The organism is Lysinibacillus sp. FSL K6-1151 (assembly GCF_038630755.1).
GTDB lineage: Bacteria > Bacillota > Bacilli > Bacillales_A > Planococcaceae > Lysinibacillus > Lysinibacillus fusiformis_D.
The window spans coordinates 1-57,671 of the sequence record NZ_CP152040.1; the positions used below are offsets into that span (position 1 = coordinate 1).

The following is a 57,671-nucleotide window of genomic DNA, read 5'->3' on the forward strand; positions in this document are numbered from 1 at the left end:
TTGGAACATTTAGAAGAACTATGGAATAATGTCCTGGCTCAAGTTGAACAAAAAATTTCTAAACCAAGCTTCGAAACGTGGCTAAAGTCTACAAAACTACTATCTTATAATGGTAGTGGTTCCACTGTGACAATAGCTGCGCCTAATTCGTTTGCTCGAGACTGGCTTGAGAATCATTATATTCATTTGATTACAGGTATATTAACGGAGCTTACAGGCGAAGACTTGCTTATTAAATTTGTTGTTCAAAAAAACCAGGATTCGGACGATTTCGATTTGCCGGCGCCGATTATCCAAGCGAAAAATAACGATCACCATGATATTTCACCAGGTATGTTAAATCCGAAATATACTTTTGATACGTTTGTTATTGGCTCTGGTAACCGCTTTGCACACGCTGCCTCGTTAGCTGTCGCTGAAGCCCCTGCAAAGGCATATAATCCTTTCTTTATTTATGGGGGAGTTGGGCTAGGTAAAACACACTTAATGCATGCGATTGGCCATTATGTTTTAGAACATAATCCAAATGCAAAAGTAGTCTACTTATCATCCGAGAAATTTACAAATGAATTTATTAACTCTATTCGTGATAACAAAGCACTTGATTTTCGCAATAAGTACCGCAACGTGGATGTACTGCTAATTGATGATATTCAATTCCTTGCTGGAAAAGAATCAACTCAAGAAGAATTTTTCCACACTTTTAATACTTTACATGAAGAATCAAAACAAATTGTTATATCCAGTGACCGTCCTCCTAAGGAAATTCCAACATTGGAAGATCGTCTACGTTCACGCTTTGAGTGGGGGTTAATAACTGATATTGCGCCGCCTGATTTGGAAACTCGTATAGCTATCTTGCGCAAAAAAGCAAAAGCAGATGGTCTAGAGGTACCAAATGAAGTAATGCTTTATATTGCGAACCAGATTGACTCCAATATTAGGGAGCTTGAAGGTGCGCTTATTCGCGTCGTCGCCTATTCTTCACTGGTGAACAAAGATATTACGGCAACATTAGCAGCTGAGGCATTAAAAGATATAATCCCAAATTCAAAGCCGCGAGCAGTGACAATACTAGATATTCAAAATGCAGTAGGGGAACATTTTAATATACGTTTAGAAGATTTCTCTGCCAAAAAACGTACAAAATTAATTGCTTTCCCACGTCAAATCGCTATGTATTTATCACGCGAATTAACAGATTTTTCGCTGCCGAAAATTGGCGAAGAATTTGGTGGTCGTGATCATACGACTGTCATCCATGCACACGAAAAAATATCTTCTATGTTGAAAGATGACGTTCAACTACAACAAGATGTTAAACAAATTCGTAGTATGTTAGGTAAGTAATTACTGTGGACAAACCAACTATTTAAACACAAACTTATACACAGTCTATCTACATGTGGATAGACTGATTTTATTCATAAAAATACACTTATCCACAAATCCACAGGGCCTATTACTATATCTTTTTATTTTATATAAATAAATAATATAAATATGTGAGGGAAATAGAATGAAATTTGATATTTTACGTGACCGTTTATTAGAGGGTTTAAATGATGTCATGAAAGCAGTAAGTTCAAAAACAACTATTCCGATTTTAACGGGGATTAAAATTGATGTAACAGAGGAAGGTATCCGCTTAACAGGTAGTGATGCTGATATTACAATTCAAACATTTATTCCAGTAGAGGAAGATGGACAACAAATTATTCACATTACTGAAACAGGATCTATTGTTGTACAAGCACGTATGTTTAATGAAATTGTACGTAAATTACCAACAAACGATGTTGAAATCCAAGTAACACCAGGTTTCCAAACGCATATTCGTTCAGGTAAATCTGAGTTCCATCTAATTGGCTCTGATGCAGCAGAGTACCCATTATTACCAGAATTAACGGAAGATCAAAAATTTACTATTCCCGCTGATCTTTTAAAAACAATTATCCGTGAAACAGTATTTGCTGTTGCCACTTCTGAAAGTAGACCAGTGTTGACAGGTGTAAACTGGCAGATCAAAAACGAAACTTTAATCTGTGTTGCAACAGATAGTCATCGATTAGCAAGACGTAAAGTGCAATTGGAAAATTTGCCAGAAGTTGAACATAGCGTAGTTATTCCAGGGAAAAGTTTAAATGAATTAAATAAAGTACTAGAAGATTCAACAAATCTAGTGCAAATTGTTATTACAAGCCAGCAAGTATTATTTAAAACTGGTGATGTATTATTCTTCTCTCGTTTACTGGAAGGCAATTACCCAGATACAACGCGTTTAATCCCTGAAGAATATCAAACAAATGTAACGATTAACGGTAAAGCTTTATTACAAGCTATCGATCGTGCGTCACTTGTTGCACGAGGAGATCGTAACAATGTTGTACGTTTTGAAATATTAGATAACCAAGCAGTTGAAGTTTCTTCTAATTCTCCTGAGATCGGTAAAGTGCAAGAAGAAATTCCTGTTGAATCATTAGAAGGAGAAAGCTTGAAAATTTCCTTCAGTGCAAAATATATGATGGAAGCTTTAAAAGCAATTGATGGCCAAGATGTAGTTATTCAATTTACAGGAGCGATGAGACCATTTATTTTACGCTCCGTTCACGATGATGCTATTTTACAATTGATTTTACCTGTACGAACTTATTAAGAATTTCATAACTGCTAAGATAGTCGCTATTGTGACTATCTTTTTTTACTTATGGCGTAATTTTAGGTATGATAGAGAGATAGACAGTCTGTATTCGGAGGGAAACACACTATGCAGGACATTAAAATTGATGAGGAGTTCATCACGTTAGGGCAGCTTTTAAAAATCACTGATGCCATTAGTTCAGGTGGCATGGCCAAGTGGTTTTTACAAGAAAATGCTGTATATGTAAATGGAGAAGTAGACGATCGTCGAGGTCGAAAATTACGTGACGGAGACGTTATAAATATTCCAGGATGTGGTCGCTTCCAAATCGTAGGACCAGCTGGACAATAAATTATGTATATTGAGCAAATAAAACTTACAAATTATCGTAACTATGATGCCTTAGCTTTAAACTTTTCTCCAAAAATTAATGTTTTTATTGGTGAAAATGCTCAAGGAAAAACAAATGTTATGGAGTCCATCTATGTTTTAGCAATGGCTAAATCCCATCGAACAACGAACGATAAAGAATTGATACGTTGGGATTCAGACTATGGTAAAATAGAAGGGGCCGTTAAAAAAAGGCATGGTATTTTACCAATCGAACTTACGATTACAAAGAAAGGTAAAAAGGGCAAGATAAATCATATAGAGCAAAGTCGCCTCAGTCATTATATTGGTCAAATGAACGTTGTTATGTTTGCGCCAGAAGACTTGAACGTTGTAAAGGGGAGTCCTCAAATACGCCGACGTTTTATTGATATGGAGATTGGGCAAATTTCGCCTGTCTATTTACATGATTTATTGACCTTTCAAAAAGTTTTAAAACAACGTAACCATTTCTTAAAGATGAATCAAGGCAAGTCCATGTCAAATGATGTGATGTATGAGGTCTACAATGAACAATATATTCATGCAGCTACCCAAATTATTCGTAAAAGATTTCAATTTATGGATTTATTGCAGGAGTGGGCTGAACCTATACACGCAGGCATATCACAAGGTAAGGAAACACTGGTTATAAAATATCGTACGGTAGCTGGTATTGAAAAAGAACACTCTACCAGTGAAATTGAAAATACTTTACATCAAAAATTGATTGAAGCGAGAGAACGTGAATTTGACAGGGGTGTGACACTTGTTGGCCCACACCGTGATGATTTGCAGTTTTTAGTAAATGGCTATGATGTTCAAACTTATGGCTCTCAAGGACAACAACGTACAACTGCATTGTCTTTAAAGCTTGCTGAAATTGAATTAATTAAACAAGAAACAAAAGAAACACCCATACTACTTTTAGATGATGTTTTGTCGGAACTCGATGATTATCGTCAATCGCATTTATTAAATACCATTCAAGGTGAAGTCCAAACCTTTGTAACAACTACAAGTGTGGATGGAATTCATCATGAAACGATGGAACAGGCTCAACTGTTCCACGTGAAACAAGGTGCGATTGAAAAAAGTTAGCCAGGGTAGTTTTTTAGATTACAAAAGAATGGTAATAGTCAGCTCGGTTGACTGTTCATTCATTTACACACAATGATGTTATGAAGGAGTAGATGAAAGCCGTGGCTATAGAGAACGAAGGTTTACAAAACCAAGCTTATGAAGCCGATCAGATACAGGTACTAGAAGGTTTAGAGGCAGTACGTAAAAGACCAGGGATGTATATCGGTTCAACAAGTTCTAAAGGGCTTCACCATTTAGTATGGGAAATTGTTGATAATAGTATCGATGAAGCTCTTGCAGGATTTTGTACAGATATACAAGTAACAATTGAAAAAGAGAACTGGATTCGCGTAGAAGATAACGGTCGAGGTATTCCAGTTAGCATTCAAGAAAAAATGGGTAAGCCAGCTGTTGAAGTTATTATGACGGTTTTACATGCTGGTGGTAAATTTGGCGGTGGAGGCTATAAAGTTTCTGGTGGTCTTCATGGAGTTGGGGCATCAGTGGTGAATGCACTTTCTGTTGAAACAATTGTTCAGGTTCATCGTGAAGGTCATATTCATGAAATTAAGTTTGAACGTGGGAAAACTGTTCAAGAATTAATGGTGATCGGTGAAACAAACCACAATGGTACAACAACGCGATTTAAAGCTGATCCAGAAATTTTTAAAGAAACGACTGTTTATGAATATGATATTTTAGCTCATCGTATTAGAGAATTGGCTTATTTAAATCGTGGTATTAAGATTACGATTGCTGATGAACGAGAAGAAGAGGTTCGTTCAACTACATATCACTATGAAGGTGGTATTCGATCTTATGTTGAGCATTTAAACCAATCTAAAGAGCCAATCCATGATCCAATTGATGTTCTTGGAGAGAAGGATGGCATCTCAGTGGAAATTGCTATGCAATACAATGCTGGATTCTCCTCTAATATTTTTTCATTTGCTAATAATATTAATACGTATGAAGGCGGTACACATGAGTCTGGTTTTAAAACAGCACTTACACGTGTTATTAACGACTATGCTCGAAAAAATGGATTGCTTAAAGAATCTGATGCCAATCTTACAGGCGAGGATGTACGTGAAGGGTTAACAGCTATTGTTTCTGTTAAACATCCAGATCCACAATTTGAAGGACAAACGAAAACAAAGCTAGGGAATTCAGAAGTAAGTCAAATTACTAATTCATTATTCTCAGATGGCTTTGAACGTTTTATGTTAGAAAATCCAACTGTTGCTCGTAAGGTTGTAGAAAAAGGTTTAATGGCTGCCCGTGCACGTGTAGCTGCGAAAAAGGCACGTGAATTTACTCGTCGTAAAAATGCACTTGAAGTATCAAGCTTACCGGGTAAATTAGCTGACTGTTCTTCTACTATCCCCGCTGATTGTGAAATATATATTGTTGAGGGTGATTCAGCCGGCGGTTCGGCTAAATCTGGACGTGACCGTCACTTCCAAGCGATTTTGCCTTTACGTGGTAAGATTCTTAACGTTGAGAAAGCCCGACTAGATAAAATTTTATCGAATGCGGAAATTCGTGCAATGATTACAGCATTCGGCACAGGTATTGGTGAAGAGTTTAATTTAGAAAAAGCTCGTTATCATAAAATCATTATCATGACAGATGCCGATGTCGATGGAGCACATATTCGTACATTACTTTTAACATTCTTCTTCCGTTTCCTTCGACCACTTATAGAAGCAGGCTATATTTATATTGCACAGCCACCACTTTATCAAGTGAAACAAGGTAAGCATATTGAGTACTGCTACGATGAAGAAACATTAAAAGAAATTATAGAACGACTACCAAAAATGCCAAAACCAAATGTGCAGCGTTATAAAGGTCTTGGTGAAATGAACGCTGAGCAACTTTGGGAAACAACAATGGATCCAGAGTACCGCACATTATTACAAGTAGAATTAGATGATGCAATTAAAGCTAACCAAGCATTTGAGCGTTTAATGGGCGATGAAGTTGAACCTCGTCGTCAATTTATCGAGGAAAATGCCGTATACGCTAATTTAGATATCTAATTTTTCTTGAGAGGAGGTCTACACTTTGTCAGAACAAGAACGCTCCGGTGTTAAAGGAGTTAATATCACAGAAGAAATTGAAACATCCTTTCTTGATTATGCAATGAGTGTAATTGTATCGCGTGCATTACCTGATGTACGTGATGGATTAAAACCAGTTCATCGTCGTATTTTATATGGGATGCAGGAATTAGGTAACACCGCAGATAAAGCTTACAAAAAATCAGCACGTATTGTTGGGGATGTAATGGGTAAGTACCATCCACATGGTGACTCATCCATTTATGATGCAATGGTACGTATGGCGCAAGATTTTAGTTATCGTTATATGCTTGTTGATGGTCACGGAAACTTTGGCTCTGTTGATGGTGATGGAGCAGCAGCCATGCGTTATACAGAATCACGTATGTCTAAAATAGCTATGGAAATGCTTCGTGATATCAATAAAGATACAATTGACTACACTGATAACTATGATGGATCAGAAAAAGAACCAATTGTTTTACCAAGTCGCTATCCAAACCTTTTAGTGAACGGTGCTGCGGGAATTGCCGTTGGTATGGCAACGAATATTCCTCCTCACCAGTTAGGAGAAACAATTGATGCTGTTATAGCACTTTCTGAAAATCCAGCCATTACTACTGAGGAGTTAATGGATATTATTCCAGGTCCTGATTTCCCTACTGGAGGATTGATTTTAGGGCGTAGTGGTATTCGCAGAGCTTATGAAACTGGACGTGGTTCCATCATTATTCGCGCGAAGGTGGAAATTGAGCAAAAGTCAAATGGTAAGGAGACCATTCTTATTCATGAATTACCTTACCAAGTGAATAAGGCTAAGCTTATTGAAAAAATTGCAGAGCTTGTACGTGATAAAAAAATAGATGGTATTACAAATTTACGTGATGAATCTGACCGTCGCGGTATGCGAGTAGTCATTGAAGTTCGTAAAGATGCCAACGCTAATGTAGTTTTAAATAATTTATATAAACAAACAGCTATGCAATCAAGCTTTGGTATCAATATGCTGTCATTAGTAAATGGTCAACCAAAAGTATTGGGCTTAAAAGAAATGCTTTACCATTATTTAGAGCACCAAAAGGTAATTATTCGTCGTCGTACAGAATTCGAACTTCGAAAGGCTGAAGATCGTGCTCATATTTTAGAAGGCTTACGAATTGCACTCGATCATATTGATGAAATAATTTCCATCATTCGTGGTTCGCGTAGCGGCGAAGAAGCAAAGCCGCAATTAATGGAGCGTTTTAGCTTATCAGAGCGCCAGGCTCAAGCTATTTTAGATATGCGTTTAGTTCGCTTAAGTGGATTAGAACGTGAAAAAATTGAAGCAGAATACCAAGAGCTTCAAATTCTTATTGCGGATTTAAAAGCAATTTTAGCGGATGAAGAAAAAATTGTGGATATTATTCGTACTGAAATTTTAGAGGTGAAAGAACGTTTTAATGATATACGCCGTACTGAGATTACATCTGGTGGTCTAGAAATGATTGAGGATGAGGATTTAATTCCTGTTGAAAACTCAGTTGTTACTTTAACACATAATGGCTATATCAAGCGTTTAGCTGCGAATACATATCGTAGTCAAAAGCGTGGTGGTCGTGGTGTACAAGGAATGGGGACAAACGAAGATGATTTTGTAGAGCATCTAATGAATACCTCTACCCATGATACAATTTTATTCTTTACGACCAAAGGTAAAGTATTTAGAGCAAAAGGATATGAAATTCCAGAGTTCGGTCGTACCGCTAAAGGATTACCAATTGTAAACCTACTCAACATAGATAAAGGTGAAAAAGTAACAGCCATGATTCGCGTTGGATCGTTTGATGAAGATGCTTACTTTATCTTTACGACGAAAACAGGTATTACGAAACGTACACCTGTCTCACAATTTGCTAACATTCGAACAAATGGTTTAATAGCTATTAGCTTACGAGAAGATGATGATCTTATTTCTGTACGTCTAACAGATGGAGATAAGCAAGTGATTATTGGTACACGCGATGGTATGCTCGTTCGTTTCCAAGAAGATGACATTCGTTCTATGGGTCGTACAGCTGGTGGAGTGCGAGGCATTAAGCTACGTGATGGTGACGAAGTAGTAGGCATGGAGATTGTTGAACCAGGGCAAGAAATTTTAGTAGTTACTGAAAAAGGTTACGGTAAACGTACTTCTGAAGATGAATATCGTTTACAAAGTCGCGGTGGTGTAGGTCTGAAAACCATCCAGATTACAGATAAAAATGGACCTATGGTAGCTGTGAAAACAGTTGATGGTTCTGAAGATCTCATGCTTATTACAATCAACGGTATGTTGATCCGTATGGATATCAATGATATTTCATTAATTGGACGTAGTACACAAGGAGTTCGTTTAATTCGATTAGGAGACGACGAATTAGTTGCGACTGTAGCTAAAGTTGAAAAAGCTGAAGAGTCTCCAGAAGACGAAGAAGATGAAATAGAGGAATAATTTCAACCGATGACGACAGAATTACATGTCGTTCATCGGTTTTTTTTACGTAAATAATGAAAAATAAGTAATTATTTAGAATTCCATGATAAAATGAAGATACCTTATTTGAAGCAAGAAACAGTGGAGAGGTGTTCATTTCGTGGAAACTATATATGTTCCGATTTCAGAGTTAGGCGTTGGTAAAGTAATTTCTGAAGATATTTTTGCTAATACACAGTATCCAATCATTTTTAAAGATACGATGATTTCCTACGTACATTTGCAAGTATTTCATGCGTTTAATATTTTCAACGTCCCCGTTTATAAAAATGAAAACGATACTCGAGTAGAGAAGAAAGAAAATGATGTTGAGGTTGTGATAGAAGAAATACCGACTTTTAGAAAAGTCTATAATAATTCTGTTGAACAATTCAAAAAAGAATTTAAAAATTGGGAAGCCGGAGCAAAAGTAGATATTGCCAAGGCAAGGACAATTATTTTACCTCTAGTAGAGATGGTCCTAGATGATCGTACAATTATATTCGATTTAAATGAGTATTCTAATGCGAAAGACTACTTGTATCACCATTGTGTTGCAACTGGTTTGATTTCCGCAGTGATTGCTCAAAAGCTTGGTTATGATAGAGGGATTACCATTCAAGTTGCAATAGGTGGTTTATTAGCTGATTGTGGTATGGCTAAAGTACACCCACGTATTAGAGATAAGAAGACACCTTTAACAGAGCAAGAGTATGATGAAATTTATAAACATCCAATTTATAGCTATAATATGGTAAAAGATTTAACGATTTTAAAGGAGACAATGAAAGAGGCAATTTTCCAACACCATGAACGTTTAAATGGAAGCGGCTATCCGAAAGGTGAAAAGATCGCTAATATCTCAATTTTTGCTCAAATTATAGCTGTGGCAGATGTCTTTCATGCTATGACATGTGAACGAGTATATAGATCAAAACAATCTTCATTTAAAGTTATAGAAATGATTAATGAATCTGAGTTTGGGAAGTTCGATATTAAAGTAGTACGTGCTTTAATCGATATTGTTGCAGATCTTCCTATAGGTACAATTGTTGAACTGTCTAATTTGGAACGTGGTGAAGTAATGTTTGTAAATAAATTTGCACCAACACGTCCACTCATTAAATTAATCCATTCAGGAGAAATTTTTGATTTAGGAAAAAATCGTAGTTTTTATATTTCACGAATTATAACAAGTCTTTAAAAAGTATTAGGGCAAACCATATATTATGGCTTGCCATTTTTTGACCCTTAATGCCATTAGTAAAGTATGTGTCCATGTTGAGTATAGTTTGCATCTTCTTTACTAAGTGTCTGGATAGTATATTTCTATAAAATAACAGACAATATTAATCCATTAGGTAGTAGTCTTATTTGCTATGATGGTGTTTAAACGCATTTAATTATATTGCATTTAAATATTTTCGGAGAAAGTGTTGACATAGTTTTAGAATCTTGATATTATAAATGAGTCGCCAAGAGGTGACAGTGAAATAATGAACATGAACCTTGAAAACTGAACAAGCAAAACGTAATCAATAAAGTTTTCAGTAACTAACTTCGGTTAGTGAACAAAACAAAATTTTGGACATCAAAATGATGCCAGCAAAACAATTTGAGCTATTCAAATTTCTTTTATGGAGAGTTTGATCCTGGCTCAGGACGAACGCTGGCGGCGTGCCTAATACATGCAAGTCGAGCGAACAGAGAAGGAGCTTGCTCCTTCGACGTTAGCGGCGGACGGGTGAGTAACACGTGGGCAACCTACCCTATAGTTTGGGATAACTCCGGGAAACCGGGGCTAATACCGAATAATCTGTTTCACCTCATGGTGAAATACTGAAAGACGGTTTCGGCTGTCGCTATAGGATGGGCCCGCGGCGCATTAGCTAGTTGGTGAGGTAACGGCTCACCAAGGCGACGATGCGTAGCCGACCTGAGAGGGTGATCGGCCACACTGGGACTGAGACACGGCCCAGACTCCTACGGGAGGCAGCAGTAGGGAATCTTCCACAATGGGCGAAAGCCTGATGGAGCAACGCCGCGTGAGTGAAGAAGGATTTCGGTTCGTAAAACTCTGTTGTAAGGGAAGAACAAGTACAGTAGTAACTGGCTGTACCTTGACGGTACCTTATTAGAAAGCCACGGCTAACTACGTGCCAGCAGCCGCGGTAATACGTAGGTGGCAAGCGTTGTCCGGAATTATTGGGCGTAAAGCGCGCGCAGGTGGTTTCTTAAGTCTGATGTGAAAGCCCACGGCTCAACCGTGGAGGGTCATTGGAAACTGGGAGACTTGAGTGCAGAAGAGGATAGTGGAATTCCAAGTGTAGCGGTGAAATGCGTAGAGATTTGGAGGAACACCAGTGGCGAAGGCGACTATCTGGTCTGTAACTGACACTGAGGCGCGAAAGCGTGGGGAGCAAACAGGATTAGATACCCTGGTAGTCCACGCCGTAAACGATGAGTGCTAAGTGTTAGGGGGTTTCCGCCCCTTAGTGCTGCAGCTAACGCATTAAGCACTCCGCCTGGGGAGTACGGTCGCAAGACTGAAACTCAAAGGAATTGACGGGGGCCCGCACAAGCGGTGGAGCATGTGGTTTAATTCGAAGCAACGCGAAGAACCTTACCAGGTCTTGACATCCCGTTGACCACTGTAGAGATATAGTTTCCCCTTCGGGGGCAACGGTGACAGGTGGTGCATGGTTGTCGTCAGCTCGTGTCGTGAGATGTTGGGTTAAGTCCCGCAACGAGCGCAACCCTTGATCTTAGTTGCCATCATTTAGTTGGGCACTCTAAGGTGACTGCCGGTGACAAACCGGAGGAAGGTGGGGATGACGTCAAATCATCATGCCCCTTATGACCTGGGCTACACACGTGCTACAATGGACGATACAAACGGTTGCCAACTCGCGAGAGGGAGCTAATCCGATAAAGTCGTTCTCAGTTCGGATTGTAGGCTGCAACTCGCCTACATGAAGCCGGAATCGCTAGTAATCGCGGATCAGCATGCCGCGGTGAATACGTTCCCGGGCCTTGTACACACCGCCCGTCACACCACGAGAGTTTGTAACACCCGAAGTCGGTGAGGTAACCTTTTGGAGCCAGCCGCCGAAGGTGGGATAGATGATTGGGGTGAAGTCGTAACAAGGTAGCCGTATCGGAAGGTGCGGCTGGATCACCTCCTTTCTAAGGATTATTTCGGAATACAAACCTAGGGTTTGTAAGATTACGTTTTGCGTTCAGTTTTGAAGGTTTATTAAATAATATAAAACTTCCAAGAGGGCCTATAGCTCAGCTGGTTAGAGCGCACGCCTGATAAGCGTGAGGTCGATGGTTCGAGTCCATTTAGGCCCACCATATATACCTCTTGGGGCCTTAGCTCAGCTGGGAGAGCGCCTGCCTTGCACGCAGGAGGTCAGCGGTTCGATCCCGCTAGGCTCCACCAATCTTTGTTCTTTGAAAACTGGATAAAACGACATTGAAATTGTAACAAACACATTTATTTTTTAAGTTTTTTTATAGGCTTAATAACATTAGAAGGTTTCAAGACATGAGCAGTTCTAGGAAGCAATCGAGTGAATGAAGGAGCGTACTTGAGTACGTGATTGATTGAACGAGTGACGCTGACAACGAAATGTGATGTGTATTGAAAGCCGTTAGGTTAAGTTATTAAGGGCGCACGGCGAATGCCTTGGCACTAGGAGCCGAAGAAGGACGGCACTAACACCGATATGCTTCGGGGAGCTGTAAGTGAGCTTTGATCCGGAGATTTCCGAATGGGGGAACCCACTACGTTTAATCGCGTAGTATCTTGACGTGAATACATAGCGTCTTGAAGGCAGACCCAGGGAACTGAAACATCTAAGTACCTGGAGGAAGAGAAAGAAAAATCGATTCCCTGAGTAGCGGCGAGCGAAACGGGAAGAGCCCAAACCAAGAGGCTTGCCTCTTGGGGTTGTAGGACACTCAATACGGAGTTACAAAAGAGCGAGTTAGATGAAGCGACTTGGAAAGGTCCGCCAGAGCAGGTAAAAGCCCTGTAGTCGAAAGTTCGTTCTCTCCTGAGTGGATCCTGAGTACGGCGGAACACGTGAAATTCCGTCGGAATCCGGGAGGACCATCTCCCAAGGCTAAATACTACCTAGTGACCGATAGTGAACCAGTACCGTGAGGGAAAGGTGAAAAGCACCCCGGAAGGGGAGTGAAAGAGATCCTGAAACCGTGTGCCTACAAGTAGTTAGAGCCCGTTAATGGGTGATAGCGTGCCTTTTGTAGAATGAACCGGCGAGTTACGATTACGTGCGAGGTTAAGCTTTAGAAGGCGGAGCCGCAGCGAAAGCGAGTCTGAATAGGGCGAAATAGTACGTGGTCGTAGACCCGAAACCAGGTGATCTACCCATGTCCAGGGTGAAGGTAAGGTAACACTTACTGGAGGCCCGAACCCACGCACGTTGAAAAGTGCGGGGATGAGGTGTGGGTAGCGGAGAAATTCCAATCGAACTTGGAGATAGCTGGTTCTCTCCGAAATAGCTTTAGGGCTAGCCTCGTGATGAGAATACTGGAGGTAGAGCACTGTTTGGACTAGGGGGCCATCCCGGTTTACCGAATTCAGACAAACTCCGAATGCCAGATATTTATACACGGGAGTCAGACTGCGAGTGATAAGATCCGTAGTCAAAAGGGAAACAGCCCAGACCACCAGCTAAGGTCCCAAAGTAATCGTTAAGTGGAAAAGGATGTGGCGTTGCACAGACAACCAGGATGTTGGCTTAGAAGCAGCCATCATTTAAAGAGTGCGTAATAGCTCACTGGTCGAGTGACGCTGCGCCGAAAATGTATCGGGGCTAAACGATTCACCGAAGCTGTGGATTGACATCTACGATGTCAGTGGTAGGAGAGCGTTCTAAGTGCGTTGAAGTCAGACCGGAAGGACTGGTGGAGCGCTTAGAAGTGAGAATGCCGGTATGAGTAGCGAAAGACGGGTGAGAATCCCGTCCACCGTATGACTAAGGTTTCCTGAGGAAGGCTCGTCCGCTCAGGGTTAGTCGGGACCTAAGCCGAGGCCGATAGGCGTAGGCGATGGACAACAGGTTGATATTCCTGTACCACCTCCTCACCGTTTGAGAAATGGGGGGACGCAGTAGGATAGGGTAAGCGCGCTGTTGGTTATGCGCGTCCAAGCAGTAAGGCGTGTGTGTAGGCAAATCCGCACACTGTAACGTTGAGCTGTGATGGCGAGTCCGTATGGACGAAGTTCCTGATTTCACACTGCCAAGAAAAGCCTCTATCGAGGTGAGAGGTGCCCGTACCGCAAACCGACACAGGTAGTCGAGGAGAGAATCCTAAGGTGTGCGAGAGAACTCTCGTTAAGGAACTCGGCAAAATGACCCCGTAACTTCGGGAGAAGGGGTGCTCTTGAGCGTGCAAGCGCATGAGAGCCGCAGTGAATAGGCCCAGGCGACTGTTTAGCAAAAACACAGGTCTCTGCAAAACCGTAAGGTGACGTATAGGGGCTGACGCCTGCCCGGTGCTGGAAGGTTAAGAGGAGTGGTTAGCGCAAGCGAAGCTGCGAATTGAAGCCCCAGTAAACGGCGGCCGTAACTATAACGGTCCTAAGGTAGCGAAATTCCTTGTCGGGTAAGTTCCGACCCGCACGAAAGGCGTAACGATCTGGGCACTGTCTCAACGAGAGACTCGGTGAAATTATAGTACCTGTGAAGATGCAGGTTACCCGCGACAGGACGGAAAGACCCCGTGGAGCTTTACTGTAGCCTGATATTGAATTTTGGTACAACTTGTACAGGATAGGTAGGAGCCAGAGATCTCGGAGCGCCAGCTTCGAAGGAGGCGTCGGTGGGATACTACCCTGGTTGTATTGAAATTCTAACCCATGCCCCTTAGCGGGGCAGGAGACAGTGTCAGGCGGACAGTTTGACTGGGGCGGTCGCCTCCTAAAAGGTAACGGAGGCGCCCAAAGGTTCCCTCAGAATGGTTGGAAATCATTCGTAGAGTGTAAAGGCACAAGGGAGCTTGACTGCGAGACCTACAAGTCGAGCAGGGTCGAAAGACGGGCTTAGTGATCCGGTGGTTCCGCATGGAAGGGCCATCGCTCAACGGATAAAAGCTACCCCGGGGATAACAGGCTTATCTCCCCCAAGAGTCCACATCGACGGGGAGGTTTGGCACCTCGATGTCGGCTCATCGCATCCTGGGGCTGTAGTCGGTCCCAAGGGTTGGGCTGTTCGCCCATTAAAGCGGTACGCGAGCTGGGTTCAGAACGTCGTGAGACAGTTCGGTCCCTATCCGTCGTGGGCGTAGGAAATTTGAGAGGAGCTGTCCTTAGTACGAGAGGACCGGGATGGACACACCGCTGGTGTACCAGTTGTCTTGCCAAAGGCATCGCTGGGTAGCTATGTGTGGACGGGATAAGTGCTGAAAGCATCTAAGCATGAAGCCCCCCTCAAGATGAGATTTCCCATTACGCAAGTAAGTAAGATCCCTCAAAGACGATGAGGTAGATAGGTTCGAGGTGGAAGTGTGGTGACACATGGAGCTGACGAATACTAATCGATCGAGGACTTAACCAAAAACGTTTGAACCATTCAATGCACGTTTATCCAGTTTTGAAAGAATAATTTCTTTTATGAAGGGTTTCAAGATACGAGTAGTTCGAGGAAGCAATGGAGAGAGGGAAGGAGCGTACTCAAGTACGTGACTGACTGAACGACAGAAGCTGACGAAGAAATGCGATGTATATTGAAAGCCGACTATAGTCTAGTGATGATGGCAAAGAGGTCACACCCGTTCCCATACCGAACACGGAAGTTAAGCTCTTTAGCGCCGATGGTAGTTGGGGGCTTCCCCCTGTGAGAGTAGGACATCGCTAGGCAATAGAAACAGTCAGCTGTGTGCTGGCTGTTTTTTTATTTTTGTATCTTTTGAAAACCCCTTGCTATGCGAGAGGTTCTAAAGAGCTTCTAGCTATGGACAAGAAAAAATCCCCAATCGTATAATGAATTCGGGTCTGGTCAACCGACTTCGTACGAAAGGGGATCCAAATAGATAACAAGAGTTTAGCACACACAACATGGAATTGTAAGTATCACATTGTCTTTGCGCCAAAATATAGAAGGCAGATTATTTGTGTACAAATTAAAGTTAATATAGGGAGAATCCTTTGCTAGTTAGGTGAAAGAAAAGGAGCAGAAATTATCGAAGCAACAGCCTGCCCTGATTATATTCATATGTTGGTGAGTAATTCTCCAAAATTAAGTGTTTCATATGGGTTATTTGAAAGGGAAAGGTAGTTTAATGAAATTTGATTGACAGGCGAATCTGAAATACAAATATATTAACAGGGAGTTTTGATGTCGTGGATATTATGTAGATACAGTAGGAAGAAACAAAAAACATTCAGAAATATATAGTCAATGACAACAGTATTCTTGAGGATCAAATGATCATGAAGGGTTGTTCGTGCATAAAAATCTTGACTAATTTAAATTTATTTTCAGCTATATGTATGGAATGTCCTGTGCGCTTCCTTTCTCTACTATGACATAATAAGACCAATTATATTTTTGCATAAATCGTTACACTATTTTTTTGTTGGTAGATTTCTGAAAAATGTAGTGATTTCACCTTAACCATAACCAAATGTATGGCCTGCCCTTACCTTACCTGACTGTTTCGCCTCTTTCTCCTCTACGAATGTTTCAATAGCATTTTAACTATGTGTGTTTTATATTCAGTTCCTCTAGTACTTGTTTTACTGGTATACAAGCAACTTCATTTCATTTGCCCTCATTTTACTTCAAATGGGTAACTTACTCTTAATAGCCATAGAAAAAACGTCTCTCTTAATTAATAGGTCAGTATGTACTAATTACCTTCCTTTTGTGAAACCCCTTTTATTCCGTATATTAGAAAAAATCCAATTCGATCATAAACAAAAGTTGTTAACCATGTTTTAGGTTTCGACAATAAAGTATAAATTTTAGTTCTAATCATCATTACCCTCTCTTATACTGTAAAGATTACATCAAAAAGGAGAGGAAATTTTGTGGATTGATGGCGTTTTTTCTGGTGGTGGTTTGAAGGGATTTGCCCTGGTTGGGGCATATCAAGTACTAGAAGCTGAACATTTTCGTTTTAAACGTGTAGCTGGTACAAGTGCAGGTGCAATTTTAGCTGCGTTTATTGCTGCAGGATATAGCGGTAAAGAGATCGAAGCTATGCTAGAAGAATTGGATGTACCTTCATTACTGGATCCTAGAAGAACAATATTACCTTTCCCTTTTATGAAATGGATAAATGTTTATAATCATTTAGGTCTTTATAAAGGAAAGGCATTAGAAAAATGGTTTTTTCAAAAATTAGCTGCAAAAGGTGTATATACTTTTGGAGATTTGCCTAAAGATTCACTAAAATTAGTAGCTTCAGATTTGACCAATGGTAGAATGATTGTTTTACCAGATGATCTACACAAATATCAGATTGATGCGAAGAACTTTTCAGTTGCTTGTGCACTACGTATGAGTTGTGGTATACCATTTTTCTTTGAACCAGTTACCTTAAAAACTGGCAAAGGAGAATCAGTAATCGTGGATGGTGGGGTTTTAAGTAATTTCCCATTATGGATATTTGATGATAAAGAAGGTCGAAAAGTACGACCAATTTTGGGTTTGAAGCTAAGCAGAAGGAGAGAAGAACAATGTCCGCAAGAAATTAAAAATGGCCTAAACTTATTTGAAGCATTATTTTCAACTATGAAAGACGCACATGATGAGAGGTATATATCAAGGCGACATGAAAGAGATATTATCTTTATTCCTGTAGAAGATTATAGTGCAACTCAATTTGATTTAAATGAGGAGACAAAAGAAACTCTTTTAGAAATAGGAAGAAATCGTACAATTCAATTTTTACGGAATTGGCCAAGGTTGAAATTTTAGTTCGTTTAAAATTATTTATATAAAACTATTGACCAATAATAAATGAGGTGTTATTATATAAAAGTTGCTGTTGAGATAAGCAACTACTAAAATATAAAAATAAAATAACTTTTGACATTAAATATTAAACATGTTATTATATAAAAGTTAGCTCTTAACAAAGAGAAAACATAAAATGAACCTTGAAAACTGAACAAGCAAAACGTAATCAATAAAGTTTTTAGTAACTAACCTTGGTTAGTGAACAAAACAAAATTTTGGACATCAAAATGATGCCAGCAAAACAATTTGAGCTATTCAAATTTCTTTTATGGAGAGTTTGATCCTGGCTCAGGACGAACGCTGGCGGCGTGCCTAATACATGCAAGTCGAGCGAACAGAGAAGGAGCTTGCTCCTTCGACGTTAGCGGCGGACGGGTGAGTAACACGTGGGCAACCTACCTTATAGTTTGGGATAACTCCGGGAAACCGGGGCTAATACCGAATAATCTGTTTCACCTCATGGTGAAACACTGAAAGACGGTTTCGGCTGTCGCTATAGGATGGGCCCGCGGCGCATTAGCTAGTTGGTGAGGTAACGGCTCACCAAGGCGACGATGCGTAGCCGACCTGAGAGGGTGATCGGCCACACTGGGACTGAGACACGGCCCAGACTCCTACGGGAGGCAGCAGTAGGGAATCTTCCACAATGGGCGAAAGCCTGATGGAGCAACGCCGCGTGAGTGAAGAAGGATTTCGGTTCGTAAAACTCTGTTGTAAGGGAAGAACAAGTACAGTAGTAACTGGCTGTACCTTGACGGTACCTTATTAGAAAGCCACGGCTAACTACGTGCCAGCAGCCGCGGTAATACGTAGGTGGCAAGCGTTGTCCGGAATTATTGGGCGTAAAGCGCGCGCAGGTGGTTTCTTAAGTCTGATGTGAAAGCCCACGGCTCAACCGTGGAGGGTCATTGGAAACTGGGAGACTTGAGTGCAGAAGAGGATAGTGGAATTCCAAGTGTAGCGGTGAAATGCGTAGAGATTTGGAGGAACACCAGTGGCGAAGGCGACTATCTGGTCTGTAACTGACACTGAGGCGCGAAAGCGTGGGGAGCAAACAGGATTAGATACCCTGGTAGTCCACGCCGTAAACGATGAGTGCTAAGTGTTAGGGGGTTTCCGCCCCTTAGTGCTGCAGCTAACGCATTAAGCACTCCGCCTGGGGAGTACGGTCGCAAGACTGAAACTCAAAGGAATTGACGGGGGCCCGCACAAGCGGTGGAGCATGTGGTTTAATTCGAAGCAACGCGAAGAACCTTACCAGGTCTTGACATCCCGTTGACCACTGTAGAGATATAGTTTCCCCTTCGGGGGCAACGGTGACAGGTGGTGCATGGTTGTCGTCAGCTCGTGTCGTGAGATGTTGGGTTAAGTCCCGCAACGAGCGCAACCCTTGATCTTAGTTGCCATCATTTAGTTGGGCACTCTAAGGTGACTGCCGGTGACAAACCGGAGGAAGGTGGGGATGACGTCAAATCATCATGCCCCTTATGACCTGGGCTACACACGTGCTACAATGGACGATACAAACGGTTGCCAACTCGCGAGAGGGAGCTAATCCGATAAAGTCGTTCTCAGTTCGGATTGTAGGCTGCAACTCGCCTACATGAAGCCGGAATCGCTAGTAATCGCGGATCAGCATGCCGCGGTGAATACGTTCCCGGGCCTTGTACACACCGCCCGTCACACCACGAGAGTTTGTAACACCCGAAGTCGGTGAGGTAACCTTTTGGAGCCAGCCGCCGAAGGTGGGATAGATGATTGGGGTGAAGTCGTAACAAGGTAGCCGTATCGGAAGGTGCGGCTGGATCACCTCCTTTCTAAGGATTATTTCGGAATACAAACCTAGGGTTTGTAAGATTACGTTTTGCGTTCAGTTTTGAAGGTTCATTCTTTCTTGAATGAAAATCTTCAAAACTTGTTCTTTGAAAACTGGATAAAACGACATTGAAATTGTAACAAACACATTTATTTTTTAAGTTTTTTATAGGCTTAATAACTTGGTTAAGTTATTAAGGGCGCACGGCGAATGCCTTGGCACTAGGAGCCGAAGAAGGACGGCACTAACACCGATATGCTTCGGGGAGCTGTAAGTGAGCTTTGATCCGGAGATTTCCGAATGGGGGAACCCACTACGTTTAATCGCGTAGTATCTTGACGTGAATACATAGCGTCTTGAAGGCAGACCCAGGGAACTGAAACATCTAAGTACCTGGAGGAAGAGAAAGAAAAATCGATTCCCTGAGTAGCGGCGAGCGAAACGGGAAGAGCCCAAACCAAGAGGCTTGCCTCTTGGGGTTGTAGGACACTCAATACGGAGTTACAAAAGAGCGAGTTAGATGAAGCGACTTGGAAAGGTCCGCCAGAGCAGGTAAAAGCCCTGTAGTCGAAAGTTCGTTCTCTCCTGAGTGGATCCTGAGTACGGCGGAACACGTGAAATTCCGTCGGAATCCGGGAGGACCATCTCCCAAGGCTAAATACTACCTAGTGACCGATAGTGAACCAGTACCGTGAGGGAAAGGTGAAAAGCACCCCGGAAGGGGAGTGAAAGAGATCCTGAAACCGTGTGCCTACAAGTAGTTAGAGCCCGTTAATGGGTGATAGCGTGCCTTTTGTAGAATGAACCGGCGAGTTACGATTACGTGCGAGGTTAAGCTTTAGAAGGCGGAGCCGCAGCGAAAGCGAGTCTGAATAGGGCGAAATAGTACGTGGTCGTAGACCCGAAACCAGGTGATCTACCCATGTCCAGGGTGAAGGTAAGGTAACACTTACTGGAGGCCCGAACCCACGCACGTTGAAAAGTGCGGGGATGAGGTGTGGGTAGCGGAGAAATTCCAATCGAACTTGGAGATAGCTGGTTCTCTCCGAAATAGCTTTAGGGCTAGCCTCGTGATGAGAATACTGGAGGTAGAGCACTGTTTGGACTAGGGGGCCATCCCGGTTTACCGAATTCAGACAAACTCCGAATGCCAGATATTTATACACGGGAGTCAGACTGCGAGTGATAAGATCCGTAGTCAAAAGGGAAACAGCCCAGACCACCAGCTAAGGTCCCAAAGTAATCGTTAAGTGGAAAAGGATGTGGCGTTGCACAGACAACCAGGATGTTGGCTTAGAAGCAGCCATCATTTAAAGAGTGCGTAATAGCTCACTGGTCGAGTGACGCTGCGCCGAAAATGTATCGGGGCTAAACGATTCACCGAAGCTGTGGATTGACATCTACGATGTCAGTGGTAGGAGAGCGTTCTAAGTGCGTTGAAGTCAGACCGGAAGGACTGGTGGAGCGCTTAGAAGTGAGAATGCCGGTATGAGTAGCGAAAGACGGGTGAGAATCCCGTCCACCGTATGACTAAGGTTTCCTGAGGAAGGCTCGTCCGCTCAGGGTTAGTCGGGACCTAAGCCGAGGCCGATAGGCGTAGGCGATGGACAACAGGTTGATATTCCTGTACCACCTCCTCACCGTTTGAGAAATGGGGGGACGCAGTAGGATAGGGTAAGCGCGCTGTTGGTTATGCGCGTCCAAGCAGTAAGGCGTGTGTGTAGGCAAATCCGCACACTGTAACGTTGAGCTGTGATGGCGAGTCCGTATGGACGAAGTTCCTGATTTCACACTGCCAAGAAAAGCCTCTATCGAGGTGAGAGGTGCCCGTACCGCAAACCGACACAGGTAGTCGAGGAGAGAATCCTAAGGTGTGCGAGAGAACTCTCGTTAAGGAACTCGGCAAAATGACCCCGTAACTTCGGGAGAAGGGGTGCTCTTGAGCGTGCAAGCGCATGAGAGCCGCAGTGAATAGGCCCAGGCGACTGTTTAGCAAAAACACAGGTCTCTGCAAAACCGTAAGGTGACGTATAGGGGCTGACGCCTGCCCGGTGCTGGAAGGTTAAGAGGAGTGGTTAGCGCAAGCGAAGCTGCGAATTGAAGCCCCAGTAAACGGCGGCCGTAACTATAACGGTCCTAAGGTAGCGAAATTCCTTGTCGGGTAAGTTCCGACCCGCACGAAAGGCGTAACGATCTGGGCACTGTCTCAACGAGAGACTCGGTGAAATTATAGTACCTGTGAAGATGCAGGTTACCCGCGACAGGACGGAAAGACCCCGTGGAGCTTTACTGTAGCCTGATATTGAATTTTGGTACAACTTGTACAGGATAGGTAGGAGCCAGAGATCTCGGAGCGCCAGCTTCGAAGGAGGCGTCGGTGGGATACTACCCTGGTTGTATTGAAATTCTAACCCATGCCCCTTAGCGGGGCAGGAGACAGTGTCAGGCGGACAGTTTGACTGGGGCGGTCGCCTCCTAAAAGGTAACGGAGGCGCCCAAAGGTTCCCTCAGAATGGTTGGAAATCATTCGTAGAGTGTAAAGGCACAAGGGAGCTTGACTGCGAGACCTACAAGTCGAGCAGGGTCGAAAGACGGGCTTAGTGATCCGGTGGTTCCGCATGGAAGGGCCATCGCTCAACGGATAAAAGCTACCCCGGGGATAACAGGCTTATCTCCCCCAAGAGTCCACATCGACGGGGAGGTTTGGCACCTCGATGTCGGCTCATCGCATCCTGGGGCTGTAGTCGGTCCCAAGGGTTGGGCTGTTCGCCCATTAAAGCGGTACGCGAGCTGGGTTCAGAACGTCGTGAGACAGTTCGGTCCCTATCCGTCGTGGGCGTAGGAAATTTGAGAGGAGCTGTCCTTAGTACGAGAGGACCGGGATGGACACACCGCTGGTGTACCAGTTGTCTTGCCAAAGGCATCGCTGGGTAGCTATGTGTGGACGGGATAAGTGCTGAAAGCATCTAAGCATGAAGCCCCCCTCAAGATGAGATTTCCCATTACGCAAGTAAGTAAGATCCCTCAAAGACGATGAGGTAGATAGGTTCGAGGTGGAAGTGTGGTGACACATGGAGCTGACGAATACTAATCGATCGAGGACTTAACCAAAACGTTTGAAACATTCAATGAACCGTTTATCCAGTTTTGAAAGAATAATTTCTTTTATGAAGGGTTTCAAGATACGAGTAGTTCGAGGAAGCAATGGAGAGAGGGAAGGAGCGTACTCAAGTACGTGACTGACTGAACGACAGAAGCTGACGAAGAAATACGATGTATATTGAAAGCCGACCATAGTCTAGTGATGATGGCAAAGAGGTCACACCCGTTCCCATACCGAACACGGAAGTTAAGCTCTTTAGCGCCGATGGTAGTTGGGGGCTTCCCCCTGTGAGAGTAGGACGTCGCTAGGCAATAGAAACAGTCAGCTGTATGCTGGCTGTTTTTTTATTTCCTAATGAAATTCTTTAATAATTTAAAGGATTTTCTACAAAAAACAATTATTTTCTAAGAAATATTATGAAAAAATTAAATATATCTAACTCATTCTATATTTTTACTGTAGCTATTTATTTGGATTTTTAATTAAAATTTGCTATCATTAAAAATCTGAATTGTCTTTCTTTTATAAGTTTCTTGACAGTAGCAGTCCACGTTGTTAATCTTACAATTAATATTCTTTTAACTATAGGAGGAAGTTACGAAAATGTGGGAGACTAAATTTGCCAAAGAAGGTTTAACTTTTGATGATGTATTATTAGTACCAGCTCATTCCGAAGTATTACCGAAAGATGTTGATCTATCTGTTCAATTAACACCAAAGATTAAATTAAACATTCCAATGGTCAGTGCAGGTATGGATACAGTTACAGAGTCTAAAATGGCGATTGCTATGGCACGTCAAGGCGGTATCGGTATTATTCATAAAAACATGGGGATCGATGAGCAAGCTGAACAAGTAGAAAAAGTAAAACGTTCTGAAAATGGTGTTATTACAAACCCATTCTTCTTAACTCCGACACATCAAGTTTTCGATGCTGAGCATCTAATGGGTAAATACCGAATCTCTGGTGTACCTATTGTTGATAGTATGGAAAATCAAAAGCTAGTAGGGATTATTACAAACCGTGACTTACGTTTTATCTCTGATTACTCTTTAAAAATTGAAGATGTAATGACAAAAGAAGATTTGATTACAGCACCTGTAGGAACGACTTTAGAGGATGCTGAAAAAATTCTTCAACAATATAAAATCGAAAAACTTCCAATTGTAGATGAAGAAGGTAGATTAACTGGTCTTATTACAATTAAAGATATCGAGAAAGTAATTGAGTTCCCGAATGCTGCTAAAGATACACATGGTCGTTTACTAGTAGGAGCAGCAGTCGGTGTATCAAAAGATACAATGGTGCGTATTGAGAAACTTGTAGAAGCACAAGTTGACATTGTAGTAATCGATACAGCCCATGGGCATTCAGAAGGCGTTTTACAAACAATCCGTTCAATCCGAGAAACCTACCCAGAGTTAGAGATCATTGCTGGTAACGTAGCAACAGGAGAAGGTGCACGTGCATTATTTGAAGCTGGTGCAGATGTTGTTAAAGTAGGTATTGGTCCAGGTTCTATTTGTACTACACGTGTTGTAGCTGGTGTGGGTGTACCACAAATTACAGCAGTATATGATTGTGCTACAGTAGCTCGTGAGCTTGGTAAAACAATTATTGCTGATGGTGGTATTAAATACTCTGGTGATATCGTAAAAGCTCTAGCAGCTGGAGGTAATGTTGTAATGCTTGGTTCACTTCTTGCAGGTACATCTGAATCTCCTGGAGAAACAGAAATCTTCCAAGGACGTCGTTTCAAAGTTTACCGTGGTATGGGTTCTATCGGAGCAATGGAAAAAGGTTCTAAAGATCGTTACTTCCAAGAGGATGCGAAAAAATTAGTACCTGAGGGTATTGAGGGTCGCCTTCCATATAAGGGACCATTAGCTGATACAATTTACCAACTGATTGGTGGTATTCGCGCTGGTATGGGTTATTGTGGAGCACCACATCTTGAGCACCTACGAGATAATGCACAATTTGTTAGAATGACAGGTGCTGGTCTACGGGAATCACATCCACATGATGTACAGATTACAAAAGAATCACCAAACTATTCCATGTAATAAATTACTTGCAACTTTTATGCTTTCGCATCGTCTACAAAGATGGCGCGAGAGCATTTTTTTATGGTAGAGAGTCAACACGGTTGTTGTTATCTATGATAAAATGTCGAGGACAAGATTATTTTTTTGGAGGGCTTTAAAGGTGAAAAAGAAAATGAACACCGTATTACGTTTACTCCTAATCCCTGTTTTATTATTTAGTATTTTTGCGGGTATTCCTGCAAAGGCAAATGCGGAAACAGATTTGGGATTAACAGTGGATGCTGCGATTTTAATTGACGCAGATTCAGGGAAAATTTTATATGAACAAAACGCAGATACTTCACTAGGTATTGCAAGTATGACGAAAATGATGACTGAATACCTGTTACTGGACGCGATTGATGCAGGGACAGTTAAGTGGGAACAGGAATATCAAGTAACAGATTATACGTATCGTATGTCTCAAAATCGTGCATTAAGTAATGTACCTTTACGTAGAGATGGCTCTTACACGATTCGTGAGTTATACGAAGCCATGGCCATTTATTCGGCAAATGCGGCAACCGTAGCTATTGCCGAAACGATTGCGGGTTCTGAGACTGAATTTTTAAAGTTAATGAATAAAAAGGCAGAGGAACTTGGCTTAGAGGGCTATAAATTTGTCAATTCTACGGGTCTTAATAACGCTGATTTATTTGGTATGCATCCATCAGGTACAGGTCCAGAAGACGAAAATGTGATGCCTGCTAAATCTGTAGCTAAATTGGCGTATCATCTATTAAAAGACCACCCGAAGGTTTTAGAAACATCTCAAATTACAAAGAAAACGTTCCGTGAAGGCACAGATGATGCAATTGAAATGTCTAACTGGAACTTTATGTTACCTGGATTAGTGTATGAGTATCAAGGTGTAGATGGATTAAAAACAGGTACAACAAACTTTGCAGGTCACTGCTTCACAGGTACTGCAGAGCGCAATGGTACTCGTTTGATTGCAGTGGTTATGAAAGCTGTTGATGCAAATGGACAAGGATCATATGCAGCTCGCTTTGATGCCACAGCAAAATTATTTAATTATGGTTTTTCACAATTCTCTAAACAAGAAATTTTACCAGCGAACTATACATTCAAAGATCAAAAAACAGTAAAAGTGACAAAAGGTAAAGAAGACAAAGTAGCGATTGCAGTAAAAGAACCAATTTCATTTATGATTAAGTCTTCTGATAAAGATTTATATAAACCTACATTGGTTTTAGATAAAAAGAGTTTAGAGGCAGATGTTAAGAAAGACACTGTTGTAGGAAAGGTCGTTATTGAGCGCACAGAAGGCACTGATTACGGCTTTATCGATGGCAAGGATATTTCATCCGATGTTGTCACAACAGAGGCTGTAGAGCGTGCTAGCGGTATTTCATTGTTCTTCCAAGGTATAGGTAACTTCTTCGGCAATTTATGGGGAGGCATTACAGACTTTGTTGGGGGACTATTTTAATCTATAGTTAATGAGCACATGAATGTTATAAAGCATTCATGTGCTTTTTCACATTTTAGCATAGTCCTGCATAAGCTAATAGGCGAAAGGATGTGGCTAAATGTGTGGAATTACAGGATGGGCTAGTTTTCAAAGGGATTTAAGAACAAGTGACACAATTTTAAAATCGATGACACAAACATTAAATAAAAGAGGGCCGGATGATGAAAATATTTGGTGTAGTGAGCATATTGCATTTGGCCATCGACGATTGGCAGTTATCGATCTAATTGGCGGCAAACAGCCAATGAAAAAAATACATGATGGCGTAAACTATGTCATTACATACAATGGCGAACTTTATAATACGGAAGAGTTACGTAAAGAACTTTTAAAAAGAGGCCACAGCTTTACAACACATTCAGATACGGAAGTGTTATTAACTGCCTATATTGAATGGAAAGAAAAATGTGTAGATTTTTTAAATGGCATTTTTGCCTTCGGTGTTTGGGATGAGCAAACACAATCACTATTTTTATGCCGAGATCGATTAGGTGTGAAACCTTTGTATTATACAGAGCAACAAGGCGGTGTGCTTTTTGCATCTGAAGTGAAGGCCTTGTTGGCACATCCCATGGTTCAAGCAAGTGTAAATGTGGAAGGATTGGCAAGTATGATGGCTGTAGGGCCCTCTAGAGCACCAGGCAAGACACTTTTTCAAAATATCGAGGAATTAAGACCGGGATATGCTATGCGGTTTTCCAGAGAAGGCTTGAAAAAGTGGCCATATTGGCAGCTACAAAGCCAAAGGCATGAAGAAACATTAGAGGAAACTACTGAGCATGTTCGTTTTTTATTGACGGATGCGATTGAACGTCAGCTTATTTCAGATGTACCTATTTGTACATTTCTTTCAGGTGGACTTGATTCAAGTATCATTACCGGCATTGCAGCAAATAGATTTCAACAACAAAATCATAAATTGCATACATTTTCTATCGATTACGAAGATAATGAACGTTTCTTTAATCCACATGCTTTCCAAACATCAACGGATACGTATTGGATACAAAAAATGACGGATACTTTCCAGACAACACATCATGCAGAGGAAATCACGCAACAACAATTAATTGATTTATTAGTAGAATCAGTGATCGTCCGGGATTCTCCTGGAATGGCAGATGTCGACTCATCGTTATTATGGTTTTGTCGAGAAATAAAAAAAGATTTTACTGTAGCATTATCAGGAGAGTGTGCAGATGAAATTTTTGGTGGATACCCATGGTTTCAAGAAAAAACTTCAGGTTTTCCTTGGATTCGTTCATTGTCTGAAAGAGGTGGATTACTTCAAGAGAAGTGGGATAAAAAATTAAAAATTGAGTCCTATGCACATCAACTCTACACACAAACAATGGCTGAAGTACCGTTGTTAGATGGAGAAAGTCCTGCAGAAGCAAGACATCGAGAAATGTTTTATTTAAATATGCTCTGGTTCATGCAAACATTGTTAGAAAGAAAAGATCGTATGAGCATGGGGGCAAGTTTAGAGGTGCGTGTTCCTTTTGCAGATCATAGGCTTGTGGAATATGCTTGGAATATTCCGTGGGAAATGAAGAATTTGGATGGAATAGAAAAAGGATTACTTCGAAAATCGATGGCACACTTATTACCTGATGAAGTGTTGTATCGTAAAAAGAATCCTTATCCTAAAACGTACCACCCTGTTTATACAGCAGGTGTTCAAAAATGGTTGAGAGAAATCCTTCACGATAAAAATTCAATTTTACATGAACTATTTGAACGACAAAAGCTTGCAGAGTTAATTGAATCGGGAGGTAGCTCTTTTAAAATTCCATGGTATGGGCAATTAATGGCAGGGCCTCAGCTTTTAGCATATTTAGGGCAAATTCATACATGGTTTGAACACTATCAGATTCAATTGATTGAAACGTAAAAGAAAATGACCTATCTACTAACTAGTAGACGGGTCATTTTTTTCTATTTCCCAACAATCCATCAGCTGTTCAATGGATTGTTCAATTGTTTGAACAGGTATTCCACCAAAGCCAAGTAAAAATTGAGCATGTGAAGATTCATAATGGTCTAGTCTATAAGCAGATAACGGATAAATACCAATCTCCGCTTGAGAAGCAAGTTGCTGTAATTGTTTTTCTGATAAAATGTGCTGTACTTCTAATAAAATATGCATTCCAGCTTGTTCACCAGTTATTTTAATCGCTGAAGAATATTTTTCTAAAAAGGAGGTTAGCTTATCATGTTTTTTTCGATAAACTTTACGCATTCGATTGAGGTGCTTTGCAAAATGCCCGTCTCGCATAAAATTTGCCACGATATGCTGATCGAAGCGAGGTACAGTAGATGAATAATAATTAAAGACATCGTTATATGTGGCAAGTAGTTTAGGTGGAAGTACAAAATAAGCTACTCGCAAGGATGGCATTAATGACTTTGTAAAAGTACTCATGTAAATCACTTTATCATTTCGATCTAAGGCATGTAGTGCAGGAATGGGTTTTCCAGCATAACGAAATTCCGAATCATAATCATCTTCAATAATATAACGTGAGGAGCTCTGAGCAGCCCAGTTTAAAGCTTGTGCCCGTCTAGTGGCAGATAATACCGCACCGGTAGGAAATTGGTGTGAGGGTGTAATATAAACGACATTAGCGCTCGTTTTTTCAAGCTCATGAATAATAATTCCCTCTTCATCCACTGCAATCGGATAGACTTTTCGCTTATGCTGCGAAAACATACGATGCACGGCTGGGTACCCTGGGTTTTCTAGGGCAAAGCAGGTATCGTCGTTAAAAAGACGTAGGATCATAGGCAGAAGCTGTTCAGTACCAGAGCCAATTACGATTTGCTTTGGATGACAGACAACACCGCGTGATTGATATAGATAATTTGCAATCTCTGTACGTAAAGAAAGTTCACCTTGAGGTTCACCTGTTAATAATAATTCTTTTGAGGTATCGTCAAAAAGCTCTTTCGCATACTTTCTCCATGTTTGAAACGGAAAGGCATCGATATCAATAGAACCAGGATTAAAATCAATTTTGTATGTTTTTTTCTTAGGATGCTCATTGACGGAGGTTACATTGTCTTGCTGAATGTAGGGTAGTTCATCTATTTCTTCAACAAAGTAGCCAACCCGTGATTTAGACATAATATAACCTTCAGCTAATAGCTGTGCATAAGCAATTTCAATTGTTGTTTGAGAAATATTTAAAAAATCGGATAATTTTCTTTTTGACGGTAATTTTTCTCCTACCATTATTTTCTTGGAAATAATAGCATCCTTAATACCGTTATAAAGCTGATCATAAAGCGGTTTATCACTATCTCTTTCAAGCTGAAATAAAAGCATATCCATGTTGTATAACCTCCTGACCTTATGATTATTTTAAAAACTGGATATTTTTATATGGTCAATTTCTATTATACTAAACTTCATCATAAAGGTGGAGGTTAGAAAATGAAACAAACAGGTACAGAGTTAGTAAAACGTGGAATGGCAGAAATGCAAAAGGGCGGCGTTATTATGGACGTCATTAATGCAGAGCAAGCAAAAATAGCAGAAGCAGCAGGCGCTGTAGCCGTTATGGCATTAGAAAGGGTACCTTCAGATATTCGTAAGGCAGGTGGCGTTGCACGTATGGCTGATCCTCGTATTGTGGAGGAAGTAATGGCGGCTGTAACCATTCCTGTTATGGCAAAGGCACGTATAGGGCATATCGTTGAAGCACGCGTTTTAGAGGCAATGGGGGTTGATTATATTGATGAAAGTGAAGTTTTAACACCAGCAGATGAAGAATACCATTTATTAAAAAGTGATTACACAGTACCGTTTGTGTGCGGCTGTCGTGATTTAGGTGAAGCAGCCCGTCGTATCGGAGAAGGCGCGTCAATGCTACGAACAAAAGGTGAACCAGGAACAGGGAATATAGTGGAGGCAGTTCGACATATTCGCAAAGTAAATGCTCAGGTACGTAAAGTAGTGGGTATGACAGAAGATGAATTAATGACGGAGGCAAAATTACTGGGGGCTCCTTTCGAATTATTAAGAGAAATTAAACGTCTTGGTCGTTTACCAGTAGTAAATTTTGCGGCAGGTGGTGTTGCTACGCCAGCCGATGCTGCATTAATGATGGAGCTTGGAGCTGATGGCGTTTTCGTGGGCTCTGGTATTTTCAAATCCGAAAATCCAGAAAAATTTGCACGTGCTATTGTGGAGGCGACTATCCACTATAAAGACTATAAGCTAATTGCTGAAATATCTAAAGAGCTCGGTGTACCAATGAAGGGTATTGATATTGCACAGCTTGGGCAAAACGAGCGTATGCAAGAGCGAGGCTGGTAAAATGAAACGAATTGGTGTTTTAGCATTACAAGGAGCAGTCCGTGAGCATGTCCAAATGTTAGAAGGGCTTGATTGTGAAGCGATTTTAGTAAAACAGAAGAAGGATTTAGTGAATCTCGATGGACTTGTACTACCTGGTGGGGAAAGTACGACAATGCGAAAATTGCTGGACCGTTTTGACCTACTAGAGCCAATCCGTGAACTTGCACAGCAAGGTTTACCGGTATTTGGCACATGTGCAGGATTAATTTTATTAGCCAATCAATTAGTGGATGACGAACCGCATTTAGCAGTTATGGATGTGACGGTAGCAAGAAATTCATTTGGACGTCAGATAGATAGCTTCGAAGTTCAACTGGATATTCCTAAAATAGGTGCACATATTCCAGCAGTTTTTATTCGTGCACCTCATATTGAAGCGGTAGGTAAAGATGTTGATGTTCTCGCTCAGCATGACGGAAAAATAATTTTGGCGCAAGATGGTCATTTATTAGGTTGTTCGTTTCATCCTGAATTAACAGCAGATAAGCGAATTCTTGAATATTTTGTCTCCTCTATGGTATGACTTGCAAAATTTGTTTTCATATAGTACAGTATGGTTAAAATTTAAATAATTGAACACGATGATGGGAAGTAGTAGCAAGCACGTTTTTTTTAGAGAGTCAGCGGTTGGTGGAAGCTGATAAAAGCACTTGTGAATCCGTCCTGGAGTTGCACAGTCGAAGTGAGTGAAGTAGGCTGTAGCCGGCTGAAATGCCGTTATAAAATAAGTGGATTAGGCATACGCCTAGTCAATTAGGGTGGCAACGCGGGTAGCTCTCGTCCCTTTCCAGGGATGAGGGCTTTTTTGTGTTTATTTTGATGCAACAATTTCCCATCATTAAAGAAACTATTGGAGGTATGAATATGTTAGATATTAAACGTGTACGCGATAATTTCGCGGAAATTAAAGAAATGCTATTAACACGTAATGAAGATTTAGGTAACTTAGATGACTTTGAAGGCTTAGATGCAAAGCGTCGTGAATTAATTGCTAAAACAGAAGAATTAAAAGCAGAACGTAATAAAGTATCTGAACAAATTTCACTTATGAAGCGCAATAAGGAAAACGCAGATGAAGTCATTGCTCGTATGCGTCAGGTAGGCGATGAAATTAAAGAATTAGACAATCAATTAAATGATGTAGAAGAGCGCTTTAAAGATATGATGATGCGTTTACCAAACATTCCTCATGAATCTGTCCCAGTAGGTACAACAGAGGACGACAATGTTGAGGAATATACTTGGGGCGAAATTCCAGCATTTGATTTTGATATTAAAGCACACTGGGATCTAGCGACAGATTTGAAAATTGTGGATTTTGAACGTGGCGCAAAAGTAACAGGTAGCCGTTTCTTATTCTACCGTGGTCTTGGAGCTCGTTTAGAACGTGCATTAATGACGTTTATGATGGATTTACATGCAGAAGAGCATGGCTATGAGGAAATGCTACCACCTGTCATTGTAAATCGTGATAGCTTAACAGGTACTGGACAGCTTCCAAAATTCGAGGAAGATGTATTCAAATTAGAAGAAACTGATTATTTCATGATTCCAACAGCAGAGGTTCCAGTAACGAACTTCTATCGTGATGAAATATTACCAGCTGAGGCTTTACCACAAGGCTTTGCTGCATACAGTGCATGCTTCCGCTCAGAGGCAGGTTCTGCAGGACGTGATACACGTGGTTTAATCCGTCAACACCAATTCAATAAAGTAGAACTAGTTCGTTTTGTAAAACCAGAGGAATCATACGAACAGTTAGAGCTATTAACAGGTCATGCTGAAAAAGTACTGCAATTATTAGGATTACCATATCGTAAACTAAAAATGTGTACAGCCGATTTAGGCTTTACTGCAGCGAAGAAATATGATTTAGAAGTGTGGATTCCAGCACAAAACATGTACCGTGAAATTTCTTCTTGTTCTAACTTTGAGGATTTCCAAGCACGACGTGCAAATATCCGCTTCCGTCGTGAACCAAATGCAAAACCAGAGTATGTTCACACATTAAATGGTTCAGGTCTTGCCATTGGTCGTACAGTTGCGGCTATCCTGGAAAACTATCAACAAGCTGATGGAAGCGTAGTGATTCCTGAAGTTTTAAGACCTTATATGGGTGGTAAAGACGTAATCGCACCAAAATAAAAAACAAATAAAAGCTATTTTAGACCATCCTTTAGGGGAGAATCTAAAATGGCTTTTTTGCTTTTCCAAAATTGAAATCTCTCATGAAAGGTTTTGTAATTTTTTATAATCTAGCAAATTTAAATATATTAATTAGAAATTGGCTTAACACCTGAAACAAGTACCGTTTTTGAAGTCATGCAATCAGGGAAATCCGTTTTAACCTATGGGCAATAGCTTACAACATTAGATGGTTTTAGTTATTTATCGCTAAACTTATCCCATTATGGAGCAATGGAAAGCTATGGAGGCAATTGAATTCTCAGAACATTTTTATGAAAGTAAGCATTAAAATGCTTAAATAATTTCCTGGGACATAATCTATCTCGAGATAATCATACGGCCAATCGTCTAGAGGATTTCATTACGATAAACACTGAAATGAAGTCTCAACTTGAAAAGGCCAGTCTGAGCGCAAAGAAAAATGCTCCGATTTTATTAACAGGGGAAACTAGAACAGAGACAGATTTTATAGCACAAGTTCTTCATAATGAAAGTTGCCGCTATACTAATGAAGAAAGAAAAGGTCAGTTACAGGAAGCTAATGGTGGAACGTTACTCATTGACCACCAGATGTATCTTTACAAGCAATATCGAAGGTGAATGTGTTTTCAGACGATTAACTATTTAACCTTAATATTCATTACTGTTGCTGCTACGACACAGTTCATATATATTGCTATTACTCTGAGGATAAAAAAGAAGGTGTCTCATTAGGAGGCACCTTCTTTAATTGATAGTCTCATTTTTCGAAGCTATACGTGCTTTTTTCTCAGCTTTTTTACGCTCTCGTAAGGCTTTAAAAAAATCGGTTAAAATTTGTCCACATTCATCTGCTAAGATTCCTTCAGATACTTCACATTCATGGTTAAAGCGTGCATCGTTTAATAAACGATAGAGTGAATCTACACAGCCTGCTTTGATATCTCTTGCACCATAGACAACACGTGGTACACGAGATTGCAAAATTGCACCTGCGCACATTGGGCAAGGTTCAAGCGTAACATAGAGTGTTGTTTTTTCGAGACGCCAGCTGCCGATTTTTTTACAAGCCTCTTGAATAACCATTAGCTCAGCATGTGTTGTTGCATTCTGTGTTGTTTCTCGTAAATTATGAGCTTTTGCAATAATTTCCCCATTGTAAACAAGTACAGCACCTATAGGCACTTCCCCAAGTATAGCTGCTTTTTTGGCTTCCTTTAATGCTTGTTTCATAAATAGACGATCTGTTTCAAAAATATCCACTAAAAATCTCTCCTTATAAAGTAGTTTATCCTGCTTAATTGGTAATTGCTACTTTTAACTTTCTTTCAGCGGGTGTCAAGGAATCAGAAAGGAACGCTTTGTGTAAGCACAAAGCTAAATTTGAATGCAACTAGGCTTCGGTATAGTTGATTATTGACATTCCTAAAATAACCCTATATATTTATACATGAACACATGCTCATATATAAATATTTAAGAATGGGGTAAACTTTTATGGATGAAACATTAAAAAGTTCAAAAACACAAAAAATTGCAATTCAGCATTTAGATGAAGAGACATTATTTGTAGTATCTCAAACCTTTAAGGCATTGAGTGATCCGACTCGAATTCGCATTTTAAACTTACTATGTACAGATGAACATTCAGTCAACGACATTGCTGAAATTTTAGATTTAGGCCAATCGACTGTTTCTCATCAATTACGTTTTTTAAAAAATTTACGCTTAGTGAAATTTCGAAGAGAGGGAACAACCTTGTATTATTCTAAGGATGACGATCACATTATAAATTTATTGAAGCAAGCTATTGAGCATGCGACACATAATTAAATGAAATGGAGGAATATAAATGGGACATCAACACGATCACGGTCATAATCATACACATGGTGCAAATAAAAAGGTGTTATTACTGTCGTTTATTATTATTACAGGCTATATGATAGTAGAGGCAATTGGTGGTTTTTTAACGAATAGCTTAGCTCTTTTATCAGACGCAGGTCATATGTTAAGTGACTCTATCTCTTTAGGTATTGCGATGTTAGCCTTTATGTTTGGAGAAAAGGCGGCTAGCTATAGTAAAACGTATGGTTATAAACGATTTGAAATTTTAGCTGCTGTATTAAATGGTATTACATTAATAGGGATAGCATTATTTATTTTCTATGAAGCGTTTAAACGCTTTGCCAATCCGCCTGAAGTAGCTACTTCAGGAATGCTTATTATTAGTACGATTGGTTTGTTCATTAATATTTTAGTGGCATGGATTATGATGCGTGGCAGTGACACAAAAGATAATTTAAATATGCGTGGCGCTTTTTTACATGTACTTAGCGATATGCTAGGGTCTGTAGGGGCAATTGTTGCGGCTTTATTAATTATGTTTTTTGGCTGGGGCTGGGCAGATCCACTTGCGAGCGTAATTGTTGCTTTATTAGTAGTAAGAAGTGGCTACTATGTCACAAAGGCTTCAATCCATGTCTTAATGGAAGGAACACCTTCAAATGTAGATGTTCAGGAAATTATTCAACTAATAGAACAGACGGATGGAATAAAAAGTATCCATGATCTACACATCTGGACAATTACTAGTGGAACGAATGCATTGTCCTGTCATGCGGTTGTCAATGAACAGTTAAAAATAGCTGATGGTGAGCATATTCTACGAAAAATTGAACATAATCTTGAGCATAAGGGTATTAAGCATGTAACCATTCAATTAGAAACGGCATCACATCAACATGAAAATACAATTTTATGCCAATTAAAAAATGATCATGAGCATCATCATGAATAAAAAAATTTTTATGGCTTGCATACCCTTCTTGGGTATAGTATTATGAAGTTGAGATAGGAGGGGTAGAATGGAAGACACAGTAAAAGATGATGTTTGTCATACAGAGGGAGCTACGTCTTGTCGAAAAAGTCATCACCCTGAGCGTGTGAAAAAGGATTTAACAACGCGCTTAAATCGTATTGAAGGCCAGATTCGCGGCATTAAAGGAATGATTGATAAAGACGTTTACTGTGATGATATTATTACGCAACTATCTGCTACACAGTCCGCATTAAATAGTGTGGCAAAAATATTATTAGAAGGTCACTTAAAGGGTTGTGTTGTAGATCGTTTATCAGAGGGCGATGAAGCGGTTTTAGATGAGTTAGTAGTAACGATTCAAAAGTTAATGAAAAAATAAATATAAACCATATTAAAAGGAGAGATTTTATTATGCAAAACGTAACGTTAAATGTACAAGGAATGTCATGTGGTCATTGTGTAAGTGCAGTTGAAAAAAATGTTGGTGCTTTAGCTGGTGTTGAACAAGTAAAAGTTAATTTAGCAGATGGTTTAGTTGATGTTGCATTTGATGATGCACAAGTATCCATTGATCAAATTAAAGAGACAATTGATGATCAAGGCTATGATGTAAAATAGTAGTTGCAGAGTGCTCCTGTAGCACTCTCTTATTTTCAAAAAAATATACCCCCTGTTGGTATAAGGAGAGGTGAAAGGTAAATGAGTTCTGATATAAAAGAAGCGAATTTGCAAATTACAGGCATGACATGTGCAGCCTGTGCCACTCGTATAGAAAAAGGCTTAAATAAAATGGATGGGGTAGAACAAGCGACGGTTAATTTAGCGCTAGAAAAATCATCTATTAAGTATGACTCAAAAAAGCTAACTGAAGAAGATTTTGAAAAGAAAATAGAAGCACTAGGTTATGGTGTTGTTAAACAAAAGACTGAGCTTGATATTACGGGTATGACATGTGCAGCTTGTGCGACTCGCATTGAAAAAGGGTTAAATAAGCTAAGTGGTATTTCTTCTGCCAATGTTAACCTAGCACTGGAGAAAGCGGTGATTGAGTTTAATCCATCAGAAGTGTCCATGGCAGATATCATTGCAAAGGTAGAGAAGTTAGGCTATGGTGCTCATCAAAAGGCAGATGAGCAGGAAACAGTGGATTACCGTGAAAAAGCCATTAAACAGCAACAACGGAAATTTATTTTTTCGGCTATTCTTTCTTTACCATTGCTTTGGACGATGGTCGGCCATTTTTCCTTTACGTCATTTTTATATGTGCCAGAATTCCTTATGAATCCATGGGTCCAAATGCTACTGGCTACTCCTGTGCAATTTATTATTGGTAAGCAATTTTATGTAGGTGCCTATAAAGCATTACGCAATGGCAGTGCAAATATGGATGTACTTGTGGTCATGGGGACATCAGCAGCTTATTTCTATAGTGTCTATCAAGCGATTGTGACGATAGGATCACACCATGGTCCACATCTTTATTTTGAGACGAGTGCAGTTTTAATTACATTAATTTTATTAGGTAAATTATTTGAAGCAAAAGCAAAAGGACGTTCATCTGAAGCCATAAAAAAACTAATGGGACTTCAAGCCAAAACCGCTATTGTTGTACGTGATGGTGTAGAAAAAGAGATTCCTTTAGAAGAAGTGATCATTGGCGATGTAATGTTAGTGAAACCAGGGGAAAAGATTCCAGTTGATGGCGAGGTAATAGAGGGAATAACAGCCGTTGACGAATCAATGTTAACAGGGGAAAGTCTACCAGTTGATAAGAAACAAGGCGATCCATTATTTGGTTCTACGCTTAATAAAAATGGTTTTATTAAAATGATAGCGACAAAGGTTGGTCGTGATACAGCATTAGCGCAAATCATAAAAGTGGTAGAAGATGCTCAAGGATCAAAAGCACCGATTCAACGTTTGGCAGACCGAATTTCAGGGATTTTCGTACCAATCGTTGTTGGCATTGCAATTGTCACATTTTTAATTTGGATTATATGGGTTCGACCTGGTGAATTTACACCTGCTTTAGAGGTTTTAATTGCAGTACTTGTCATTGCTTGTCCATGTGCTCTTGGATTAGCAACGCCAACGTCAATAATGGCAGGCTCAGGACGTGCAGCTGAATTTGGTATTTTATTTAAAGGTGGAGAACATTTAGAACAAACACAAAGTATTGATACAGTAGTTGTAGATAAAACTGGTACAGTGACACATGGTAAACCTGAGCTTACAGATGTTTTATTAGCATCAGAGCAGGATGAAGTACGCTTTTTATCTTTAATTGGGGCAGCTGAGAAACAATCAGAGCACCCTCTAGCAGAAGCCATTGTACACGGTATAGAAGATCGTGGTATCGCTTTAGGTGAAGTTCAATTCTTCGAAGCAATACCTGGTTATGGTGTGCAGGCAACTGTCTCAGGTCAAGGTATTGTCATTGGTACACGTAAATTAATGCAACAATATGGAATTTATATTGATGATATATTACCAACCATGGAGCAACTAGAACGCAACGGCAAAACAGCGATGCTTGCTGCCATTAATGGTCGATATGCAGGCTTAGTAGCGGTCGCTGATACAGTGAAAGATACATCAAAAGATGCTATTCATCGTTTACAGGATATGGGCATTACGGTCATTATGATGACTGGTGATAATGAACGGACTGCTCAAGCCATAGGAACAGAGGTAGGCGTAAATTATGTAATTGCTGAAGTATTACCTGAAGGCAAAGCAGATGAAGTGAAAAAGCTTCAAGCTCAAGGGAAAAAAGTAGCGATGGTAGGTGACGGTATTAATGATGCACCTGCACTGGCAACCGCAAATATTGGTATGGCAATCGGTACAGGAACAGACGTTGCGATGGAAGCGGCAGACATTACGCTAATTCGTGGTGACTTAAATAGTATCGCAGATGCCATTCTAATGAGTCGAAAAACAATGCGTAATATTAAACAAAATCTATTTTGGGCATTTGCCTACAATACATTAGGTATTCCTATTGCTGCAATCGGTCTACTTGCTCCGTGGGTGGCAGGGGCAGCAATGGCTTTCAGTTCGGTATCGGTAGTATTGAATGCACTACGATTACAGCGAGTGAAATTATAAGAATTGTAAGGGCATTGGGAAGTATATTCTCGATGTCTTTTTTCTATGAATTAGAGAAAAATCGCGCAGAGAAATTTACTAGAACAATCAATAGGTTGATTCTGTTTTTCATTTTCCTACTATGATAGAATGAAAAGTACTGATTTATTTAATGAATGAGGTGCCAAAGTAGGGCACAACGTGATAATCCATCGAACAAAAAGGAGGAACTTCTGGTGACGGTTCCATTTGTTACGGTAGAAGGTCCGATTGGTGTTGGTAAAACCTCTTTATCAAAAGAGATAGCAGCGACATTTAATTACCATCTATTAAAAGAAATTGTAGACGAAAACCCTTTTTTAAATAAGTTTTATGAAAACATTGAGGAGTGGAGTTTCCAAACGGAAATGTTCTTCCTTTGTAATCGCTATAAGCAATTAACGGATATTAAAAAATTTCGATTAGCGCATGCCAAACCGGTTGTAGCAGACTATCATATTTTTAAAAATTTAATATTTGCGAAACGTACATTGGCGCCAACTGAGTACGACAAGTACGAGGAAATCTATAGAATTTTAACGAAGGATATGCCTGTTCCAAATGTAGTGGTTTATTTACATGCCAGCGTTGAAACATTAATGAAGCGTATCGCCATGCGTGGTCGAGAATTTGAAAAGATGATTTCACGAGATTACATGGAGCAGCTTGTGGCTGATTATCATTCCTTTATCCAGCATTTTGAGAACATGCATCCTGAAATTCCAGTTATTCGATTTAATGGAGATCAGCTTGATTTTGTAAAAAATCCAAATGATTTAGAACATGTTTTAAAAATAATTAAAGATACGTTACAACAAAGGAGTTTGCAATAATGAATTTAAGAGAGAAGTATGATATTCCACCACAAACAGTCATCACTATTGCAGGAACTGTTGGTGTAGGAAAATCAACGATGACAAAGGCGTTGGCAGAGGCACTAAACTTTCGTACATCATTCGAGAAAGTAGATACGAATCCATACCTTGATAAATTTTATGATGACTTTGAAAAATGGAGCTTTCATTTACAGGTTTACTTTTTAGCAGAGCGATTTAAAGAACAGAAGCGTATTTTTGAATATGGCGGAGGATTTGTACAAGATCGATCCATTTACGAAGATACTGGGATTTTTGCTAAGATGCACTATGATAAAGGAACAATGAGTCCGACAGATTATGAAACATATACAAATTTGTTTGATGCGATGGTGATGACACCCTATTTCCCGCATCCAGATTTGCTTGTCTATCTTGAAGGACCAATTGATGCAGTTATTGGTCGTATTCAAGAGCGTGGACGTGCCATGGAGCAACAGACACCGAATGATTATTGGGTAGAAATGCATGAACGCTACGAAAACTGGATTAATAACTTTAATTCCTGTCCAGTTCTTCGTTTAGATATTAACGATTATGATTTATTAAAAAATCCTGATGCCATTGAATCAATTGTGAGCCGCATCAGTCATATGCTAAAACAAACAAGCCATTTACGAAAGTAAAAGTAAATGACCAAAAAACGTGGGACAATATATAGCTGATTGTTGCACGTTTTTTGAATAGGAGGGATTACTATAAGAATTGCAGTGTATTGCGGATCTGGTTTAGGTAAAAATCCTATTTATGCTGAGAAGGCGGCGGAGCTAGGTACAGCACTAGCTAACAGCGGTCATGGTGTGGTCTATGGTGGTTCTAAAACAGGGTTAATGGGGAAGGTAGCCGATGCTGTTTTAGCAGCGGGTGGAGAAGTAATTGGTGTGATGCCCACTCATTTACAGAAGAGAGAATTGGCACATGCCTCATTAACAGAGATTCATTTTGTAGACTCTATGCATATTCGTAAGGCTAAAATGGCAGAGTTAGCCGATGCCTTTATTGCTCTTCCTGGTGGCGCAGGAACTTTAGATGAATATTTTGAGGTATTTACTTGGGCACAGATTGGACTGCATGAAAAACCTGTCATTTTATATAATGTAAATGGATTCTATAATGCAATTTTGAAGCATTTTAAAATAATGTTAGAGGAAGACTTTATACGTGCAGAACAAAAGGCGCTCTTTCATGTGGCAACGACTTCGAAAGGTGTTTTACGTTTATTAAAAAAACATGGGTGAGCATTCCCATGTTTTTTATGTAAGATAAAAGTTAAATAATTATATTTTAAGTAAAAAAATAGAAATAAATGAGGTGTTGTATATGCACAGTGTAGATGCTCAAGTAACCGATGATTTAGTAGTACAAGCCATTGAACGTAATATAGCAATTATCCGCTTTAATATGGACAGAAGAGTAGCATACGTCAATGAGCTATTTGCTCAAACATTAGGTTATACCGTACAGGAGATGTTAGGAAAGCACCATAAAGAACTTTGCTTGCCTGATTTTACGAATAGTAGCGAGTACGATAAATTTTGGCGTAATTTAACAGCTGGAAATAGCTATCAGGATAAAGTTGAGCGAATCGATGCTAACGGTCAAAGAATTTGGTTGGAAGCGACATATATGCCTGTTTTCGCAAATAATACAAGAAAAGTAATAGGTGTTTCTAAAATAGCTGCTAATATTACTGAACGTCAAAATGAGATAATGAGCGTAGCCGACAAATTAAAGAGTATGTCTAAAGAGCTTTATCAGCGTTCAGAGGCTGGTATTCAAAATAGCCAGGACCTACTGGAAACCATTCAAGTAGTGTCACAGGAATCAAATGAAAATGTAAGTAATCTTGCACAGCTTCAAAAACAAGCGGATTCTATAAAAGGCATTGTCAAAACGATTCAAGAGATTGCCTCACAAACTAATTTATTGGCTTTAAATGCGGCCATTGAAGCAGCTAGAGCTGGCGAATATGGTAGAGGTTTTGATGTAGTAGCCAAAGAGGTTCGAAAGCTTTCTGTAAGAGTTGAGCAATCCATTTCAGAAGTGAAAGATAATGTTGAAGGGATTGAACGAGAAATTAGTCAGGTGACAGACAGTATTACAAGGATAGCTGAAAAAGCGGATAAAACGAATGAACAAATTACCGTCACTACAAATGATTTTAGTGAAATTGCATCTGCTGCTGAAGCATTAGATGAACAATCCAAGCAGTTTATCGAAATTATTTAATCTTAAACATGGCACTATCCTTTAAATAGATGATGCCATTTTAATATCAATACACATATTTCATAAAAAATAATGGTGAAATACTGTTGTCATTTTTTCCACTTGTTTTCGATATATATTGAAATAGTCTATATTTTTTATTTACAATAATAGTGTAAGGCTTTCATCAATCATAATAGGGGTGTTATGTATGACAAAAGTGGAAGTAAGCTTTCAGCATCTACCAACTACAGCTATATCAGATGCGACAGGTGGGCATACCAATTTGCGTAGTGATATCAAGCCGTTAGCAGATCATTTTAAAATTGCAGGACGAGCTGTGACTGTACGTTTACCAGATGGTGAAAACGGGGCAGTATTGGAAGCAATTAGAGCAGCGAATGAAGGGGATATTTTAGTAATTGATGCAAAAGGAAATACGAATAGAGCGGTAGCTGGAGATTTTGTGATTTCCTTAGCAAAGGGCATTGGTGTACAAGGTTTTGTTGTAGATGGCGTAATCCGTGATATTGAAGCAATTCGGGAGCTAAATTTCCCTATATTCTCGTTAGGTACTACCGTAGCTGCAGGCAATAAAAATGGTGGTGGTCAAGTAAATGTGCCCATTGCCATAGGGGGAGTAACAGTTCTCCCTGGTGATTATATAATTGGGGATGTAGACGGTGTGATTGTCGTGCCACAGCAAGAGGCTGAAAAAATTGTAGCAGCAGCAGAAGCCAAACTCGAAAAAGATGAAAAGCGTGCACAGGAAGCACATGTCAATGGAAAAGAATCCATTATAGCTTATTTAGATAAAATATTAGCAAAATAAAAAAACCCTCACGATGCCATCCAACATCGTGAGGATTTTTTTAACTTACGCTAGATTTTCATTATCATTAAAGTAATTTTTCATCTTTTCGCGATCGAAACGACCTTCCCATTTTGCCATTACTAATGACGCTAATGAGTTACCAATTACGTTAACAACTGTACGTCCCATATCAAGAATACGGTCAATACCAGCGATAAATGCTAGTCCTTCAAGTGGAATACCGACAGTACCTAAAGTTGCTAGAAGTACTACGAATGATACACCTGGAACACCTGCAATCCCTTTAGATGTAACCATTAGTACAAGCATTAACGTAATTTGTTCACCAATGCTTAGGTGAATACCGTACATTTGAGCAATAAATAATGCTGCAATGGCTTGGTAGAGTGTTGATCCATCTAAGTTAAAGGAGTAACCAGTTGGTATAACAAAGGAAACAATATCCTTTGGCGCACCTAATTTCTCCATTTTCATCATAACACGTGGTAATACAGCTTCAGAACTTGCTGTAGAGAACGCTAAAATTAGTTCATCTTTTAATACTTTAATTAAATAGAAGATGCTAATTCCTGCGAATTTTGCCACAAGGCCAAGAACGACAAAGATAAAGAATAGCATTGTTGCATATACAAGAATGGCCAATTTGGCAAGTGGAACCAGGGAGGCAAACCCATATTTGGAAACGGTTACACCAATTAAACCAAATACCCCAAGTGGAGCGAATTTCATTACGAGGTTTGTTACCCAGAACATAGCATCTGCTACCCCTTGGAAGAAGTCTAAGACTGGTTTTCCTCGATCACCAACTGCAGCAACCCCTAAACCAAAAAGAACTGAGAAGAAGATAATCGCAAGCATATCACCTTCAGCCATTGACTGAATGATATTTGTTGGGACAATGCCTACAATGATATCAAATGGCCCCTCATGCTGTACTTCTTCAGTTGTTGATACATACTTTGAAATATCACCTTGAGATAGTTCATTCATATTTATACCTGCACCAGGTTGGAAAATGTTCGCAGAAAGTAATCCAACTACGATGGCAACAGTTGTAATAATTTCAAAGTAAATAATAGATTTCCCGCCTAATCGTCCAAGTTGCTTCATATCTCCAGTACCAGCAACACCAACGATTAAAGTCGAAATTATAATCGGTACAACAATCATCTTAATTAGATGTAAAAATATATCCCCTAATGGTTGTAAATATGTCTCAATTTTGGGGTTTCCGTAAAAGATACCACCAATAATGATCCCTAAAATCAAACCGATTAAAATTTGAGCGGCTAAACTGATTTTAAATTTCTTTTTCAAATCCTTTGTACCTCCCCTAGTATTAAATTTTCAGGACACGCCTTACTTTAATAATACAGAGGACTTACGGAATCCGACAAAATCCGAGAAAATTAATTTACTTTTGTTAAAATGTCTGAATATAAAACTTGAATAAACTTCTTAATATTAACCTTTGCTTTACGATTATCGTGGTCTTCAATTTGTGTCATGAGCTGGCGAATCTCTTTAAAATCAAAGTAGCGTGGGGCATAGTACTCGAATTCAGAGTTTGTATAATCAACAACCCCTAAATTAGCAAGATTAATCATTGCAGCTAATATTGTTCGGCGCACACGCTGTTCAATGGCTTTACTTTCCTTTAATATGTCATCGGGTGTAGCCTTTGTCACAGCTGCAATTTCTTCATACAGCTCTTTTAATGGAGGAAGAGGTGCAATCTTATGCTGATGAGCAAGTAATGTTTCTATAATGGCAATTATATCCTCACTACCAATTTCACCGACAATGCCCATATCATTTAAAATAGATTGAATATGATCTCGTGATGTTGCTTTATGAGCCTTTTGTTCAGTTAATTCAATGTTTGTAAGTGATTGACGTATAACTAACAGTGAATTTTTAAGTCGAAATTGTTCAGTTGTTTTTTTCAAAACATTTTCTACTTCGATACGGTTGATTGGTTTATGAATGAAGAAATCAATTCCTTGTTCATAGGCCTCACCAACCATTTCCTTATTCACAACTTGTGAAATCATAATAAATTGTCCCTCAAAACGATTTTGCATAAGTTGCTCAACTGTTGCTATACCATCGAGCTTGGGCATCAGTAAATCAATTAACACAAATTCTGGCTGCGTCATTAAAATCTGTGGTATGGCATCCTCACCATTACGTGCCTCACCAATAACTGTACCTAGCCCGCTATCTTCAATAATTTGTTTTAACATAACACGACTTGCACGATCATCGTCTACAATAAAATACCTCATTTAAGTCTCTCCCGTTTGAATAGTTTGCGTAGGAATTATGATTTTAAACGTTGTATATTGATCGTCTGAATCAACGGTTATTGAGCCTTTTAATTTTTCTACTAATTCAGCAACGTGTGAAAGCCCAATGCCAGTTGCCGCTACACCATCAATATTGAACTTGGTTGTGTATCCAGGTTCAAAGATAACAGAAATATCTGCTTGTGAAATTCCTTGCCCATTATCACATACTGTTATTACAGTATTATCTTCTTGGCGCCCAATAGCAATAGAAATGATACCTTGTTCTTCAATAGCCTCAACAGCATTGGCAGATAAGTTATTTAAAAGAGCAAGGAGTGCAATATGTTCCTTTGTTTGAAAATCGAAGTCTATACATGTATTAAATTGTATATCCTTACCAAGTAATTCAGCGTATTTCCTATTGCCTTCTTCAATATAATGCAATAATTCAGATAATACGAAAGGGCCGAAGCTTCTTTCGCCCACAATCTTCGAAATACCAGCATATATACGTTGAGAATCTTTCTTCACTTCATGGATTTCCTGGGCAATATGAAGTGCCTGTAAACTTTCAGCTCGATAACCTAGCACTTTTAACTGTCGATATAATTCATAACCGCTGGCTGTAATAGTTTCAATATGGTTCATTGATTTTTTTAAGTATAGGGTCTCAACATAGAGGTCAGATCCGATATTGAGCATTTCTTGTACTCGTTTTTTTTGCTCAGCAATCAAAATGGAGCTATAAATACCTACTACAAAAAAACTGCGTAATATAGCTACGGCTAATAGGATCAGGAGGTCATGAAGAAATAAAAAAGTATAATTTTGGACAAAAAATCGAAAAATTTGTTCTGCTAAATTACTAATGACCTCACTAAAGGCGACGAGTAAACCAAGTTTTAAAGGTTTTTCTCTATATTGTTGAATATCTAAAATTTGTAGGCACACTGCAAACAATACATAAAATAACGCGGCTGGTAAATGGTTAAATAGACTCTCAGAAATTGGAACGTTGTGTAACGTGGAATTAATAACACGAAAAATTGTTGTCACTATACTTGTTGCAATACCGGCTAAAATAATCGGTGTAGGTTTAAGTAGTGTGCATAAAAAGAAGATGATTGTACCTAAACCAAAACGGAATGTTGTATTAGCAAATGGCATAATTTTAATTTCACTACCAATTGCGGTCAGGACAGCAATAATGAAAATCCAAGTAAGGGAAGCACGTGTCATAGATAATTTCGATTGCAATATTACAACCTCCCATCATTCATATAATAAAAAATACCACAACCGAGGCGGAAGTGGTATCTAACAAGTAATACATACAATTTTGGCAAAAAAAAACGGCTACAATTGTAGTCGGAAATTTTAAAAATGGAGGAGGTAGAGGGATTCGAACCCCCGCGCGGTGTTACCCGCCTGTCGGTTTTCAAGACCGATCCCTTCAGCCAGACTTGGGTATACCTCCATGTTATATTGCTCTGCTGTCTTATCGACAAAAATAAATTTATCATAACTAGAAACACTCGTCAATATTTTTTTGAAAAAAATTTAAGTAGTTTATTCAGGGCTTGGAAATAAATAATTTGTGCATTAAGTTGCAATTTATACAAACTGTCAGTATACTAGTTATTGCCGTGCTAGGTGGGAAGGTAGCGGTGTCCTGTAACTCGCAATCCGCTCTAGCGAGACTGAATTCCTTTTTCGAGGCTGTCCGTATTGTTTGGTCTGCCTTTTGCACGTAGTGTTGACGATTGGGTCCTGCGCAATGGATACCCATGAACCATGTCAGGTCCGGAAGGAAGCAGCATTAAGTGGTCTTATCCATGTGCCGCGGGGTTGCCTAATCCGAGCTAACGACAAGAGTAACGCTTATGTGCGGCTGTCAAGGAAAGGTGCACGGCATTAACTTGCCAATTCAAAGCATCCGTCTACTATAAGGCGGGTGCTTTTTTATTTTTAAATTTAGTAACTTCATTTTCTATATAAGAAGGCAAATGCTATAATATAACTATTCAATTAAATGGAGAAGGAGAGAGGAAATCAGTGACGTATCAAGCATTTTATCGTGTGTATCGACCGCAATCTTTTCGAGAAATGTCTGGCCAAGCACATGTCAAAAGAACGCTACAAAATGCTCTCCTAGCAAATAAAACAACGCATGCTTACTTATTTTCTGGGCCGCGTGGTACAGGGAAAACAAGTACAGCCAAAATCTTTGCGAAGGCTTTAAATTGTGAACATGCACCATCGAAAGAACCGTGTAATGAATGCGCTACATGTATAAGTATTACGGATGGCTCCCATCCTGATGTCATTGAATTTGACGCGGCTTCGAATTCACGTGTTGAAGAGATTAGGGATATTATAGAAAAGGTTCGCTTTGCTCCTGCAAGCAGTAGATATAAGGTGTACATCATAGACGAAGTGCATATGCTTTCTACAAGTGCCTTTAACGCTCTTTTAAAAACTTTGGAAGAGCCACCTCCTCATGCTGTATTTATTTTAGCAACGACAGAGCCTCACAAATTGCCTGCAACGATTATTTCTCGTTGTCAGCGCTTTGATTTTAAGCGACTTTCTACCAATGATATTATTGAACGTATGAAGGTCGTCCTAGAAGATATTGATTTACCATATGAAGAACAAGGTTTAAAGGTGATCGCACAATCAGCCGCAGGAGGAATGCGTGATGCTTTAAGTTTGCTAGACCAAGTTGTGTCATTTAGTGGGGAAAAATTAAAGCTTGAGGACACATTATTAGTTACAGGTTCAATTAGTCAGGATGTTTTTTATGACTTAGCTGAAGCATTGAAAGTAAAAGATGTTGCTCAAATGCTAGCTCTTTTAGAGCAACTTATAGCTGATGGCAAGGATCCCTTGCGCCTTTCAGAAGATTTAATTACTTTTTTCCGCGATTTACTATTACTTCAAACAAGTGATAATTTAGCTGAACTTTTAGAGTTAGTGTCCCCTGAGGAGCGTGTATTTACTTTAGCACACGAATTTGCTCCAGATATGCTTTATGGCTATATTGATATACTCGCAAAAATACAGCAGGAGATGCGTTTCTCTCACCATACGAAAATTTACTTAGAAACAGCATTGCTTAAAATGGCACAATTTTCGGGAGGGTTAGCGCATCAAACAGTGGCTATGAACGAAACTGTACAAAGCTCAGAACTCACGCAAAAGGTGGTAGCGCTTGAGCAGATGGTTCAACAATTATCCTTGCAGCTGCAAACAGGAACTCCTGTGCAAACGACGTCAGCGCAAAAAGAGCAAAGACCTCGTGCTAAAAACCCGAATGGCTATAAAGCACCCACTGGTCGTATTCAGGAAGTGTTGAAAGATGCTACAAAGCAAGATGTGCAACGTATCAAGTCGGTTTGGGCACAAGCATTAAATCAAATGCAAAAATCTCAATCGGCTCTTTTAGCAGAGGCTGAACCTGTTGCGGCATCTTCGAGTGCTTTTGTGTTAAAATTCAAGTATGATATTCATTGTCAGATGGTTGCCGATAACCAATCTTTAAAGGCTCACTTTACACAATTAATTGCTGGGCAAACTGGTACAATGTACGAGATGCTATGTATACCAGAAGAATCTTGGTTGAAAATGCGTGAAGAGTTTATCCGTGATCACAGTCTACAGCAAAAGAAATCACAGGCTGTCTCAGAGCATGGAGAAGAATTATTAGAGCCACCACCGGCAGAAATGCCAGATGAACCATTTATCGATGATGCCCAACCTCTTGCTTCACAAGATCCACTTGTGACAGAGGCTGAAAAGCTCTTTGGTAAAGATTTTGTTGAAATTATTGAAGATTAAATTTTTAGGAGGAAGACATTTATGCGTGGAATGGGAAATATGCAAGGTATGATGAAAAAGATGCAAAAAATGCAAAAGGAAATGATGGAGGCTCAAGAGGCTTTAAATGCTGAGCAATTTGAAGGTGTTGCAGGCGGCGGCATGGTAAAAGTAACAGTTTCTGGTCAGCGTGAAGTAGTGTCAGTAAATCTAGATGAAGCTGTAGTAGACCCAGAAGACATCGAAATGTTACAAGACCTAATTGTTATTGCAACAAATGAAGCGTTGAAAAAGGTAGAAGAAAAAACAAACTCAACGATGGGTAAATTCACTCAAGGCTTAAACCTTCCATTCTAGGAGGTAATCATATGTACTACCCAGAACCAATATCTAAATTGATCGATAGTTTTATGAAATTGCCAGGTATCGGGCCGAAAACCGCGGCTCGTCTGGCGTTTTTTGTGTTATCTATGAAAGAAGACGATGTATTATCTTTCTCTAAAGCATTGATTGATGCTAAACGAAACCTGAGTTACTGTTCTGTCTGTGGCAATATAACAGATGTAGACCCATGTCACATTTGTGCAGACAAGCAGCGAGATCATTCTATTATTTGTGTTGTGCAAGATACAAAGGATGTTATTGCAATGGAAAAAATGCGTGACTACAACGGCATGTATCATGTACTTCAAGGTGCAATTTCTCCAATGGATGGTATCGGTCCAGAGGATATTAATGTTGCTTCCTTGTTAGTGCGTTTGCAAGATGAAAGTGTACAAGAGCTTATTTTAGCTACGAATTCAACAATTGAAGGTGAGGCAACAGCTATGTACATATCTCGCCTTGTCAAACCTTCAGGGATTCGTACGACTCGTATTGCGCATGGATTGCCAGTAGGGGGAGATTTAGAATACGCAGATGAGGTTACGCTATCTAAGGCAATGGAAGGCCGACGCGAATTATGAGTGAGGGATTAATATGTTCTTCCGTAGTAAAGGAAAGTTAAAAAAAGAATTCGATGATAGGCTTGTGAATCTTATAAAAGAAACAAAAGAGGATTTACAGCAGGCGAAGATAATAGAAGAATTAATGGATGACTATGATCTCGGGGTAATTGCTCAACGCAAAACAGCAGAAAGTATTCATTTCTATTTATTTAAGGAAGCTAGAATTCGCAAGGTATTAATAAAATAGTTCTTATTTAAATATTCATAGAAGCGATACAGGAAACATAAACTTTCATAATTATTTAATTGAGGGGGCAACCATATTGTCTTGGTTAGTAATTATGAGTATTAGTATTCCTGTAGGGCTTCTTTTTCTTTATGTAATAATAAGACATGCTAAACTAGGTAAGATTTTAGAAGGGTTATCGGTGTTTTGGTTTAGATTTGCATTTGCTTTTCTATTATTATTTATAATCCATTTAGGTATTGGTTATATAGGATATAATGTACCCATCAATCTATTTTCAGTCTTAACTATTGCCGTCTTAGGTATTCCGGGTGTATTAGGAATAACAGCTTTAATATTTTTTTTATAAAAAGCTTGCAATATGAAAAGAATATGATATAGTTATAAAAGTCGCTAATATAACTGATTGAAACGAAAATAAATTAAAAATTTATGTTGACACATTATATACGACATGGTATTATATAAGAGTTGCTGCTAAAACAGCAGTTAACGAAATGAACCTTGAAAACTGAACAAGCAAAACGTAATCAATAAAGTTTTCAGTAACTAACTTCTGTTAGTGAACGAAACAAAATTTTGGACATCAAAATTGATGCCAGCAAAACAATTTGAGCTATTCAAATTTCTTTTATGGAGAGTTTGATCCTGGCTCAGGACGAACGCTGGCGGCGTGCCTAATACATGCAAGTCGAGCGAACAGAGAAGGAGCTTGCTCCTTCGACGTTAGCGGCGGACGGGTGAGTAACACGTGGGCAACCTACCCTATAGTTTGGGATAACTCCGGGAAACCGGGGCTAATACCGAATAATCTGTTTCACCTCATGGTGAAATACTGAAAGACGGTTTCGGCTGTCGCTATAGGATGGGCCCGCGGCGCATTAGCTAGTTGGTGAGGTAACGGCTCACCAAGGCGACGATGCGTAGCCGACCTGAGAGGGTGATCGGCCACACTGGGACTGAGACACGGCCCAGACTCCTACGGGAGGCAGCAGTAGGGAATCTTCCACAATGGGCGAAAGCCTGATGGAGCAACGCCGCGTGAGTGAAGAAGGATTTCGGTTCGTAAAACTCTGTTGTAAGGGAAGAACAAGTACAGTAGTAACTGGCTGTACCTTGACGGTACCTTATTAGAAAGCCACGGCTAACTACGTGCCAGCAGCCGCGGTAATACGTAGGTGGCAAGCGTTGTCCGGAATTATTGGGCGTAAAGCGCGCGCAGGTGGTTTCTTAAGTCTGATGTGAAAGCCCACGGCTCAACCGTGGAGGGTCATTGGAAACTGGGAGACTTGAGTGCAGAAGAGGATAGTGGAATTCCAAGTGTAGCGGTGAAATGCGTAGAGATTTGGAGGAACACCAGTGGCGAAGGCGACTATCTGGTCTGTAACTGACACTGAGGCGCGAAAGCGTGGGGAGCAAACAGGATTAGATACCCTGGTAGTCCACGCCGTAAACGATGAGTGCTAAGTGTTAGGGGGTTTCCGCCCCTTAGTGCTGCAGCTAACGCATTAAGCACTCCGCCTGGGGAGTACGGTCGCAAGACTGAAACTCAAAGGAATTGACGGGGGCCCGCACAAGCGGTGGAGCATGTGGTTTAATTCGAAGCAACGCGAAGAACCTTACCAGGTCTTGACATCCCGTTGACCACTGTAGAGATATAGTTTCCCCTTCGGGGGCAACGGTGACAGGTGGTGCATGGTTGTCGTCAGCTCGTGTCGTGAGATGTTGGGTTAAGTCCCGCAACGAGCGCAACCCTTGATCTTAGTTGCCATCATTTAGTTGGGCACTCTAAGGTGACTGCCGGTGACAAACCGGAGGAAGGTGGGGATGACGTCAAATCATCATGCCCCTTATGACCTGGGCTACACACGTGCTACAATGGACGATACAAACGGTTGCCAACTCGCGAGAGGGAGCTAATCCGATAAAGTCGTTCTCAGTTCGGATTGTAGGCTGCAACTCGCCTACATGAAGCCGGAATCGCTAGTAATCGCGGATCAGCATGCCGCGGTGAATACGTTCCCGGGCCTTGTACACACCGCCCGTCACACCACGAGAGTTTGTAACACCCGAAGTCGGTGAGGTAACCTTTTGGAGCCAGCCGCCGAAGGTGGGATAGATGATTGGGGTGAAGTCGTAACAAGGTAGCCGTATCGGAAGGTGCGGCTGGATCACCTCCTTTCTAAGGATTATTTCGGAATACAAACCTAGGGTTTGTAAGATTACGTTTTGCGTTCAGTTTTGAAGGTTCATTCTTTCTTGAATGAAAATCTTCAAAACTTGTTCTTTGAAAACTGGATAAAACGACATTGAAATTGTAACAAACACATTTATTTTTTAAGTTTTTTATAGGCTTAATAACTTGGTTAAGTTATTAAGGGCGCACGGCGAATGCCTTGGCACTAGGAGCCGAAGAAGGACGGCACTAACACCGATATGCTTCGGGGAGCTGTAAGTGAGCTTTGATCCGGAGATTTCCGAATGGGGGAACCCACTACGTTTAATCGCGTAGTATCTTGACGTGAATACATAGCGTCTTGAAGGCAGACCCAGGGAACTGAAACATCTAAGTACCTGGAGGAAGAGAAAGAAAAATCGATTCCCTGAGTAGCGGCGAGCGAAACGGGAAGAGCCCAAACCAAGAGGCTTGCCTCTTGGGGTTGTAGGACACTCAATACGGAGTTACAAAAGAGCGAGTTAGATGAAGCGACTTGGAAAGGTCCGCCAGAGCAGGTAAAAGCCCTGTAGTCGAAAGTTCGTTCTCTCCTGAGTGGATCCTGAGTACGGCGGAACACGTGAAATTCCGTCGGAATCCGGGAGGACCATCTCCCAAGGCTAAATACTACCTAGTGACCGATAGTGAACCAGTACCGTGAGGGAAAGGTGAAAAGCACCCCGGAAGGGGAGTGAAAGAGATCCTGAAACCGTGTGCCTACAAGTAGTTAGAGCCCGTTAATGGGTGATAGCGTGCCTTTTGTAGAATGAACCGGCGAGTTACGATTACGTGCGAGGTTAAGCTTTAGAAGGCGGAGCCGCAGCGAAAGCGAGTCTGAATAGGGCGAAATAGTACGTGGTCGTAGACCCGAAACCAGGTGATCTACCCATGTCCAGGGTGAAGGTAAGGTAACACTTACTGGAGGCCCGAACCCACGCACGTTGAAAAGTGCGGGGATGAGGTGTGGGTAGCGGAGAAATTCCAATCGAACTTGGAGATAGCTGGTTCTCTCCGAAATAGCTTTAGGGCTAGCCTCGTGATGAGAATACTGGAGGTAGAGCACTGTTTGGACTAGGGGGCCATCCCGGTTTACCGAATTCAGACAAACTCCGAATGCCAGATATTTATACACGGGAGTCAGACTGCGAGTGATAAGATCCGTAGTCAAAAGGGAAACAGCCCAGACCACCAGCTAAGGTCCCAAAGTAATCGTTAAGTGGAAAAGGATGTGGCGTTGCACAGACAACCAGGATGTTGGCTTAGAAGCAGCCATCATTTAAAGAGTGCGTAATAGCTCACTGGTCGAGTGACGCTGCGCCGAAAATGTATCGGGGCTAAACGATTCACCGAAGCTGTGGATTGACATCTACGATGTCAGTGGTAGGAGAGCGTTCTAAGTGCGTTGAAGTCAGACCGGAAGGACTGGTGGAGCGCTTAGAAGTGAGAATGCCGGTATGAGTAGCGAAAGACGGGTGAGAATCCCGTCCACCGTATGACTAAGGTTTCCTGAGGAAGGCTCGTCCGCTCAGGGTTAGTCGGGACCTAAGCCGAGGCCGATAGGCGTAGGCGATGGACAACAGGTTGATATTCCTGTACCACCTCCTCACCGTTTGAGAAATGGGGGGACGCAGTAGGATAGGGTAAGCGCGCTGTTGGTTATGCGCGTCCAAGCAGTAAGGCGTGTGTGTAGGCAAATCCGCACACTGTAACGTTGAGCTGTGATGGCGAGTCCGTATGGACGAAGTTCCTGATTTCACACTGCCAAGAAAAGCCTCTATCGAGGTGAGAGGTGCCCGTACCGCAAACCGACACAGGTAGTCGAGGAGAGAATCCTAAGGTGTGCGAGAGAACTCTCGTTAAGGAACTCGGCAAAATGACCCCGTAACTTCGGGAGAAGGGGTGCTCTTGAGCGTGCAAGCGCATGAGAGCCGCAGTGAATAGGCCCAGGCGACTGTTTAGCAAAAACACAGGTCTCTGCAAAACCGTAAGGTGACGTATAGGGGCTGACGCCTGCCCGGTGCTGGAAGGTTAAGAGGAGTGGTTAGCGCAAGCGAAGCTGCGAATTGAAGCCCCAGTAAACGGCGGCCGTAACTATAACGGTCCTAAGGTAGCGAAATTCCTTGTCGGGTAAGTTCCGACCCGCACGAAAGGCGTAACGATCTGGGCACTGTCTCAACGAGAGACTCGGTGAAATTATAGTACCTGTGAAGATGCAGGTTACCCGCGACAGGACGGAAAGACCCCGTGGAGCTTTACTGTAGCCTGATATTGAATTTTGGTACAACTTGTACAGGATAGGTAGGAGCCAGAGATCTCGGAGCGCCAGCTTCGAAGGAGGCGTCGGTGGGATACTACCCTGGTTGTATTGAAATTCTAACCCATGCCCCTTAGCGGGGCAGGAGACAGTGTCAGGCGGACAGTTTGACTGGGGCGGTCGCCTCCTAAAAGGTAACGGAGGCGCCCAAAGGTTCCCTCAGAATGGTTGGAAATCATTCGTAGAGTGTAAAGGCACAAGGGAGCTTGACTGCGAGACCTACAAGTCGAGCAGGGTCGAAAGACGGGCTTAGTGATCCGGTGGTTCCGCATGGAAGGGCCATCGCTCAACGGATAAAAGCTACCCCGGGGATAACAGGCTTATCTCCCCCAAGAGTCCACATCGACGGGGAGGTTTGGCACCTCGATGTCGGCTCATCGCATCCTGGGGCTGTAGTCGGTCCCAAGGGTTGGGCTGTTCGCCCATTAAAGCGGTACGCGAGCTGGGTTCAGAACGTCGTGAGACAGTTCGGTCCCTATCCGTCGTGGGCGTAGGAAATTTGAGAGGAGCTGTCCTTAGTACGAGAGGACCGGGATGGACACACCGCTGGTGTACCAGTTGTCTTGCCAAAGGCATCGCTGGGTAGCTATGTGTGGACGGGATAAGTGCTGAAAGCATCTAAGCATGAAGCCCCCCTCAAGATGAGATTTCCCATTACGCAAGTAAGTAAGATCCCTCAAAGACGATGAGGTAGATAGGTTCGAGGTGGAAGTGTGGTGACACATGGAGCTGACGAATACTAATCGATCGAGGACTTAACCAAAACGTTTGAACCATTCAATGAACCGTTTATCCAGTTTTGAAAGAATAATTTCTTTTATGAAGGGTTTCAAGATACGAGTAGTTCGAGGAAGCAATGGAGAGAGGGAAGGAGCGTACTCAAGTACGTGACTGACTGAACGACAGAAGCTGACGAAGAAATGCGATGTATATTGAAAGCCGACTATAGTCTAGTGATGATGGCAAAGAGGTCACACCCGTTCCCATACCGAACACGGAAGTTAAGCTCTTTAGCGCCGATGGTAGTTGGGGGCTTCCCCCTGTGAGAGTAGGACGTCGCTAGGCAACAAAGTAACCACTGAGAAATCAGTGGTTTTTTTTATTTATTTAGAGACCTATAAAATGTTAAAGTTTAATGGAGTGATTAAAACACACAAAGGGGTGCAATGTAATGGCAACTGGACAATATAGTAAGAATATCAGTATGCAGAAAGAAAAGTTAGAGGAATTTATTCAAAATAAAGAACAATGGGCTGTTTTAATACCAGGTTACTTACACCACGAATTACTGAATGAAAATGATATGATTTGGGTCTTTCAAGGAGATTTTGGCATTATTCAAAAAGCTGTTAAAGTGGAGCTGAAGGTGAAAAAATCAGATGCTCATCAGATACTTTTTGATTTGGAGGGCTTATCCGATCCGATAAATGGCGATGGTTCATTTGAAATAAAACAAAATCAAGATCAATCATTGCAACTTACTGGTAAGTTAACAATGAAGGCTAGCGGCTTTTTAGCAGGAATGATGAATCCAGTTTTAGATAATTTTGTCCCAAGACTAGTGGAGCAATTAGTAAAGGAAATGGCCGTTAAAGTGGTAAAAGAATAGTTTTGTGGAAAAGGGTGGGAGAACCGATTATTGCAGATAACGGCAATAATCGGTTTTTATATGGAATGAGCAAATGTTTTTTTACTAAATGTTCTCTCTTCGATAATGAGGTAAAGAATGTCTGCTTTTTAGTGGCTATTCAAATATCTATTCAAATAGAATGCCGGCGTGACTAAATTATGTTGTCACATAGCCTCTAAACGATGATTCCTTTGGAGTAAACTCAAAGTAATCTAGATGCAATGGAAACAGAGATAATAAGACGTTTTGTTGAAAAATTTTAGTTCAACAGATAAATATGGAGAACCTTGTTGAGGGATAGCTTTTTTATCTCGTTATAATTTCGTATAATTAAATAAGAATCTAACGAAAATGGGTGTTTGTTTTGCAAAAGAAAAAGCCAATTATAGAGGGATTAGAACGTTTTAGACAACAACAAAATATTTCTTTTCATGTCCCAGGTCATAAGCATGGCGAACTGTCCCATCTTCCGCAAGCATTTAAAGATGTTATGCGTTATGATGTAACTGAATTAACAGGTTTAGATGATTTGCATTACCCTGAGGAAATGATATTAGAAGCAGAAAATTTACTAGCAGATACATATGGAGCAATGAAGAGTTTCTTTCTAGTGGGCGGTTCTACTGTTGGGAATTTAGCGATGATTTATGCTACATGCGATAAAGGCGATACCATTATTGTCCAACGTAATGCCCATAAATCAATTTTCCACGCCATTGAACTTGTGGGGGCTAAGCCTATTTTTGTCTCACCAATCTGGGATGAGCGAACGTTAACGGCAACGCATGTCACTTATAAAGATCTTAAAGAAGCAGTGAAAAATTATCCAGAGGCGAAAGCGGTCGTTTTAACATATCCTACTTATTATGGGATGACATCGAATGAAATACAGCAACAAATTGCTTATTGTCATGAAAAAGAAATCCCTGTCTTAGTGGATGAGGCACATGGCGCTCATTTTAATGCGTGTACATTATTTCAACCATCCGCTTTGTCATTAGGAGCAGATGTCGTTGTACAATCAGCACATAAGACATTACCTGCAATGACGATGGCATCCTTTATGCATGTTAAGTCGAAATTAGTTGATGCTGACAAAATACATCACTATCTACGAATGCTGCAATCTAGTAGCCCATCCTATGTATTATTAGCCTCATTAGATGATGCTCGCTATTATGTACAGACATATATGGAGAGTGATGGGGCATATATAATAGAAAAAAAGAATCAATGGATTGAAGCATTACGATCAATTGGTTCCTTAGAGGTAATTGAAGTAGATGACCCACTTAAGGTATTGTTACGTGTCAATGGTTATAGTGGTTTTCAATTACAGGAGGTACTGGAGGCCAAGCATGTCTATGGAGAGCTAGCTGATGCGAATCAAGTATTATTTGTGTTACCTTTGCTGAAGCAAGGACATCCTTACCCATTTGCTGAAATAAGAGTCCGCATAAAAGAAGCTATAACAATGCTATTAAACACAACTAAAACGGATAGCATAGCTGCTTCTCAAACGGCCTATCATTTTGTACCTATTACTGAACCTATTTATACCTTTAATGAAATTGCATCATTAAGTAAAGAATGGTTACCATATATGCGTACAATGGGAAGGGTTTCAGCAAGTATGATTATTCCTTATCCGCCTGGTATT

General features: G+C 40.6%; 37 protein-coding genes, 3 tRNA genes, 9 rRNA genes, 1 other RNA gene, 1 pseudogene and 1 other annotated feature (1 of these 52 running past the window's edge). Of the genes and pseudogenes, 45 read left to right on the forward strand and 6 right to left on the reverse strand.

All coding sequences use genetic code 11. The annotated features are described in order from the left end of the window. The 20 genes and pseudogenes from dnaA to asnB all read left to right on the forward strand — a co-directional run bounded on the left by dnaA (position 1) and on the right by asnB (position 28,045). Positions 1-1,350, forward strand: coding sequence for a chromosomal replication initiator protein DnaA (gene dnaA, locus MHI04_RS00005; RefSeq protein WP_036119568.1), 1,350 nt, complete (start codon positions 1-3; stop codon positions 1,348-1,350). Positions 1,351-1,519: 169 nt separating this feature from the next. Beyond that, positions 1,520-2,656, forward strand: a complete 1,137-nt coding sequence (gene dnaN / locus MHI04_RS00010; RefSeq protein ID WP_036119570.1) for a DNA polymerase III subunit beta — start codon at positions 1,520-1,522, stop codon at positions 2,654-2,656. Between the two features lie 111 nt (positions 2,657-2,767). Further along, on the forward strand, positions 2,768-2,992 hold the full coding sequence (yaaA, locus tag MHI04_RS00015) for a S4 domain-containing protein YaaA (protein WP_036119572.1): 225 nt from the start codon (positions 2,768-2,770) through the stop codon (positions 2,990-2,992). 3 nt (positions 2,993-2,995) lie between these two features. Next, on the forward strand, positions 2,996-4,111 hold the full coding sequence (gene recF / locus MHI04_RS00020; RefSeq protein WP_036119574.1) for a DNA replication/repair protein RecF: 1,116 nt from the start codon (positions 2,996-2,998) through the stop codon (positions 4,109-4,111). A 92-nt stretch (positions 4,112-4,203) separates the two neighbouring features. Further along, positions 4,204-6,138: a DNA topoisomerase (ATP-hydrolyzing) subunit B gene (gyrB, locus tag MHI04_RS00025; protein WP_051891598.1), complete on the forward strand. Its 1,935-nt coding sequence runs from the start codon at positions 4,204-4,206 to the stop codon at positions 6,136-6,138. Positions 6,139-6,163: 25 nt separating this feature from the next. Continuing rightward, complete coding sequence (gyrA, locus tag MHI04_RS00030) at positions 6,164-8,632, forward strand: DNA gyrase subunit A (RefSeq protein ID WP_342535227.1); 2,469 nt, start codon at positions 6,164-6,166, stop codon at positions 8,630-8,632. Positions 8,633-8,774: 142 nt separating this feature from the next. Beyond that, entirely contained in the window at positions 8,775-9,857 is a 1,083-nt protein-coding gene (locus MHI04_RS00035) for an HD-GYP domain-containing protein (RefSeq protein WP_036119578.1), read from the forward strand. A 430-nt stretch (positions 9,858-10,287) separates the two neighbouring features. Further along, positions 10,288-11,839: ribosomal RNA gene (locus MHI04_RS00040) — 16S ribosomal RNA — on the forward strand. Positions 11,840-11,933: 94 nt separating this feature from the next. Further along, positions 11,934-12,010 (forward strand) — tRNA-Ile (locus MHI04_RS00045). A gap of 12 nt (positions 12,011-12,022) precedes the next feature. Continuing rightward, a tRNA-Ala gene (locus tag MHI04_RS00050) sits at positions 12,023-12,098 on the forward strand. 214 nt (positions 12,099-12,312) lie between these two features. Continuing rightward, positions 12,313-15,240: ribosomal RNA gene (locus tag MHI04_RS00055) — 23S ribosomal RNA — on the forward strand. Between the two features lie 186 nt (positions 15,241-15,426). After that, positions 15,427-15,542: ribosomal RNA gene (rrf, locus tag MHI04_RS00060) — 5S ribosomal RNA — on the forward strand. Together the 16S, 23S and 5S rRNA genes with 2 tRNA genes alongside form the textbook arrangement of a ribosomal RNA operon. Positions 15,543-15,711: 169 nt before the next feature. After that, positions 15,712-16,018: pseudogene (tnpA, locus tag MHI04_RS00065) on the forward strand (IS200/IS605 family transposase); the annotation flags it as partial. A 695-nt stretch (positions 16,019-16,713) separates the two neighbouring features. Next, positions 16,714-17,607: a patatin-like phospholipase family protein gene (locus MHI04_RS00070; protein WP_036124545.1), complete on the forward strand. Its 894-nt coding sequence runs from the start codon at positions 16,714-16,716 to the stop codon at positions 17,605-17,607. Positions 17,608-17,914: 307 nt separating this feature from the next. Next, positions 17,915-19,466 (forward strand): 16S ribosomal RNA (locus tag MHI04_RS00075). A 182-nt stretch (positions 19,467-19,648) separates the two neighbouring features. Then, a 23S ribosomal RNA gene (locus tag MHI04_RS00080) occupies positions 19,649-22,576 on the forward strand. Positions 22,577-22,762: 186 nt separating this feature from the next. After that, positions 22,763-22,878 (forward strand): 5S ribosomal RNA (gene rrf / locus MHI04_RS00085). Between the two features lie 293 nt (positions 22,879-23,171). Beyond that, positions 23,172-24,635, forward strand: coding sequence for an IMP dehydrogenase (gene guaB, locus MHI04_RS00090; RefSeq protein ID WP_036122042.1), 1,464 nt, complete (start codon positions 23,172-23,174; stop codon positions 24,633-24,635). 142 nt (positions 24,636-24,777) lie between these two features. Continuing rightward, positions 24,778-26,109 carry a D-alanyl-D-alanine carboxypeptidase family protein gene (locus tag MHI04_RS00095; RefSeq protein WP_080717062.1) on the forward strand — a complete coding sequence of 444 codons (1,332 nt, stop codon included), beginning with the start codon at positions 24,778-24,780 and terminating at the stop codon, positions 26,107-26,109. A 100-nt stretch (positions 26,110-26,209) separates the two neighbouring features. Next, positions 26,210-28,045: an asparagine synthase (glutamine-hydrolyzing) gene (gene asnB / locus MHI04_RS00100; RefSeq protein ID WP_101966300.1), complete on the forward strand. Its 1,836-nt coding sequence runs from the start codon at positions 26,210-26,212 to the stop codon at positions 28,043-28,045. 18 nt (positions 28,046-28,063) lie between these two features. Here the strand turns inward: asnB and MHI04_RS00105 are convergent, their stop codons facing one another. Continuing rightward, complete coding sequence (locus MHI04_RS00105) at positions 28,064-29,485, reverse strand: PLP-dependent aminotransferase family protein (RefSeq protein WP_342535229.1); 1,422 nt, start codon at positions 29,483-29,485, stop codon at positions 28,064-28,066. Positions 29,486-29,587: 102 nt separating this feature from the next. Between MHI04_RS00105 and pdxS the strand changes: the two genes are divergently transcribed. From pdxS to MHI04_RS00125, 4 genes are all read left to right on the forward strand, one after another. Beyond that, complete coding sequence (pdxS, locus tag MHI04_RS00110) at positions 29,588-30,472, forward strand: pyridoxal 5'-phosphate synthase lyase subunit PdxS (protein WP_342535230.1); 885 nt, start codon at positions 29,588-29,590, stop codon at positions 30,470-30,472. A 1-nt stretch (position 30,473) separates the two neighbouring features. Next, entirely contained in the window at positions 30,474-31,037 is a 564-nt protein-coding gene (gene pdxT / locus MHI04_RS00115) for a pyridoxal 5'-phosphate synthase glutaminase subunit PdxT (protein ID WP_342535231.1), read from the forward strand. Positions 31,038-31,086: 49 nt separating this feature from the next. Beyond that, positions 31,087-31,302 (forward strand) — a binding site (T-box leader). 76 nt (positions 31,303-31,378) lie between these two features. Next, entirely contained in the window at positions 31,379-32,659 is a 1,281-nt protein-coding gene (serS, locus tag MHI04_RS00120; RefSeq protein ID WP_089934916.1) for a serine--tRNA ligase, read from the forward strand. 420 nt (positions 32,660-33,079) lie between these two features. Next, entirely contained in the window at positions 33,080-33,301 is a 222-nt protein-coding gene (locus MHI04_RS00125; RefSeq protein ID WP_342535232.1) for a hypothetical protein, read from the forward strand. A gap of 126 nt (positions 33,302-33,427) precedes the next feature. Here the strand turns inward: MHI04_RS00125 and tadA are convergent, their stop codons facing one another. Beyond that, positions 33,428-33,943 (reverse strand): tRNA adenosine(34) deaminase TadA, encoded by a 516-nt coding sequence (tadA, locus tag MHI04_RS00130; protein ID WP_196243739.1) that lies wholly within the window; start codon positions 33,941-33,943, stop codon positions 33,428-33,430. A 234-nt stretch (positions 33,944-34,177) separates the two neighbouring features. Here tadA and MHI04_RS00135 point away from each other — a divergent pair, with 234 nt between their 5' ends. The 10 genes from MHI04_RS00135 (at position 34,178) to MHI04_RS00180 (ending at position 42,545) form a co-directional block, all read left to right on the forward strand. Then, a complete protein-coding gene (locus tag MHI04_RS00135; RefSeq protein ID WP_342535233.1) occupies positions 34,178-34,513 on the forward strand; it encodes a metalloregulator ArsR/SmtB family transcription factor in 336 nt (111 codons plus the stop codon). A 19-nt stretch (positions 34,514-34,532) separates the two neighbouring features. Then, on the forward strand, positions 34,533-35,480 hold the full coding sequence (locus tag MHI04_RS00140; RefSeq protein ID WP_342535235.1) for a cation diffusion facilitator family transporter: 948 nt from the start codon (positions 34,533-34,535) through the stop codon (positions 35,478-35,480). Positions 35,481-35,547: 67 nt separating this feature from the next. Then, the gene (locus MHI04_RS00145) at positions 35,548-35,880 is read left to right on the forward strand and encodes a metal-sensitive transcriptional regulator (RefSeq protein WP_036122075.1); all 333 of its coding nucleotides are present in this window, start codon (positions 35,548-35,550) and stop codon (positions 35,878-35,880) included. 32 nt (positions 35,881-35,912) lie between these two features. Next, a complete protein-coding gene (copZ, locus tag MHI04_RS00150) occupies positions 35,913-36,119 on the forward strand; it encodes a copper chaperone CopZ (RefSeq protein ID WP_058843215.1) in 207 nt (68 codons plus the stop codon). 81 nt (positions 36,120-36,200) lie between these two features. Then, positions 36,201-38,612: a heavy metal translocating P-type ATPase gene (locus MHI04_RS00155; RefSeq protein WP_089934904.1), complete on the forward strand. Its 2,412-nt coding sequence runs from the start codon at positions 36,201-36,203 to the stop codon at positions 38,610-38,612. A gap of 215 nt (positions 38,613-38,827) precedes the next feature. Next, the gene (locus MHI04_RS00160; protein WP_036122083.1) at positions 38,828-39,463 is read left to right on the forward strand and encodes a deoxynucleoside kinase; all 636 of its coding nucleotides are present in this window, start codon (positions 38,828-38,830) and stop codon (positions 39,461-39,463) included. Beyond that, complete coding sequence (locus tag MHI04_RS00165) at positions 39,463-40,131, forward strand: deoxynucleoside kinase (RefSeq protein WP_036122086.1); 669 nt, start codon at positions 39,463-39,465, stop codon at positions 40,129-40,131. Before MHI04_RS00160 ends, MHI04_RS00165 begins: the two co-directional genes overlap by 1 nt. Positions 40,132-40,215: 84 nt before the next feature. Next, positions 40,216-40,743, forward strand: coding sequence for a TIGR00730 family Rossman fold protein (locus MHI04_RS00170; RefSeq protein WP_058843213.1), 528 nt, complete (start codon positions 40,216-40,218; stop codon positions 40,741-40,743). A gap of 82 nt (positions 40,744-40,825) precedes the next feature. After that, on the forward strand, positions 40,826-41,734 hold the full coding sequence (locus MHI04_RS00175; RefSeq protein WP_036122113.1) for a methyl-accepting chemotaxis protein: 909 nt from the start codon (positions 40,826-40,828) through the stop codon (positions 41,732-41,734). 190 nt (positions 41,735-41,924) lie between these two features. Continuing rightward, positions 41,925-42,545, forward strand: a complete 621-nt coding sequence (locus MHI04_RS00180) for an RraA family protein (protein ID WP_058843212.1) — start codon at positions 41,925-41,927, stop codon at positions 42,543-42,545. Positions 42,546-42,590: 45 nt separating this feature from the next. Here MHI04_RS00180 and MHI04_RS00185 read toward each other — a convergent pair whose 3' ends face one another. The 4 genes from MHI04_RS00185 to MHI04_RS00200 form a co-directional block, all read right to left on the reverse strand. Continuing rightward, entirely contained in the window at positions 42,591-43,865 is a 1,275-nt protein-coding gene (locus MHI04_RS00185; RefSeq protein ID WP_036122120.1) for a cation:dicarboxylase symporter family transporter, read from the reverse strand. A 92-nt stretch (positions 43,866-43,957) separates the two neighbouring features. Beyond that, entirely contained in the window at positions 43,958-44,836 is an 879-nt protein-coding gene (locus MHI04_RS00190) for a response regulator (protein ID WP_036122124.1), read from the reverse strand. Then, positions 44,837-46,096 (reverse strand): ATP-binding protein, encoded by a 1,260-nt coding sequence (locus MHI04_RS00195; RefSeq protein ID WP_051891648.1) that lies wholly within the window; start codon positions 46,094-46,096, stop codon positions 44,837-44,839. It lies immediately after the preceding gene. Positions 46,097-46,223: 127 nt separating this feature from the next. Then, positions 46,224-46,316 (reverse strand) — tRNA-Ser (locus MHI04_RS00200). Positions 46,317-46,483: 167 nt separating this feature from the next. Here MHI04_RS00200 and ffs point away from each other — a divergent pair. The 11 genes from ffs to MHI04_RS00255 form a co-directional block, all read left to right on the forward strand. Beyond that, an RNA gene (gene ffs / locus MHI04_RS00205) (signal recognition particle sRNA large type) lies at positions 46,484-46,751 on the forward strand. Between the two features lie 143 nt (positions 46,752-46,894). Continuing rightward, on the forward strand, positions 46,895-48,679 hold the full coding sequence (dnaX, locus tag MHI04_RS00210; protein ID WP_330494076.1) for a DNA polymerase III subunit gamma/tau: 1,785 nt from the start codon (positions 46,895-46,897) through the stop codon (positions 48,677-48,679). Between the two features lie 21 nt (positions 48,680-48,700). Further along, positions 48,701-49,015, forward strand: a complete 315-nt coding sequence (locus MHI04_RS00215; RefSeq protein WP_036122138.1) for a YbaB/EbfC family nucleoid-associated protein — start codon at positions 48,701-48,703, stop codon at positions 49,013-49,015. Between the two features lie 11 nt (positions 49,016-49,026). Then, positions 49,027-49,623 (forward strand): recombination mediator RecR, encoded by a 597-nt coding sequence (gene recR, locus MHI04_RS00220; protein WP_036122141.1) that lies wholly within the window; start codon positions 49,027-49,029, stop codon positions 49,621-49,623. A 13-nt stretch (positions 49,624-49,636) separates the two neighbouring features. Next, a complete protein-coding gene (locus MHI04_RS00225; protein WP_036122143.1) occupies positions 49,637-49,852 on the forward strand; it encodes a YaaL family protein in 216 nt (71 codons plus the stop codon). Between the two features lie 76 nt (positions 49,853-49,928). Next, positions 49,929-50,201 carry a pro-sigmaK processing inhibitor BofA family protein gene (locus MHI04_RS00230; RefSeq protein WP_036122146.1) on the forward strand — a complete coding sequence of 91 codons (273 nt, stop codon included), beginning with the start codon at positions 49,929-49,931 and terminating at the stop codon, positions 50,199-50,201. A gap of 281 nt (positions 50,202-50,482) precedes the next feature. Continuing rightward, a 16S ribosomal RNA gene (locus tag MHI04_RS00235) occupies positions 50,483-52,034 on the forward strand. A gap of 182 nt (positions 52,035-52,216) precedes the next feature. Then, positions 52,217-55,144 (forward strand): 23S ribosomal RNA (locus MHI04_RS00240). A 186-nt stretch (positions 55,145-55,330) separates the two neighbouring features. After that, a 5S ribosomal RNA gene (rrf, locus tag MHI04_RS00245) occupies positions 55,331-55,446 on the forward strand. A gap of 106 nt (positions 55,447-55,552) precedes the next feature. Continuing rightward, positions 55,553-55,990: an SRPBCC family protein gene (locus MHI04_RS00250; protein ID WP_330494075.1), complete on the forward strand. Its 438-nt coding sequence runs from the start codon at positions 55,553-55,555 to the stop codon at positions 55,988-55,990. 376 nt (positions 55,991-56,366) lie between these two features. Continuing rightward, on the forward strand, positions 56,367-57,671 hold the 5' portion of the coding sequence (locus MHI04_RS00255) for an aminotransferase class I/II-fold pyridoxal phosphate-dependent enzyme (protein WP_342535239.1). The gene runs 129 nt beyond the window's last position; only the first 1,305 of its 1,434 coding nucleotides appear in the window; its start codon is at positions 56,367-56,369; the stop codon falls past the right edge of the window.

Bases quoted from the DNA above. Each gene is read 5' to 3' on its own strand.
- yaaA (WP_036119572.1), top strand. From the start codon at position 2,768: ATGCAGGACATTAAAATTGATGAGGAGTTCATCACGTTAGGGCAGCTT.
- MHI04_RS00125 (WP_342535232.1), top strand. From the start codon at position 33,080: ATGAAGTCTCAACTTGAAAAGGCCAGTCTGAGCGCAAAGAAAAATGCT.
- MHI04_RS00175 (WP_036122113.1), top strand. From the start codon at position 40,826: ATGCACAGTGTAGATGCTCAAGTAACCGATGATTTAGTAGTACAAGCC.
- MHI04_RS00145 (WP_036122075.1), top strand. From the start codon at position 35,548: ATGGAAGACACAGTAAAAGATGATGTTTGTCATACAGAGGGAGCTACG.
- MHI04_RS00105 (WP_342535229.1), bottom strand. From the start codon at position 29,485: ATGGATATGCTTTTATTTCAGCTTGAAAGAGATAGTGATAAACCGCTT.
- MHI04_RS00165 (WP_036122086.1), top strand. From the start codon at position 39,463: ATGAATTTAAGAGAGAAGTATGATATTCCACCACAAACAGTCATCACT.
- MHI04_RS00155 (WP_089934904.1), top strand. From the start codon at position 36,201: ATGAGTTCTGATATAAAAGAAGCGAATTTGCAAATTACAGGCATGACA.
- copZ (WP_058843215.1), top strand. From the start codon at position 35,913: ATGCAAAACGTAACGTTAAATGTACAAGGAATGTCATGTGGTCATTGT.
- recR (WP_036122141.1), top strand. From the start codon at position 49,027: ATGTACTACCCAGAACCAATATCTAAATTGATCGATAGTTTTATGAAA.
- guaB (WP_036122042.1), top strand. From the start codon at position 23,172: ATGTGGGAGACTAAATTTGCCAAAGAAGGTTTAACTTTTGATGATGTA.
- MHI04_RS00190 (WP_036122124.1), bottom strand. From the start codon at position 44,836: ATGAGGTATTTTATTGTAGACGATGATCGTGCAAGTCGTGTTATGTTA.
- recF (WP_036119574.1), top strand. From the start codon at position 2,996: ATGTATATTGAGCAAATAAAACTTACAAATTATCGTAACTATGATGCC.
- serS (WP_089934916.1), top strand. From the start codon at position 31,379: ATGTTAGATATTAAACGTGTACGCGATAATTTCGCGGAAATTAAAGAA.
- MHI04_RS00180 (WP_058843212.1), top strand. From the start codon at position 41,925: ATGACAAAAGTGGAAGTAAGCTTTCAGCATCTACCAACTACAGCTATA.
- dnaN (WP_036119570.1), top strand. From the start codon at position 1,520: ATGAAATTTGATATTTTACGTGACCGTTTATTAGAGGGTTTAAATGAT.
- gyrB (WP_051891598.1), top strand. From the start codon at position 4,204: ATGAAAGCCGTGGCTATAGAGAACGAAGGTTTACAAAACCAAGCTTAT.
- MHI04_RS00135 (WP_342535233.1), top strand. From the start codon at position 34,178: ATGGATGAAACATTAAAAAGTTCAAAAACACAAAAAATTGCAATTCAG.
- MHI04_RS00140 (WP_342535235.1), top strand. From the start codon at position 34,533: ATGGGACATCAACACGATCACGGTCATAATCATACACATGGTGCAAAT.
- pdxS (WP_342535230.1), top strand. From the start codon at position 29,588: ATGAAACAAACAGGTACAGAGTTAGTAAAACGTGGAATGGCAGAAATG.
- MHI04_RS00215 (WP_036122138.1), top strand. From the start codon at position 48,701: ATGCGTGGAATGGGAAATATGCAAGGTATGATGAAAAAGATGCAAAAA.
- MHI04_RS00225 (WP_036122143.1), top strand. From the start codon at position 49,637: ATGTTCTTCCGTAGTAAAGGAAAGTTAAAAAAAGAATTCGATGATAGG.
- MHI04_RS00250 (WP_330494075.1), top strand. From the start codon at position 55,553: ATGGCAACTGGACAATATAGTAAGAATATCAGTATGCAGAAAGAAAAG.
- pdxT (WP_342535231.1), top strand. From the start codon at position 30,474: ATGAAACGAATTGGTGTTTTAGCATTACAAGGAGCAGTCCGTGAGCAT.
- asnB (WP_101966300.1), top strand. From the start codon at position 26,210: ATGTGTGGAATTACAGGATGGGCTAGTTTTCAAAGGGATTTAAGAACA.